The following is a 56,275-nucleotide window of genomic DNA, read 5'->3' as shown; positions in this document are numbered from 1 at the left end:
CGCGGCAGGCGATCCGGCCTACACGCACGCGCTCGCGCTCCTCGTGCAGGAGGAGCAGAAGCACGCGGCGCTCTTCCTCCGCGCGCTCGACCACCTGGACGCGCCCGCGCTCCCCGCGCACTGGACGGACGCGGCCTTCACCCGGCTGCGGCACCTGATCGGGCTGCGGACGGAGATCAGCCTGTTCCTCATCGCCGAGACGGTCGCGACGGGCTACTTCCACGCCCTCGCCGACCACGCCCCGGATCCCGCGCTCCGCGCCCTCGGGCGGCGCATCGCGGACGACGAGCGGGACCACGTCCGCTTCCAGATCGACCGCCTCCGCACCGGCTTCCGCGACGCCCCCGCTCCCCTGCGCGCGCTCATCGGCACCGCGTGGACGGTCGTCGCGGCGGGTGCCGCGGCGGTGATCGTCGTCGACCACCGCTCCGCCCTCCGCGCGTGCGGGGTCGCGCCGCGGGCGTACTGGCGGCAGGCGATGCACGGCTTCGGGGCGGCCGCGCGCTCGGTGCTGGTGGATCCGCGGGCGCCGCTGCTGGGGCCGACGGACGGCGCCCGCGAGTCCGCCCGCGCCTGACGCCGGGCACGCGGGAGGGGCGGGCCGCCGCCTCGGCGCCCCGCCCCTCCTCGTGCTCCACTACCGGCTGTCGTCAGGTGCGCGCCAGCGCATCGACGGGTCGCCCGGCCGTGTTCAGCGGCGCACGGACTTGCGGCCGCCGACCTTCACGTAGATGAAGAGGACGATGATGGCGCCGATGATCGAGCCGATGATGCCGGCGGGCTGGAAGAAGCCCTCCATGGCGTCGTGCTGGAAGATCAGGAAGCCGAGGAATCCGCCGACGAACGAGCCGACGATGCCGAGCACGATGGTCATGAGGATGCCGATGTTCTGGCGTCCGGGCACGACGGCGCGGGCGATGAAGCCCGCGATGAGGCCGACGACGATGAGGCTGATGATGAGTCCGAGCATGGTGATCTCTCTTCTGTGCGAGCACGTCAGGAAGACGCGCGGTGGTGCCCGTTCGGGGCGATGACCTCAACCAACCACCCTCCGGGGTGTGGGAGCACACCCCTGGGGGTGGGATCCTGGATCCATGCCCGCCACACGCACCCGCCCCGTCACGATCGCGCTCGTCGACGACTACGACGTGGTGCTGAAGGGCCTCGCCCACATGTTCGACGACTACCGCGACCGCGTGGTCGTCGCCGAGATCGACGCGAACGCGGCCCTCTCCGACGAGATCGACATCGTGCTCTACGACTCGTTCGCGCAGCCGGAGTCCGACCACCACGAGATCGCGGAGCTGGTGCGGAACCCGCGGGCCCGCCGCGTGGTCGTCTACACCTGGAACTTCCAACCCGAGCTGATCGCCGACGCCCGCCGGCAGGGCGTGCAGGGCTACCTCTCCAAGGCGCTGCCGGCACGCGAGCTCGTGGAGGCGCTCGAGCGGATCCACTCCGGCGAGGAGCTGTTCAACGAGGCGCCGATCCGGGCCGCGAGCGCGCCGTCGCTCGACTGGCCGGGCAAGCGCGAGGGGATCACGGACCGCGAGTCGGAGATCCTCGCGCTCATCACGCAGGGCAAGAGCAACCAGGAGGTCGCGGCGCTCACGTACCTCTCCCCCAACACGGTGAAGAGCTACATCCGCTCGATCTACCGGAAGATCCAGGTGCAGAGCCGCACCCAGGCGGTCATCTGGGGCGTGGGACACGGGTTCAGCCCGGACCACCACCGGATCGACCACTGGCTGGGCGGGCCGTAGGGGCGACGCCAGGCGCCTCTGCGAGCATGAGCCGCATGATCCCCTCCACCTCGTCCCGGTTCCGCAAGTCCGTGCCCAAGGCGGAGGCGGGAGACCGGGTGGCGGTGCTGAGCCCCGCGTTCGCGGCGCCGGGCATGGCGCCCGAGGTGCACGAGCAGGCGATGCGGCGGCTGCAGGAGGCGACCGGGCTGATCCCTGTCGAGTACCCGACCACGCGGCGGCTCGGCGCGAGCGCCGAGGATCGCGCCGCCGACATCACGGCCGCGTTCGCCGACGACTCCATCCGCGCGATCGTCTCGACCATCGGCGGGGACGACCAGGTCACGGTGATCCCGCACGTCGACATCGAGGAGCTGGCCCGGAACCCCAAGCCGTTCCTCGGCTACAGCGACAACACGAACCTGCACAACCTGCTCGCCGGGCTCGGCATCCCCTCCTTCTACGGCGGATCCACGCAGGTGCACCTCGGCGCCGGTCCCGGCATCGACGACGTGCACCTGCGCTCGCTGCGGGCGGCGCTGATCGAGGGCGGGGAGCTCGAGATCACCGAGCCCGGGGAGTCGGAGGACTTCGGGATCGACTGGACGGATCCCCGCGCGCTCACCGAGTCCGGCGAGCGTCACGCGACCGAGCCGTGGAAGTGGGCCGGCCCCGCGAGGACGGTGGAGGGGCCGACGTGGGGCGGCTGCATCGAGGTGATCGACCAGATCGCGATGGCCGACCGCATGCCCGATGTCGCCAAGCTCGAGGGCGGGATCCTGCTGCTCGAGACGAGCGAGGAGGTGCCGTCGGCCGACAGCGTGCGGCGGTGGGTGCGCGGGCTCGGCGAGCGCGGGATCCTCGACGTCGTCGCGGGCGTGCTCGTCGCGCGGCCGGTGAGCGTCGTGATGGGCCAGCCCGTGCCGTCGCCCGAGGAGCGCGCGCGGCTGCGGGCCGAACAGCGCGACACCGTCATCGAGCAGATCGCCCGCTACAACCCGGACGCCGTGGTGTGCGTGGGCGTGCCGTTCGGGCACACGCGGCCGCAGTGGATCCTGCCCCACGGCGGGACGGTGCGGCTCGACGGGGCGGCGAAGACGGTGTTCGCCGACTACTCCTGAGACGCGGCGGCCCGTATCCGCGCGACGGCCCGCATCCGGCCCCTGGATAGGCTTCGCGCGTGACGCTGCAGAACCACCCCGGCGAGGTCGAGTTCCCCGTGCGCGCCCGGCTGCGCCACGCCCGCATGCTCGACGCGCAGCGGCTGCGGCCCGGCGGCGGCAAGGAGAGGCGCGCGCTGCTCGTCACCGCCCTGGCGCTGCCCTTCGGAGCGGCTGGCGCGGCGCTCGGGATCGTGGTGGCGACGTCCGGCGAGCCGGAGGGCGGCCCGGCCATGCCCATCGTGCTGTTCGCGCTCGGGATGGGCGTGGGCCTGCTCGTCGCGGCGGTCGTCTTCCAGCAGATCGACGCGCGGGCGCCGCGACGCGACCAGCTCGCCTACGTGGCCGAGGCGCGGATCCGGCCGCTGCTCCTCGAGGAGCAGCAGCTGCTCGCGCTCGACGCCGTGAGCGACTTCTCGTTCGGCGGCTGGAACTCGTCGCTCGCGTTCCAGCCGACGTGGGCCGAGATGCCCGCGGATCTGCGCGCCCGCCACGCGGACGGAGCCACCGGGTACGAGTGGGCGGGCCTTCCCATGACGACGCTCGCGCAGCACCGCGCCGCCCTCGACACGCAGTTCCGCATCGCGTCGCGCGAGGACATCGAGCTGTTCGTGGCGGATGCGCTGGCGCAGGGCGCGATGTCGGCGCGCTTCGCGGAGGTGGCCGCGTCCGAGGAAGCGGAGCGCATGGTGTCGCGCATGGCGGCGCTCACCGGGCGGAGCGAGTTCGAGATCATCGACCTGACGAGGCCGCACGACGGCCGACCTCCGGTGCTCCTGCTCGCGGGCGACAGCGAGCGCACGATCGGCGCGATCCGCTACGCCTACGTCGCCGGGTACCTGCCCGCGGACGACGCGTGGGCGCTCATCCGGCAGATCGGGGCGCGGGTCCTCGCGACCTACGACGGGTGGGACGCGTACTGGGCGGACGTGTCGCTCGCGCTCGCCTTCCGCACCGACAGCCTCGACGCGGTGCAGTCGCAGCGGCGGGTGCGGGACGCGCTCATGTCGTCCGCGTGGCCGGCGGCGACGGTGCCGTGGCCGGGGGCCGCGACGCCGCGGAGCTGACCCGCCGGATCAGTCGCGCGGCTCGCCCGTGAGGGGGCGGATCACGCGGTGGCCGCCGAGGGAGCGGGCCGCCTCGAGGACGTGCGCCGGGGTGATCGCGAGGAGGGCCGGATCCGGGATCGCGGAGAAGGTGTCGCCGAGGCGCTGGGACGCGTCGGTCAGCACGATGTGCGGGCCGGACGCGGGCGGGCCCCACTCCTCGGGCGGGGCCGGGCCGAAGATCACGACCGAGGGGATGCCGTAGGCGGTCGCGAGGTGGGCGGCGCCGGTGTCGGCGGAGATCACGAGGTCGGCGGCCGCGATGATGCCGGCGAACGCGTCGAGCGCCAGCTCGCCCGCGAGCACGGTCTCCGTGGGCATGCCCGCGATCGCGGCGACCTCGAGGGCGCGCTCGCGCTCCTTGTCGCTGCCGGTGAAGACGACCGTGCGGCCCTCGTCGGCGAGCGCGCGGGCGACCGCGGCGAAGCGGTCGACGGGCCACTGGCGGGATCCGTAGGCGGCGCCCACGTGGATCACGACGGCGTGCTCCGCGACGGGCGGCTCGACGGGCACGAGGATGCCGACGTCCTCGGGATCCGCGGGCATGCCGTGCCAGGACACGAGCCGGGCCCAGCGGTAGCGCTCGAGGACGTGGTCCTCCCAGGCGGGGCCGTCCGCGGCGGGCATCCCGTCGAGCTCGGGGGCGGCGTGGCCGAGGGTGCGGTGCGCGCGCAGCTCGTGCAGGAGCGTGCGGCTCTCGACGCCCGCTCCGTGCAGGTTGATCGCGAGGTCGACCGTGCCGGGCTCGCGCGAGATGGGGTGGTCGAATCCCTGCTGCGGGAGGTGCTCGTCGACCATGCCGAGGAGCCGGACGACCGGCGCGAGCCAGCCGGTGGTGGCGAGCGAGATGCGGGCGTCGGGGTGCGCGCGGCGGATGGCGCGGAGCGCGGGGACGGCCACGAGGATGTCGCCGAGCTTGATGGCGCGGAGGACGAGGATCTCTTCGGGGTGCGGGGCGTCGTCGGTGCCGGTCGCGGGGCGGGCGTCGTCGGGGAGGGCGGCGGGGTCGCCGGGGGTCTGCATGGGTTCCAGCCTGGCAGAGGGGAGGCGCGACGGTCGGGCGGCGATGCGCCCCGGACGGGGCGTCCGGATCGTGGACTCCCGCGGCCTATTTCCCCATATGCTGAGCCCGCAGCGACGCGCGTGGCCTACCCGGGGCCGACCGTCGGACGGCCGACGGAGGCATGCAGGGGCAGACGCGAGGACGCGCGCACGGTCGCCACCGGCCCGACGCCTCCACGCCCCGGCGTCCTCGCTCCTCCGCCCCTGCCCCGCGCGACGGCGACGGGCGCGCGCCCCGATCCCACCGACGGGCGGGCGGCGGGGGTCCTCGGTCGTGGATCCTCGGCACGGCGCTCCGACGCGCGGCGGCGCAATGGCGGCTCGTCGTCGCGGTGGTCGCCGTCGCGACGCTCGCCTGCTCGCTCGTGACAGTGCTCGGCCTCCTCGTGACCACCACCGAGGAGGGCGGCGTGCGGCGCACCCTCGACGCCGTGCCCGCGGAGCGGACGGTCGTGCGGGTCGCGGTCGACTCGCCCACCGGGACCGTGGCGGAGACGCGCGACGCCATCGACCGGGCGCTCCGGGAGCTGCTCGGCGACACGGCGGGGGCGACGCCGACGGGATCCGCGGTGAGCGCGATCGGGGACGTGGGCGGGATCGCGGGCGGGCAGGCCGGGGCCGGTGCCGAAGGGTCCGACCGCGTGCTCGCGTACGCCGGGGAGTACGACGACCGGGACGCGCGCGCCGAGCTGGTCGCGGGGTCGTGGGGTTCCGTGCCGTCGAGCGGCGGGGAGCTGGAGGCGGCCGTGCCGGAGGCGGCGGCGTCCGCGCTCGGGCTGGGCGTCGGATCCACCCTCGAGGTCGAGGCGCGCGGCGACGCCACCGCGACCGTGCGGGTCGTCGGGCTCTACCGGGCGATGGATCCCGGCGGCGCGGCCTGGCTCGACGACCCGCTCCAGGGCCGCGGCGACGACCCCGCGTTCCCCGAGCCGGACGTGTCCTTCGCCGACTACGTGCACGCGGTCGGCCCGCTGATCGTCGCCGACGGCGCGCTCGACGCCGCCGACGTGCGCGTGGAGACCGTCGACCTCGCCCTGCAGCCGACGTTCGACCGCGTGACGGTGGCGGGGCTGGATCCGCTCGTGGCGCGGCTCGGGGACGCGGACGCCGGGATCACGCGGGCCGCGGGCGACGTGGGGCAGTCCGTCGCGTACTCGTCGGGCGTCGCGGAGGCGGTGGCCGGGGCGTCCGCCGCGCTGACCGTGACGCGCGCGACCGTCGCCGTCGCGGGGCTGCTGCTGGCGGTGCTCGCGCTGGCCGCGATCGCGCAGGCCGGGCGGCTCCTCGCCGACGCGCGCGACGCCGAGCGGCGGCTGCTCGCGGCGCGCGGGGCGTCCCGGCGGCAGGTGATCGCGCTGGCGGGGCTCGAGGCCGCGGTGCTCGGGGCGCTCGTGGCGGGGATCAGCCCGCTCGTCGCCGCGCTCGGGTACCGGGGGCTCGCGGCGCTGCCGGCGATGCGCGCGGCGGGGATGCCGACGTCGTCGGGCGTGCCGCTCGGATCCGTGCTGACGGCCGTCGCCGTCGCCGCGCTGCTGGCCGCGGTGCTGCTCGCACCGGCGCTGCGCCGCGTGGACGACGAGGATCCGGCGGCCGGGCGCGCGGGCGTCGCGCGGCTGGCGCGGTCGGGGATCGACCTCGCGCTGCTCGTGCTGGCGGGGCTCGGGATCGCGCAGCTGGTGGCGTACCGGTCGGCGTCCGCCTCCACGGGCGACGCGCCCGCGGGGCTGGATCCGATCCTCGTCGCCGCGCCCGTCGTGGTGCTCGTGGCGGTGGCGGCGCTCGCGGTCCGGCTCGTGCCGCTCGTCGCGCGCGGGCTGGGGGCGCTGGCGGCGCGGTCGCGCGGATCCGTCCTGCCGCTCGCCGCGTGGGAGCTCGCGCGGCGCGGACGGCGGACGACCGCGGCCGTGCTCCTGCTGAGCCTCGCGCTCGCGGTGTGCACGTTCGGCGTGACGTTCCTGCACACGTGGCGGATCTCGCAGGACGACCAGGCGGCGGTGGCCGTCGGGCCGGCGGCGCGGGTGGTCGCGGATCCGGGTGCGGAGGTGGGGCAGTCGGCGCGGCTCGCGGATGCGGCGGAGCGCGCGGGCGGGGCGGCCGCGGTCGGCGGCGTCGAGCCCGTGCTGCGGCGGCCGATGCGGGTCGACGGCGCACCCGCGGGTGACCCGGCCGAAGGCGGCGTGGGGACCAGCGCGCAGGTGCTGGGGCTGTCGGCGGGAGCGCGAAAGATGATCGCGGACGGGCGCGGCGGCGCGGCGGGCGGCACGCGGATCGAGGAGCTGCTGCGGGGATCGGCGCCGACGCGCGAGGACGCGGGCGTCGCGCTGCCGGACGGGACGCGCGGGCTCGCCGCGACCGTGCGAGCGGGCGACGCGGCGGCGCCCCTCGCGGACGTGCGGGTGCGGATCGCGGCGGTGGTCGAGGATCCGCGCGGGCTGCTCGCCGTGGTGGACCTCGGGGACGCGCCCGCGGACGGGTCGACGGTCGAGGTGGCGGGGGCGCTGGACGGCGGCGACGGGACGAACGCGGGTGCAGCGGCGGCAGGCGGGACGGCGTCGGATGCGGCGGCGGCCCGCGTCGACGGCCTCCGGCTGGTCGGCCTCCGCGCCGAGGTGGTCGGCGGCCGCGACGCCGACACGTCGTCCGAGCGCGCCGCCGAGGTGCTCGTGGGCGGGATCGCGGCGCGGACGGGCGGCGGGGCCGACCCCGCGGATCCGCTCGCCGACGCGACCGCCGCTCCCCTCGACGACACCGCCGTGACCGACGCCGTCGCGGGCTGGGGCGGCGTGAGCGTGGATCCGGCCGCGCGCCCGCCCGTGGTCGAGCCGGCGCCCGCGGGCTGGCAGGTGCGCCTGCCCGTGCTCGTGCCGCCGGACGCGTCGACCCGCACGGCCGTGACGCTGCTCGTCGCGTGGGTGCCCGTCGGGCTGGTCGACGCGGTCATCCCGACGGCGCTCGCGGACGGCGTGGGGGTGGATCCGGGCATGGCGCTCGACCTCGGGGTCGGCGGCGTGCGGGTCACGGTGACGGTCGCGGGCGACGCGCCGCTCGTGCCGGGAGCCGCGACCTCCGAGGCGCTCGCGGCGGGCGCCTCGGGGCTCGCCGGCGCGGGCGCGGCGACGACCGTCGTCGTGGACGGGCCCGCGCTCGCGCGCCTGCTGATCCAGCGCGGGGCGACAGGCGCGCTCGTGGACGAGTGGTGGGCGGGCTCGGGCGGGCTCGCGACCACCGGCACCGACCCCGTCGTCACGCGCGCCGGCCTCGCCCGCGACCTCCAGGAGGCGCCGCTGCGGGTCGCGACCCCGACGGCGCTGCTCCTCGCGATCGTGGCGGCGGGGATCCTCGCGGCCGCCGGCTTCGCGCTGCACACCGTCGCCTCGCTGCGGGCCCGGCGGGCGGATCTCGCGCACCTCCGGGCGGTCGGCGTCGCGGCGCTCGGCGTGGTCGGGCTGGTCGCGGTCGAGGCGCTCATCCTCACGGCGCTCGGCGCGCTCGCGGGGATCGCGGCCGGCCTCGCGACCGCGCTCGCGGTGGGGCCGCTCGTCGCGGTCTCGCCGGGCGGCACGGCGCCCGTGCCCGCGGTCGAGGTGCACGTGCCGTGGCTCGCGATCGGGCTGCTGCCCGCGGGGCTCGCGGTCGTGCTGGCGCTGGTGGTGGCCGCTGTCGCGCGGGCGCAGCAGGCCGTGCGTCCCGCCGAGCTGCTGCGCGCGGGAGGCGGGGAGTGAGCGGGCGGCGGGCGGCGGATCCGGGCGGGCGCCGGGCGAGGCCGGGTCGCGTGGGTCGTCCGGGCGCGCCGGGCGCCGGCGCGCGTCTCCGCGTCCTCACCGCGGGAATCCTCCCCCTCGCGCCGCGCCGGCTCCTCCGCGACCGCGGGCTCGCCGCGTGCCTGGCGCTGCTCGTCGCCGTGTCGGCGCTGCTGGCGGCGGGCGCGCCGGCGCTCGTGACGCGGATCCTCGACGCCGACGTCCGCGAGCGCGTCGCCGCCGCCGGATCCACCGCGGACGTCGTGCTCCGCGCCCCGCTCGGCCGGACGCAGGAGGGCGGATCCGTCGAGCCGGAGGACGTCGTCGCCCTCGCCGACGCGCTCCCCGCGCAGCTGCCCCGGGCGCTCGCGCGCGCCGCGGACGGGATCACGAGCGCCGTCCTCACGCCCGGCACCCTCGCGATCGGGCCCCTGACGGTCGGCGCGCAGCCCGACGGATCCGGTGGATCGACCGGCGACGGCGGCGGTGCACCCGCGACGCCCGCGGTGCGCGTCGCGCTGCTGACGCCGTCGCTCGCCGACGGCCTGCGCGTCGTGGACGGAGCGCTGCCCGGCACCGCGAGCGATGCCGACGCCGAGCCCGGCCCGCGCATCGGCACCTCCCCCGACGGCCCCCTCGAGGTCGCCGTCTCGTCCGCCGCGGCGGAGGCGGCCGGCCTCGTCGTGGGATCCGCGCTCACCGTCGCGCAGGGCGGCGCCGACCGGATCGACGGCCGGGCGCCGCTCCTCGGGATCCGCGTGGTCGGCATCGTCGAGGCGGCCCCCGGCACGTCGCTCCCCGACCTCCCGGGCCTCCTCGCGCCCGTGGCCGCGGCCGACCGGGCCCCCGGATCCACCGCCGGCATCACGGTCGTCGCCGCGGCCGACGGCTTCGACCTGGCCCGCACGGCCGACCTCGCGGACGGCGACGGCGTGATCCGCGTCCGCCTCGACCCCGCGGCCTTCACCGACCAGGGCGCGCGGGCGGTCGTGCGCGACGTGCAGCGCCTGGCCGCGGGCACGGCGCCGGTGGGCGTCGACGGCGCGGAGGTCGGCGGATCCGCGGCCCCGCTGCAGGTGACGTCCGGCCTCGACCGCGTGGTCGCCGCCCACGACGACGCCGCGCGCGCGGCCGTCGCGCAGATGTCGGTGCTGCTCGCCGGAGCCCTCGGCGTCGCCGCGGTCGTGCTCGTGCTGCTCGCGCGGCTGCTGGTCGGCCGGCGCCGCGAGGACATCGCACGCGACCGGGCGCGCGGCGCCGGCACGACGGCCGTGGCGCTGACCGCGGGCGTCGAGTCGGCGCTGCTGGCGGTCGTCGGCGGGGCGGCCGGCCTGGGTGCCGCCGTCCTGCTCGGGGTGCCGTGGCCGCTCGCGGATCCCGCGCCCGTGGTGCTGCTGATCGCCGTCGCCGCGCTGGCCGCGCCCGCCGAGGCCGCGTGGATCGCCCGCCGCTCCGGCGACGCCGGCCGCCGCGAGGTCGGCCGGGCCGGACGCGTCGACGCGCGCCGCACCGCGCGGATCCGCCGCCTCGTCGCCGAGGCGCTCGTGGTCGTGCTCGCGATCGCCGCCGTGGTCGCCGCGCGCGGCAGGGGCCTCCTCGACGCGCGCGCCGACGGCGTGGATCCGCTGCTCGCCGCCGCGCCCCTCCTCCTCGCGGCCGCCGCCACCCTCGTCGCCGTCCGCGCGATCCCGCCCGCCCTCGCGGCTCTCGCCGCCCTGGCCCGACGCGGTCGCGGCGCGCTGGGCGCGGTCGCCGGCGCCACCGGATCCCCCGCCTCGCCGCTCCCGCTCGGCGCGCTGACGCTCGCGGTCGCCGTCGCGCTCACGGGCGGGCTCCTCGCCGAGACCGTGGCCACCGGGCGCGTCGCCGCGTCGTGGCAGGCCGTGGGCGCGGATGCGCGCGTCGACGCGGAGGTGCCCGACGCCGACGTCGCGGGGCTCCGCGACGCGCCGGGCGTGACGGCCGCCGGATCCGCCCGCGTCACCGACGACGCGCTCCTCGCCGACGGCCCCGTGCAGGCCTTCGCGACCCTGCTCGCCGTCGACGCCGGCTACGCCGACGCGCTCGCCGCCATCCCCGCCGACGCCGACGCGGTCGACCCCCTGGACGCCGACCGGATCCGCGCCCTCGCCGACGAGCCCGCCCGGGACGACCGCCTCCCCGTCCTCGTCGACCGCGCCCTCGCCGACCGCCTCGTCATCGACGACCCCGTGCTCACCTTCGGCGAGCGCAACGTGCGCGTGCGTGTCGCGGGCGTGATCGCGGACGGCCCGCGCGGCTACCTCGGCGGCCCCTTCGTGATCGTCGACCGGGGCGCGCTCGCGTACTGGGCGGGCGAGCCGATCGTGGCCGACCAGGTGCTCGTGACCGGCCCGGGCGCGGTCGCCGCGGTCGCGGCCCTCGACGTGGATCCCGCCGACGTGCTCACTCGGGACACTTGGCAGGCCGAGCGCTCCACGGGCGCGCTCGCGGGCGGGGTGGACCTCGTGCTCGCGCTCGCGACGGCCGCCGCCGGGATCCTCGCGGCCCTCGCCCTCCTCGCCACCGCGGTCGCCGGCGCCGGCCGCCGCGCCCGCACGCTCGCCCTCCTCCGCACGCTCGGCCTGCCGCGACGCGGCGGGATCCCCCTGGCCGTCGCGGAGCTCGCGCCGTCCGTGCTCGCGGCGCTCGTCGGCGGCGCGGTCGCGGCCGTCGTCACCGTGCTGGCGCTCGGTCCCGCGCTCGGCCTCCGGCTGCTCACGGGCGGCCGCGCGGATCCCCCGCCCTCGATCGCGCCCGCCGTGGTGCTCGCGGTCGCCGGCGCCGCCCTCCTGCTCACGGCCCTCGCGATCCTCGCCGAGGCCGCCGCCCACCGCCACGACCGCCTCGCCGCGGTGCTCCGAGAAGGGGATGCAGCATGACCCGACGAACGACGCGCGAGACCGTCCCGCGCCCCGGCGCCCCCGAGTTCGGCGCCGGCGCGCTCATCGTCTGCGACAGCCTCGTGCGGATCCACCAGGTCGGCGACATCGAGGTGCAGGCGCTGCAGGGCCTCGACCTGCTCGTCGACGCCGGCGAGATGATCGCCGTGGTCGGCGCGTCCGGCGCGGGCAAGTCGACGCTCCTCCAGATCATCTCCGGCCTCGACGTGCCCACGGCCGGCCGCGCGCGCGTCGGCCGCTGGGACCTCCTCCGCATGACGCCCGCCGACCGCGTCGCCTACCGCCGCGAGGTCGTCGGCTTCGTCTGGCAGCGCACGTCCCGGAACCTGCTGCCGTACCTGACGGCCGCCGAGAACGTCGCGCTGCCGATGGCGTTCGCGGGCGTCCGCCGCCGCGACCGGGCGACGCGCGCCGCGGAGCTCCTCGGGATGCTCGGGATCGCCGACAAGGGCGACCGGCGACCGGCGCAGCTGTCCGGCGGCGAGCAGCAGCGCGTCGCCATCGCCGTCGCGCTCGCGAACCACCCGCAGGTGCTGCTCGCGGACGAGCCGACGGGCGAGCTCGACCGGGCGAGCGGATCCGACGTGATGGCCGCGATGCACGCCGCGAACCGCGAGCTCGGCACCACGGTCGTCATCGTCACGCACGACCCGGCCGTCGCCGAGCAGGTGGAGCGCACGGTCGCGATCCGCGACGGCCGCACCGCGAGCGAGGTCGTCCGGCGGCGCGAGGTCGACGCGGCGGGCGAGTCCCGGGTGGTCGCCGAGGAGTACGCGGTGCTGGATCGCGCGGGCCGCCTCCAGCTGCCCGCCTCCTACCGCCGGTCGCTGGACCTCCGCGGCCGCGTCCGCCTAGAGCTCGAGGCCGACCACGTGGGCGTCTGGCCCGACGGCCCGCCGCGGGCCGCGGACGCCGAGCGAGAGGACGGCGCCCGATGACCGACGACACCCCCATGGTCCGCGTCGCGGGCGTCTCGCGCTCGCACGGATCCGGCGCCACCGCCGTGCACGCCCTCCGCGACGTGTCGCTCGAGGTGCCGCGCGGCCGGCTCGTGACGCTCGTGGGCCGCTCCGGATCCGGCAAGACCACGCTGCTCACCTGCATCGGCGGGCTCGACCGGCCGACCGCGGGCCGCATCGAGGTGGACGGCGTCGACGTCACCGCGCTCGACGAGGCCGGGCGGACGGCGCTCCGCCGCGACCGCGTGGCCTTCGTCTTCCAGACCTTCGGCCTGCTGCCCGCGCTCACCGCGGCCGAGAACGTCGGCCTGCCGCTGCGCCTCCGCCGGGCGCCGCACGACGAGCGCGAGGACCGCGTCGCCGAGCTGCTGGACCTCGTGGGCCTCGCCGCGCACGCCGGCCAGCGCCCGTCCGAGATGTCGGGCGGCCAGCAGCAGCGCGTCGCCGTCGCCCGCGCGCTCGCCAACCGGCCGCGCCTGCTCCTCGCCGACGAGCCGACCGGCCAGCTGGATCAGGAGACGGGCGCCTCGATCATGCGGCTCCTCCTCGACGTGGTGCGCGCCGAGGGCACGACCGCGCTCATCTCGACGCACGACGCCACGCTGCAGGGGCTCGCGGACGCGTCGATCCGGCTCACGGACGGGCGGGTGGATCCGGCGGTCGCGTGAGCGCGGGGCAGGGCGACGCGGGGCGGGGCGACGCGGGGCGGGGCGGGGCGACGCGGCCTCAGGCCGTCCGCACCCGCCGGATCAGCCGCGACACCACGAACCAGAGCACGAGCAGCGCGATGACGCCGACGGCCGCGTACGAGATCAGGCCGCTCCACTCCTCCAGCACCGGGCGGATCGCCGGGCCGAACGCGAAGCCGAGGCCCACCCAGATGGCGTTCCAGGCGCCGGATCCGAGGACCGTGTAGAGCGAGAAGCGCCCGATGGGCATGCGCTCGATGCCCGCCGGGATGGAGATGAAGGAGCGCACGAGCGGCACGCACCGGCCGACGAGCACGGCGGTGCCGCCCCACCGCACGAAGAAGGCCTCGGCCTTGTCGAAGTCGGCGTGGTCGAGCAGCGGGATCCGGCCGACGAGGCGGCGGGTGCGATCCCGGCCGAGCGCGGCGCCGATCGCGTACCAGATGAGCGCGCCCACGAGCGCGCCGACGGTGGCCGCGGCCCACGCGCCCCACGCGCTCATCCGGCCCTCGTAGGCGAGGAAGCCGGCGACGGGGAGGATCGCCTCGGAGGGGATCGGCGGCACGAACGTCTCGATGAGGACCGCGAGGCCCACGCCCACCTCCCCCAGCGTCTCGATGAGCGAGAGGACCCAGCCGACGAAGCCGTCGTACCCCTCGCTCGGATGGATCTCGCCGGGGGTGGTCACTGCCTGGATGGCGCTCATGCGGCCTCTCGTGTCGTCGGGGGGTCGGGCGTCGTCATGCGGCGGGCCGTGGATCAGGTCGCCGCCGCGGATCCCCGCGAGCCTAGGGAACGGATTTCCACAACCGCTGAATCGGTGGCGTCACCCCTCGCCCGGCCGCAGCATGCCGGTCTCGTACGCGAGGATCACCAGCTGCGCCCGGTCGTGCGCGCCCACCTTCGCCATCACCCGGTTCACGTGCGTCTTCGCGGTGTGCGGGCTGATGAAGAGGCGCTCGCCGATCTCCTGATTGGCGAGCCCCTGCGCCACGAGCAGCAGCACCTCGCGCTCGCGGTCGGTCAGCTGATCCAGGTCGGCGGCGCGCCGCGAGAGGTCGGGCGACGGCGTGCCGGCGCCGCCCGGCAGCACGTAGCGCGTGATGAGGCCGCGGGTCGCGGCGGGCGAGAGCAGGGCGTCGCCCGCGTGCACGGACACGACCGCGCGCACGATGTCGTCGGGCTCGGCGCCCTTGCCGATGAAGCCGCTCGCGCCCGCGCGGAGGGCGGCCACGAGGTACTCGTCCTCCTCGAACGTCGTGAGGATCAGCACGCGCGTCGCGGCGAGCTCCGGATCCCCGCAGATGCCGCCGGTCGCGCCGATGCCGTCGAGCTCGGGCATGCGGATGTCCATGAGCACGACGTCCGGCCGGAGGTCGCGCGCCGCCTGGATCGCCGCGCGCCCGTCGACGGCGGTGCCGACGACGGTCGTGCGCGGATCCGCCTCGAGGATGTCGGACACCGCCTGGCGGATGAGCGGCTGGTCGTCGACGACGAGCACGGTGATCACGGGGTCTCCTCGCGGGTGAGCGGCAGCCTGGCGGCGAGCCGCCAGCCGCCGGGTGCGGTGCCGGCCTCGATGCGGCCGCGCACCGCGTCCACCCGCTCGCGCAGGCCGAGCAGGCCGTGGCCGTCGGGCCGGGTGGCGGCGTCGGCGGTGCCCGGCCGCACGTCCGGCGCGGGCACGGGGTTCGTCACGACGATGCGCGCCTCGCGGTCGCCCACCTCGACGAGCACGTGCGCGTGCCCCGCGGATCCGTGCTTGTGCGCGTTGGTGAGCGCCTCCTGCACCACGCGGTAGGCGACGAGGTCGGCGGCGCCGGCGATCGCCGCCCGGTCGCCCTCGACGCGCACGGTCACGGCGAGGCCCGCGGTGGCGAACTGCTCCACGAGCGCGTCGAGCCGGTCGAGGCCCGGCTGCGCGGCGGATCCGGCGCCCTCCCCGGCGTCCTCGCCGTGCCGGAGCATCTCCATCAGGTCGCCGATCTCGTGCAGCACCGCGCGCGACGCGCTGCGGATGGTGACGAGCGCCTCCTTCGCCTTCTCCGGCCGGGTGTCGACGGCGGACGACGCGACGCCCGCGTTGAGGCTGATGACCGCGATCTGGTGCGCCACCGCGTCGTGCAGGTCGCGGGCGATGCGGAGCCGCTCCTCGGTGACGCGGCGGCGGGCCTCGGACTCGCGGCTCCGCTCGGCGCGCTCGGCCCGGTCGACCACGGCGGCGATGAACTCGCGCCGGGAGCGGGTGGCGTCGCCCGCGGCCGCCGCGAAGGCCGTGATGACGGCGAACTGGATGATGCGCGGGTCGAACACGGATCCCACCGACGCCAGCAGGCTGAGCCCCAGCACGGCGACGACCGAGACGGCCGCGGCGATCCCGGCCCGCCGCCGGTCGCGCCGGTTCGCGACGCCGAACATCGCGACGGCGACGGACAGCAGGATCCCGGGCCCGAGCAGCCCCGCGAACGCGGCCCCGCCGAACAGGGCGAGGCACGCCGCGAGCGCGGGCACGGGGAACCGGCGGCGGAACGGGAGCACCGCGACGGGCGCGAGCGCCAGGGCCAGCGTGAGCGCGGAGTCGGTGCGGTACTCGCCGCCGGGGAAGCGCGCGAAAGCGGCCACCGCGACGAGGATCCCGGCGACGACGTCGCCGACCCACGCGGGCGGGCGCGGCGCGGCGGCGGGATCGGGCATGCCCTCATGATCCCGGACCCGTACGCCGGGCGCGTCACCCCGCGGGACCCGCGCGGATACCGCGCCCGCGGTACGCGGCCGACGCGGACGGACGACGCGCCCAGCGCCCCCGACGGCGAGGCTCGATGCGGGCCCGGACCACCGGCGCCCGACCACCGAGGAGGACCATGGACACCCCCATCATCCGGGTACGGGACGTGCGCAGGTCGTACGGCCGCGGCCAGAGCCGCTTCGACGCGCTGAAGGGCGTGAGCCTCGACGTCCGGCAGGGCGAGAGCCTCGCGATCGTCGGCAAGAGCGGATCCGGCAAGTCGACCCTGATGCACACGCTCGCGCTCCTGGACGCGCCCACCTCCGGCACCATCGAGCTGGAGGGCGTCGACACGTCCACCCTCCGAGGGAAGCGGCTCGACCGCACGCGCAACCGCACCTTCGGCTTCGTCTTCCAGCAGTTCTTCCTCACCGCGAGCCAGTCGGTGCTCGAGAACGTGATGCTGCCGATGACCATCGCGGGCGTCCCGCGCACGGAGCGCCGGCGCCGCGGCATGGCGGCGCTCGCGCAGCTCGAGCTCGACGCCAAGGCCCGCAACCGGGCGGGCGACCTCTCGGGCGGGCAGAAGCAGCGCACCGTGATCGCGCGCGCGCTCGTCAACGACCCGCGGATCATCTTCGCCGACGAGCCCACCGGCAACCTCGACTCGGCGACGGGCGCCGTGGTGGAGGACATCCTGTTCGCGCTCAACCGCGAGCGCGGGATCACGCTCATCGTCGTCACGCACGACGAGGACCTCGCGGCCCGCTGCGACCGGCGGATCCTCATCCGCGACGGCCTGATCGTGGAGGACTCCGGGGATGACGGCCCGCGTCCGCATGGCGCGCACGCCGCCGTCTCCGCCGGCTCCGCGTCCGGGGCGGTGGCCGCATGAGGCCGCTCGACCTGGTCCGGTCCGCCGTCGCCAACACGTTCCGCTCGAAGACGCGGCTCGTCCTCACGATCCTGTCGATCTTCGTGGGCGCGTTCACGCTGACCCTCACCAACGGGATCGGCACCGGCATCGACCGGTACATCGCCTCCACGGTCGGCGCGGTCGGGTCCTCCGACACCATGACCGTCACGCGCGCGAGCGACGACGCGACCGCGGGCCCCGCGCCCAGCGGCCCGCGCGAGTACGACCCCGACACGGTCGCGAGCGGATCCGCGACCAGCCGCCCCGGCTCGACCGTGGTGGCGCTCACGCCCGACGACATCACGACCCTGAAGGGCGTCGACGGCGTGCGCGCCGTGCAGCCGACCGTGTCGCTCGCCACCGACTGGATCGCCGCGGGCGACGGCACGCGGTACGTGGTCGGCGCGTCCGGCCTCGCCCCCGGCCAGACGCTGACGCTCACCGCGGGCAGCGCGCCCGACGACGCATCGTCCGCGCTGCAGGTGGTGCTGCCGACCTCGTACGTGGGGCCGCTCGGCTTCGCGGACGACGCGTCCGCCGTCGGGCAGACCGTGACGCTCGCCGTGACGGACGCCGCCCGCGCGCCGCACACCGTGGACGCGACCGTGGTCGGCGTCGCGGAGGAGAGCATCGCGGCGGCCGCCGGATCCAGCGTGACCACGAACCAGGCCCTCACGACCGCGCTGTCGACCGCCGCGGACACGGGCCTGCCCGCGGACCAGGCCGACCGGTACGCGCAGGCCACCGTCACGTTCGACGACTCCGCCACCGACGCCGACGTGGACGCGCTGAAGACGCGCCTCGCCGACGCCGGCTACACGGGGACGACCGTCGCGGATCAGCTCGGCACGTTCCAGACCGTGATCGACGGCATCGTGCTCGTGCTCAACGGGTTCGCGATCATCGCGCTCCTGGCGGCGTCGTTCGGCATCGTCAACACCCTGTTCATGTCGGTGCAGGAGCGCACCCGCGAGATCGGGCTGATGAAGGCCATGGGCCAGAGCAGCGGCAAGGTGTTCGCGCTGTTCAGCATCGAGGCCGCGTTCATCGGGTTCCTCGGCAGCGCCGTGGGGGTCGTGATCGCGGTGGCCGCGGGCACGGGGATCAGCGCCGCGCTCTCGAGCACGGTGCTGTCGAACCTGCCCGGGCTGACGCTCATCGCGTTCGACCCGGCATCGATCGCGACCATCGTGCTCGTGGTGATGGCGATCGCGTTCCTCGCCGGGACGCTGCCCGCGGCCCGGGCGGCGCGCGCCGACCCGGTGACCTCGCTGCGGTACGAGTAGTCCGCGAGGAGCACCCGCGTCGACCGCGCGGGGGACGGCGCCGCGGCACGGGCGGGAGAGGGTGGATGCGGGCCGCACGCCGGCCGCGCATCCCCCTCCGCCCGACCGCCGCCCGACGCCACCCGAGGAGCCCCACCGTGATCCATGCCGCCCGCTCCGCACGCCTGGCCCTCGCCGCGGCCCTCGCCACCGCCCTCCTCGCCGGATGCGCGGCCCCCGCCGCCGAGGCCCCGACCGACCCGCCCGCCTCAGCTACGCCCTCCGCGTCCGCCGCCCCGGAGGTCGACCGGGCGGCCGCCGACGCCGCCTTCGCCGCCCTCGAGGAGCGATTCGGCGCGCGCCTCGGCGTGCACGCGGTCGACACCGGCACGGGCGCCGAGGTCTCCTGGCGCGCGGACGAGCGGTTCGCGTACGCCTCCACCATCAAGGCGCCGCTCGCGGCCGCTCTGCTCGACCGCGTCGGCATCGCCGGGATGGATCGCGCGGTGCCGATCGAGGCGGCCGACATCCTCTCCTACGCGCCCGTCACCGAGACGCGCGTCGGCGGCACGATGACCCTCCGCGAGCTGGCCGAGGCCGCCATGACCCGGAGCGACAACACCGCCGCGAACCTCCTGCTCGAGGCGCTCGGCGGCCCGGCCGAGCTGGACGCCGCGCTCACGGCCCTCGGCGACGACACCACGGTCGTCTCCCGCGCCGAGCCCGACCTCAACCAGGCGATCCCGGGCGACGACCGCGACACCACGACCCCGCGCGCCGCCGCCGCGCTGCTCCGCGCCTACGCGCTGGGCGATCCGGACGCGCTCGCGGATCCCCTCGATGCCGACGAGCGCGCCCTCTTCACCGGCTGGCTGAAGGCCACGCAGACGGGCGCGACGCTCGTGCGCGCGGAGCTGCCCGCGGACTGGACGGTCGGCGACAAGTCCGGCCTCGGCGCCTACGCCAGCCGCGGGGACGTCGCGGTGATCTGGCGGCCGGACGCCGCGCCGATCGTGATCGCGATCCACTCCTCGAAGGACCAGCAGGACGCGGACGCCGACGACGCCCTCATCTCGGGCGCCGCGAAGGCCGCCGTGCAGGCGCTCGGCGCGCTCGGCTGACGGGCGCGACGCGACGCGACGGCGGACGCGCCGTATCAGCGCCCGCCGTCCTCCGCGAGCAGCGCGAGCGCCCGGGACAGGTCGGCGACCGCCTGCTCCGCCGCGCGGTCGGCGGCGTCGTCGCGGCGCGCGAGCCAGGCGGCGATGATCCCCTGCATGCCCGCCACCGCGAGCGCCGCGCACCGACCGGCGCGCGCCTCGTCGAGGCCGGCCGCGGCGAACCGGCGGCGGGTCTCCTCCACGTAGCGGCCGTGCTCCCAGGCGGGCAGGTCGGCGAGCGCCGGGAGCCGCTGCACGGTCGCGGCGAGGTCGAGCAGCACCCGCTGGCGGTCGGGCTCGCGGCGCACCCGGTCGAGCTCCGCGCGGAGGGTCGCGGCGACGACCTCGCCGAGCGGCGCGCCCGCGGGATCCTCGGCGGCCTCCAGCTGCGCGACGACCGCATCGACCTCCTGCCGCAGCAGCGCGCCGAGCAGCTCCTCCCGCACGCCGAAGCAGTAGTGGAAGGCGCCGTGCGCGAGGCCGGCCTCCGCGGTGATCGCCCGCGTACTCGCCCCGGCGACGCCCGTGACGGCCATCACGCGCACCGCCGCGTCGAGGAGCTCGGCCCGCCGGGCATCCCGTGATCCGTACGCGCGGGTGCTCTCGGAGGCGGCCTTCATGGGAGAAAGCTACCAAGCGGGGCACATTTGGCCGCGTGGCCGAATCCATCGCCTAGCGTCGGAGCATGCGCACCGACCACCCCACCCCGACCATCCGCACGGCTCGCGCCGCCGACCTCGACGACGTGACCCGCGTGCTCGCGGAGGCCTTCGCGGAGGATCCCGTGCTGGCCGGCTTCGTCCCCGCCGGCCCGCGCCAGCCGGAGCGCCTGGCCCTCCTCTTCGCCGCGCTCCTCCGCAGCGGGCCGCTCCCCGACGGGACGGTCGACGTCGCGGTCGACGCCCGCGGCGGGATCCTCGGCGCGGCCGTCTGGGAGGCGGCCGGCGGCATCCCCGCGCACCGGACCCTCCGCCAGGCGCCGACGTTCCTCCTCGCCCTCGGCGTCGCGGGCGCCCTCCGCGCCGCCACCCGGCTCCGCACCCTGGACCGCGCCCGACCCGGCCTCCCGCACTGGCGGCTCGCCGAGGTCGGCGTGGGCGCGGCGGCGCGGGGCCTCGGCGTCGGATCCGCGCTCCTCGCCCACGGCCTCGCCCGCGTCGACGCCGACGGATCCGCGGCCTACCTCGAGTCGTCGACCGCGCGGAACCGCGCGCTCTACCTGCGGAACGGCTTCGCCGAGCTGGGCGAGCTGACGGGCCTCGCCGGGTCGCGCCCGGTGGCGATGTGGCGGTCGGCGCGCGTGGCGGCGCCGGCGGCCTGACGGCGCGGGATCACCGCACGCGGATCAGACCGGGCAGTGCACCTGCGTGCGCGCGCCGGACCGGTCGATGTCGTGGTCGGGCATCGGCTTGCCGCACATGGGGCAGAGGCGCGACTGCGGCTCGGGCACCGGGTCGTCGGTGTACGGGCCGAGCGGGGGCGCGCCGAGGTACGGGCGGAGCCGCTCGTTGAACCGCTCGACGGCGGCTCCGAAGCCGCGCTCGCGTCGCGGGCCGTCCGCCTGGCCTTTACCTCGTGTCATAGTAGTAAGTGTACGCGGTATTCCGGACGACGGCGAGGGCGGGCATGGCACACGAGGACGCGACGCGCACGGATCCCCTGGCGCTCGAGAGCCAGGTCTGCTTCGCGGCCGTGCTGGCGGCGCGATCCGTCGTCGCGCTGTACCGCCCGATCCTCGAGCCGCTCGGCCTCACGCATCCGCAGTACCTCGTGATGCTCGCGCTCTGGGAGCGCGACGGACGCTCGATCTCCGACCTCGGCGGCGCACTCGCCCTCGAGCCCGCCACCGTGACCCCGCTGCTCAAGCGCCTGCAGTCGGCCGGCCTCCTGGAGCGCGCCCGCAGCGACGAGGACGAGCGCGTCGTGCGCGTCACCCTCACCGACGCGGGCCGGGCGCTCCGCCGTCAGGCCGAGCAGGTGCCGGGGCGGGTGGCCGCGCGGACGGGCATGACCCCGTCGGAGCTCGGCCGGATCCGGGACGACCTGCACGCGTTCCTCGCGCGCATCGACGCCGCCCCGGATCCCGCGGACGCCTAGCCCTGGTACTGGATGGCGCCTTCCCAGCCCTTGAAGGTCGAGCGGCACGGCGACGTGCCGTAGACCTTGGTGCCGGTGTTGGCGAACTCCTTCAGCTTCCAGGACACGGCCGACGCGCACAGCGCCTTGCTCGGCTGCATGGTCACCCACTGCAGCTTGGCCGCCTGGGCCGGTGCCGCACCGAGCACGGTGCCTCCCGCCACCATGGTGGCCGCCAGGATGATGGTCGCGATCCTCGTGCGCATGCTTCTCCCCCAGTAGACGTCCGGTCGTCCGGACGGCGGCAGTCAAGCAGCAGCCCGGCGACGCCCGACACCCCCCGAACGGGCGTGACGGTTCCCCGCCAGCGGCGGTCGCCGCGGCCGCGCGGGGGGACGATGGAGGCATGACCCTCCGCGCCGACGGCACCCTCCAGGACGGACGGGCGCTCGTCGGCCCGGTCGACGCCCCCGAGCTGCACGTGATGACGTACAACATCCGGCGCCTGTTCCGCCGCTACCGGCCGGGCAGCCCCGACCGCTGGGCCGACCGCGAGCCGCTCATCGCGGAGCTCCTCCAGCGGGAGCAGCCGGCGCTCCTCGGCACGCAGGAGGCGATGCCCACGCAGGGCCGCGCGCTGTCGCACGCGCTCGGGCGGCACTACCGGCGGATCGGGCACGGCCGCAACGCCGACGGCCACGGCGAGGGCTGCCCCACCTTCTACGACACGCGCCGCCTCGAGCTCACGAGCTGGCGCCAGGTCGCCCTCTCGGACACGCCCGCGGTCGCCGGATCCCGCAGCTGGGGCAACATGGTGCCGCGGATCGCCGTGGTCGCCGACTTCACCGACCTCGCCACCGGACTGCCGCTGCGCCACGTGAACACGCACTTCGACCACCTCTCGCGGCGGTCGCGCGAGGAGTCGGCGCGGATGATGCTCGAGATCGTCGCCGAGGTGCAGGTGCCCACGATCGTCTCGGGCGACACCAACGCGGGCGTCGACACGGAGCCGCACCGGCTGCTGGTCGAGTCGGGCGCGCTCGTGGACGCCTGGCCGGCCGCGCGCGAGCGCCTCACGCCCGAGTGGGGCACCTGGTCGAACTACAAGGCGCCGAAGCGCACGACCCGCCGCATCGACTGGATGCTCGTGACGCCCGACGTCGAGGTCGAGCGCGTCGGCATCAACACCACGCGCATCGGCGGGCGGGCGCCGAGCGACCACGAGGCGCTGCAGGCGGTGGTGCGGTGCTGACGGATCCGCCGCCCGGCGGGAGCGCCGCCCCGCACGCCCCCGAGGACGTCGCCGCCTTCGCCGCCGACGCCGCGCGCACCTTCCTGCAGCCGCCGCACGGGATCACGGCCGTGCTCGCCGACGCCGTGCGGGTGATCGGGTTCCTCACGTTCCTCTTCTCCGTGTTCGCGTGGACGGGCACGACGTCGGCGATGTTCGCGCTCGCTCTGCTCGGGCTCGTCGCGCCGCGGTTCCTCGGGGCCCGGCCGGGGCTCGACCTCGCCATCGGGATCACGACGCTCGTCTCGGCGGCGAGCAACCGGCTCGACCTCTACGAGACGCTCTCCTGGTGGGACATCCCCGCGCACCTCATCACGACCGCCGCCCTCGCCGCGCTCGTGATCCTGCTGGCCGACCGCGCGGGCGTCGTGGTGGACCGGCGGCCGCTGCCCCTCGGGATCCTCAGCCTCGCGGTGGGCCTCGCGCTCTCGGCGCTGTGGGAGCTCGGCGAGTGGGCGGGGCAGGCGTGGCTGGACCCCGCGATCCTCACGGGCTACGACGACACGATCGGCGACATGGCGGTCGGCGGGCTGGGCGCGCTGCTGATCGCGCCGCTCATGCCGATGCTGCTGGCGCGGTCGCGGTGGATGCCGGAGGAGCCCGGGCGCTGACGGCCCGCGCCGCGGCGTCGCCTCGCGCCCCCGTCTGCGCGCCCCCGCCCGAGGGCGCTGCTCCGGGCCCCCGCGGAGGAGTGTGACGCCCCGGGGAGAAGTGCTCGCGGCGGGGTTTGGCCGGAGGAGCAGTCGGGTACGGGCCGGTCATGCGCTCGCCCGGGAACGACCTCGAGGCCGTCCTGTTCGACCGGGACGGCACGCTCGTCGTCGACGTGCCCTACAACGGCGACCCTGACCTCGTCACGCTGATGCCCGGCGCCCGCGAGGCGATCGACGCCGTGCGCGCCGCGGGCCTGCGCGTCGGCATGGTGACCAACCAGTCCGGCATCGCGCGCGGCCTCATCACGCGCGCGCAGGCCGACGCCGTCAACGCGCGCGTGCAGGAGCTGCTCGGCGCGTTCGACCTCGTGCTGCTGTGCCCGCACGGCTCCGACGACGGCTGCGACTGCCGCAAGCCCCAGCCGGGCATGGTGCTCGAGGCCTGCCGGACGTGGGGCGTGGATCCGTCGCGCGTCGCCGTCGTGGGCGACATCGCCGCCGACATGGGCGCCGCCCGGGCCGCGGGCGCGCGCGGCGTGCTCGTGCCGACGCCCGTCACGCGCGAGGAGGAGGTGGCCGAGGCGGAGCTGGTGGCCCCGACGATCCTCGACGCGGTCCACCTCCTCATCCACGACCCCGCGCCCCGCCGCGTGCTCGTCGTGCGCCTCGACTCCGTGGGCGACGTGCTCATCTCCGGACCCGCGGTGCGCGCGGTCGCCGCCGACCCGCGCGTGGAGGTTCACCTGCTCTGCGGTCCGCGCGGCGCGTCCGCCGGCCGGCTGCTCCCCGGCGTCCACGCGGTGCACGTGTGGGACGCGCCGTGGATCTCCTCCCCCGCGCCCGCCGCCGACGCCGCGTCCGTCGACGCCCTGCACGCGATCCTCGCCGAGGTCGATGCGGACGAGGCCGTCATCCTCACCTCCTTCCACCAGTCGCCGCTCCCGCTCGCACTGCTGCTGCGGCTCGCGGGCGTCGGCCGGATCACGGGCGCCAGCGTCGACTACGCCGGCTCCCTCCTCGACGTGCGCCTCAAGCCCGGCGAGGACCTCGACGAGGACCAGCCCGAGCCCGAGCGCGCCCTCGCGATCGCCGCCGCGGCCGGCCACGCGCTGCCGACCGACGACGACGGGGGCCTCGCCGTCCTGCCGGCCGAGCTGCCGTCCGACGTGGAGGCGCTCCTCCCCGACGGCCCCTTCGCGCTCGTCCACCCGGGCGCCGCGGTCGGCGCGCGCTCCTATCCGGCCGACCAGCACCGCGACGCCGTGGCGCTGCTCGCCGAGCGCGGGATCCCCGTGGTCGTCACCGGCGGCCCCGACGAGCGGGAGCTCACGGCGCACGTCGCCGGATCCACCGGCCTCGACCTCGGCGGCCGCACCGACCTCGCCGGGCTGGGCGCCCTCATGCGCCGCGCGGCCGTGCTCGTGAGCGGCAACACCGGCCCCGCGCACCTCGCCGCCGCGGTGGGACTGCCCGTCGTCAGCCTGTTCTCGCCCGTCGTGCCGCCGATCCGCTGGGCGCCGTACCGCGTGCCCGTGATCCTGCTCGGCGACCAGGACGCGGCCTGCAAGCTGAGCCGCGCGCGCGACTGCCCGGTCCCCGGGCACCCGTGCCTCGCCGGCGTCTCGCCCGCCGAGGTCGCCGACGCGGTCGAGCGGCTCATGGCGACGAGCCGCACGGAGGTGCCCGCATGAGGATCCTGATGTGGCACGTCCACGGCGGCTGGACCGACTCGTTCGTCCTCGGAACCCACGAGATCCTGTTCCCCACCACGCCCGCGCGCGACGCGTGGGGACTCGGCCGCGGCGGCCGCGCGTGGCCCGCGAGCGCGCGCGAGGTGGATCCGTCGTCCCTGCACGACGCCGACGTCGACCTCGTGCTGCTCCAGCGCGTCGCCGAGATCGAGGAGGCGGAGCGCCTGCTGGGCCGCCGCCTCGGATCCGACGTGCCCGCCGTCTTCCTCGAGCACAACACCCCGCGCGGCGCCCCGACCGAGACGGTGCACGCGCTGGCCGGCCGCGACGACATCCCGGTGATCCACGTCACGCGCTTCAACGCGCTCATGTGGGACACCGGCGTCGCGCCCACGACGGTCGTCGAGCACGGCGTGCCCGACCCCGGCGCGCTCTACACGGGCGAGGTCGCGTCGTTCGGCGCGGTGATCAACGAGCCCGTGCGCCGCGGCCGCATCACCGGCACCGACCTCCTTCCCGCCTTCGCGGCGGTCGCGCCCGTCGAGGTGTTCGGCATGGGCACGGATCTCCTCCCGGGCGCCTTCCCCGACCTCGGCGACCGCATCGTGCCGCGCGGCGACCTGCCGACCTCCCGCATGCACCCCGAGCTCGCGCGGCTGCGCGCCTACGTGCACCCGCACCGCTGGACCTCGCTCGGCCTGTCGCTGCTCGAGGCGATGCACATGGCCATGCCCGTGCTCGTGCTCGACGCGACCGAGGCGTCGCGCGCGGTGCCGCCGGATGCGGGCGCGATCTCGTCCGACCCCGCCGACCTGGTGCGCGTCGCCCGCCTGCTGCTCGAGGATCCCGACGAGGCTGCCCGCCGCGGCCGCGTCGCCCGCGAGGCCGCGCTCGCCCGCTACTCGCTCGGCCGCTTCCTGCATGACATGGACGCCGTGCTGCACGACGCCGCGGACGCGACCGGCCGACGGCGCGCGCGTCGCCGGGCCGCGGGATCCACCGCCCCGCCGGACGCCCACCCCGTCGCCGCGCCCGGCCCCACCGACCCGCACCCCCTGCCCCACCCGCTCGACGAGAGGACGACACGATGAGGATCGCGATGATCTCGGAGCACGCCAGCCCGCTGGCGACGCTCGGCGGCGTGGACGCTGGCGGCCAGAACGTGCACGTGGCCGCGCTGTCGGCTGCGCTCGCGCAGGAGGGCCACACCGTCACCGTCTACACGCGCCGCGACGACGCGGCGCTGCCCGCGCGCGTCGCCTTCGCGCCGGGCGTGGAGGTCGTGCACCTCGACGCCGGACCCGCCCGCGCCGTCCCCAAGGACGAGCTGCTGCCGCACATGGGCGAGCTCGCCGACGGCCTCCTCGCCGACTGGCGCACCGCGCGGCCCGACGTGGTGCACAGCCACTTCTGGATGTCCGGGGTCGCCGCGCTCGACGCCGCCGCGCGCCTCGCGTCCTCCCCGGTGGGCGCCGCCGCGGCGCCGCCCGTGCTGCACACCTTCCACGCGCTCGGATCCGTGAAGCGCCGCCACCTCGGCGCCGAGGACACGAGCCCCGCCGCGCGCGCCGAGCTCGAGCCCGGGGTCGGCCGCCGCGCCGACGCGGTCATCGCGACCTGCTCCGACGAGGCCGCGGAGCTCGTGCGCGCAGGGGTCGACGCGGCCCGCATCACCGTGATCCCCTGCGGCGTCGACATCGAGCACTTCACGCCGCGCGCGTACGACGACGACGCCGGCCCGATGCGCGTCATGGTCGTCGGCCGCCTGGTGCCGCGCAAGGGCGTCGACCTCGCGATCGAGGCCGTCGGGATCCTCGCGCGCCGCGGCCACCGGGACGTCGAGCTGGTCATCGTCGGCGGATCCGGCGACGCCGCGGGCGCGGGCGAGGACACCGAGGCCCGCCGCCTGATGGACGCCGCGCGCGCCGCCGGGGTCGCCGACCGCGTGCGCCTGCACGGCCGCGTCTCGCAGGCCGACATGCCCGCCGTGATGCGCACCGCCGACGTCGTGGTGTGCGCGCCCTGGTACGAGCCGTTCGGGATCGTGCCGCTCGAGGCGATGGCCTCGGGCGTGCCCGTCGTCGCCTCCGCCGTGGGCGGCCTCACCGACAGCGTGGTCGACGGCGTGACGGGGATCCTCGTGCCGCCGCGCGACCCCGCCGCCATCGCGGACGCCCTCGAGGGGCTGCTCGCGGATCCCGCCCGCCGTCGCCGCCTCGGCCGCGCCGGCCGCGACCGCATGGAGCACGGCTACGCGTGGTCGACCGTCGCGGCGCGCACCGCGGAGGCGTACCGGGCCGCGATCCAGGCCGCCGCGCCCGACGACCTGCCCGCCGACCCGACCGTGGTCGACGCCCACCTCGACGCGCTCGCCCCCGTGCTCGCCGACCTCCGCACGCACGCGCCGCGCCTCACCGCGTGGGGCCGCGAGATGGCCGACCGCATGAGCCGCGGCGCGCGCCTGCTCGCGGCGGGCAACGGCGGATCCGCGGCCGAGGCCCAGCACCTCACGAGCGAGCTGGTGGGCCGGTTCGACGGCGACCGCCGCCCGTTCTCGGCCATCGCGCTGCACTCGGAGTCGTCCGCGGTCACGGCCATCGGCAACGACTACGGCTTCGACGAGGTCTTCGCCCGGCAGGTGCACGCGCACGCGAGATCCGGCGACATCGTCGTGCTGCTCTCCACGAGCGGCCGCAGCGAGAACCTCCTCCGAGCCGCGGCTGCGGCTCGTGCCGCCGGCGCCACCACCTGGGCGATGACGGGCCCCGGCCCCAATCCGCTCGTGGAGGCGTGCGACGAGCACATCGCGCTCGACGGGCCGTCGGCCAACGTGCAGGAGGCGCAGCTCGTCGCCGTGCACGCCATCTGCCGCTCCTTCGAGAGCCGGCTGCAGGCGAACGACCGGGCCGCGGCGCGCGCGTCCGCGACGACGGCCGCCGCGACCCTGTCCGCGTCGGCCGCCGCGTCCGCGTCCGTCCCCGTGACGGTCGCGCCCGCGTCCACCACGACGGCGCCCGCGGAGGTGCCGGCATGAGGATCGTCGTGGTCGGCGACGTGCTGCTCGACGTCGACATGACCGGCGCCGCGCACCGCCTCAGCCCCGACGCGCCCGTCCCCGTGATCGAGGTGGAGGAGTCGCTGCCCCGCGCGGGCGGCGCAGGCCTCGTCGCCACGATGCTCGCGCGCGACGGCCACGACGTGCGCCTCGTCACCGTGCTCTCCGACGACCGCCACTCCGCGACCCTCCGCGAGTGCCTGCAACGGATCGAGGTGGTCGCCGGCCCGTCCGGCGCGCCCACGCCCGTGAAGACCCGCGTCCGCGCCGACGGCCACGCCATCGCCCGCATCGACGAGGGCTGCGCCCCGCCGCCCACGCCCGCCGCGACCGACGAGATGCTCGACGCGATCGCCACGGCCGACGCCATCGTCGTCGCCGACTACGGCCGCGGCGTCACGCGCGACCTCCGCCTCCGCGCCGCCCTCGACGCGCGCGCCGCCGTGGTGCCGCTCGTGTGGGATCCGCACCCCGCGGGCGAGCCGCCCGTGCCGAACACGGCGCTCGCCACCCCGAACCTCGCCGAGGCGCGCGCGTTCTCCGGGCTGGCCGGGCGCGACGTCGCCGCGGCCGCCGACGCCGCCCGGATCCTGCGCGAGCAGTGGGGCGTGCGCACGGTCGCCGTCACCATGAGCGAGCGCGGCGCCCTGCTCGTGTCGGCGCCCGCGTCGGGCTCGGCCGGCGGATCCATGCCCGTCGTCGTCCCCGCCCCGCTCGTCGCGACCGGCGACCCGTGCGGCGCGGGCGACCGCCTGGCCGCCACGGCCCTCGCGGCGCTGGCCGCGGGATCCCCCGTCGAGGACGCCGTGCGCGACGCCGTCGCCTCCGCGGCCGAGTACGTGGACGCGGGCGGCGTCGCGACCCTCGTCGGCCCGCCCGCCGCGCGCCCCATCGGCGGCCACGCGGCGAGCGCCCTCCAGGTGGTCCGCGCGACCCGCGCCGCGGGCGGCACCGTCGTCGCGACGGGCGGCTGCTTCGACCTCGTGCACGCCGGCCACGCCCGCACGCTCGCCGCGGCGCGCGCGCTCGGCGACTGCCTCGTCGTGCTCCTCAACTCGGATGACTCGGTGCGCCGCCTCAAGGGGCCCGAGCGCCCGATCATGACCGAGGAGGACCGCGTCGACCTCCTCATGTCGCTCGGCGTCGTCGACGCGGTGGTGCTCTTCTCCGAGGACACCCCCGAAGAGGCGCTCCGCTCCATCAAGCCCGACCTCTGGGTCAAGGGCGGCGACTACCGCGCCGAGGACCTCCCCGAGTCAGCGGTCATCGCCGAGTGGGGCGGCCAGGCCGTGACCGTCCCGTACCACCCGGGCCGCTCCACCACGAAGCTCGCCGGCGCCCTCGCGCGCGTCGGCTGAGCCCCCTCACCACCACCGACTCCCCGTACCACCGCTCCACGGAAGGAACACCCATGACCGACTCCCCCCGCCCCAGCACCGGCCGCGTCCTCATCACCGGAGGCGCGTCCGGGCTCGGCGCCGCGGTCGCGCAGGCGGTCCTCGCGGCCGGCGGCGAGCCCATCGTGCTCGACCTCGACACGTCGAGCGTCACCGGCATGGAAGCGCACCGCATCGACGTCTCCGACACCCGCGCCACCGAGGCGCTCGTCACCGAGATCGCCCAGGCGCACGGCGGCCTGGATGCCGTCGTCACCGCCGCGGGCATCGACCGCTGCGGCCGCCTCGTCGACGTCGCCCCCACCGAGTGGGAGAAGGTCATCGGCGTGAACCTGATGGGGACGGTCGCCGTCGTCCGCGCGGCGCTGCCGTTCCTCACCGAGTCGCACGGCCGCGTCGTCACCGTCGCGTCGTCGCTCGCCATCAAGGCCGTCTCGGACGCCACCGCCTACTGCGCCTCCAAGTTCGGCGTGCTCGGCTTCACCCGGGCGCTGGCCGCCGAGACGAAGGGCGAGGTCGGCGTGACCACGCTGATCCCCTCGGGCATGAAGACGCACTTCTTCGACGACCGCGACCCGAAGTACAAGCCCGGCTCCGACGCGAACCTCAACGACCCGGCCGCTGTCGCCGACTCGGTGATGTTCATCCTCGGCCAGCCGCGCGGCTGCGAGATCCGCGAGCTCGTCATCACGCACGAGCTCGAGGACAGCTGGCCGTGATCCGCGGCTGATCCGCGCCGCCCGCGCATGACACGAGCCCGGCCCCGCATCGCGCGGGGCCGGGCTCGTCTCGTCTCCCGCCGGTCGGGTCAGCGCGTCGGCGGGATCCGGCCCGCGCCCGGCCGCGCCGCCGTCGGGCGGAGCCCCGCCGATAGGTTCGACGCATGATCTCCACCCCGCGCCCCGGCCCCCGTCCGACGCTCTCCGACGACGGCCCGCAGCGGCAGCTCACCGACCGCGCGACGCCCGGGCTCTGGGGCCGCCTCGTCGCGCGCGCGTTCGCGCTGCCCGGCGTGCGCGAGGGCCACAGCCAGGTGTCGCCCGCCTCTTCGCGCGGCCTGTTCCTCGAGGACCGCGCCGAGCCCGTCGTCCCGTGGACCTCGCTCGCGCCGGAGGGCCGCCTCGAGCCGGTGCACCTGCACGGCGTGGACGACACGTCCCTGCACCTCTGCCTGCCGGTCGCCCGCGGCGCCGAGCTCACCGCGCTCGGCTGGGCGACGCCGCACCAGTACGAGGACCACGGCACCGAGTTCCTCGTCTACGGTCCGCGCGACGAGGCCGAGCTCGAGGTGGTGGTCGGGATCGTCGAGGAGGCGATCGCCTTCGCCCGCGACCCCGGCGACGAGCGACCGGCGCACGTCCCCGCCCCCGCGGGCTGAGCGGACGGGGCCCGCACCCGACCATGACCTGACCGTCCGGCCGTGAGCGGACATCGGGCGACGGGCCCAGGGAAGCGTCGGATAGCTTCCAGGGAGCGGACATCCGCAGAAAACTGGACACAATGACGCACCACCCCCGCACCATCCGCACCGCGACCACCCTCATCCTGGGTCTCGCCCTCACCGCCGGGATCCTCACCACAGCATCCCCCGCCAGTGCCGCGACCACCGGCCAGGCCCCGACCGCCGCGAGCGCCGCTCCGGCCGTCTCCGACGCCGGGCTCCGGTTCGGCGTCGCCACCCCCGGCGGCCCGACCGACGGCAGCGAGCTCGACCAGGTGGCCACGCAGGTCGGCGAGAGCCCGAGCATCGTGCTCTCCTACGCCGACTTCACGCAGTCGCCGCCCATCGCGGCCCTCGACTCCGTCGCCGCGCGGGGCGCCGAGACCCTCCTCACCTGGGAGCCGTGGGAGGCCGGCGCGGGCGCGGATCAGCCCGCGTACACGAACGCGAGCATCGCCGCGGGCGACCACGACGCGTACATCCGAGAGTGGGGTGCCGCCCTCGCGAAGTGGGGCGGCCCGGTCTACCTCCGCTACGCGCACGAGATGAACGGCGACTGGTACCCGTGGGCCGAGGGCGTCGACGGCAACGGCGCGGGCTCATACGCCGCCGCCTGGCGGCACGTGCACGACGTCGTCGTGGGCGCCGGCGCGACCGAGGTGCGCTGGGTGTGGACGCCGAACGTGCCGTACACCGGATCCACCGCGCTCGCGGGCCTCTACCCGGGCGACGGGTACGTCGACGTCGTCGGGCTCGACGGCTACAACTGGGGCACCAGCATCACCGGCCACTCGTGGGTCCAGCCCGCCGACCTGTTCGGCCCAGGCCTCGAGCGCCTCCGCGGCATCGCGCCGGGGAAGCCCATCGTCGTCGCCGAGACCGCGTCCTCCGAGGTCGGCGGATCCAAGGCCCAGTGGGATCAGGACCTCGTCGCCTACCTGCAGGCCCAGCCCGACGTCCAGGCGTTCGTCTGGTTCGACATGGACAAGGAGGCGGACTGGCGCATCGGCAGCTCCGCGTCGTCCGCCACCGCCCTCCGCGACGCGCTCGCCGCCCGTCGCGTCTGATCCGCCCGCCCCCTCCATCGGATCCCGTCGCTCGGCGGACATCCGATGGACGGCGGGCGCCGAAGAACATACGCTCGCATTGATCCATCGGGGGAAGGACCACACCGCCATGCCCACTCGCCGCCGCCTGAAGTGCGCCGTCGTCACCGCGGTCGCGCCCGCGGTCGTGACGGCCACCGTGCTCGTCGCCCCGGCTCTGGCCTCCCGCGCGTCCGCGGCGCAGGCCGTGCCCGCGACGCCGGCCGCGATCGTCCTCTCCGTCGCCTCCGGCCCGGTCGGCACGGCCGTGACCGTGACCGGCACCGGCTTCCCCGCGAGGAAGGGCGCCGTCGTCGCCGCCGGATCCGCCGCGAAGCGCATCACGACCACCGCGACCGGGCGCTTCACCACCGCGATCACGATCCCCCGCACCTCGCTCTCGACGATCCGCATCACCGCGACCGTCGGCACGCGCTCGGCCGGCGCCGCCTTCTCCGTCACCGCGGCGAAGTCGGCCGGGTCCGCCCGCTCCGCGGCGCCCGCGCCGACCCCGACGCCCGCTCCCCCGACGACGGCCCCCGCGCCGACGACCTCCGCTCCCGCGTCCACCGCCCCCGCCATCAGCTCCGCCCGCCTGCGCCTCGGCCTCTCGACGCCCGGCGGCCCCACGGCGAACGGCGAGCTCGACGCCGCGTCCACGACCCTCGGCGAGAGCCCGTCCATCGTCATGAGCCACGTCGACTTCACGCACCCGGCGCCCATCTCGGGCCTCCGGAGCGTGGCCGCGCGCGGCGCCGACAGCCTCATCACCTGGGAGCCGTGGCAGGGCGGCGCGGGCGTCGACCAGTCCGCCTACTCGAACGCGCGCGTCGTCGCGGGCGACCACGACGCGTACATCCGCTCGTGGGGCGCCGACCTCGCGAAGTACGGGAAGACCGTCTACCTCCGATACGGGCACGAGATGAACGGGAACTGGTACCCGTGGTCCGACGGCGTCAACGGCAACGCGTCCGGGTCCTACGTCGCGGCGTGGAGGCACGTGCACGACCTCGTCATGGCGCAGGGGGCCACGAACGTGAAGTGGGTGTGGAGCCCGAACGTGCCGTACCCGGGATCCACCGACCTCGCGTCCCTCTACCCCGGCGCCGACCAGGTCGACGTCGTCGCCCTCGACGGCTACAACTGGGGCGCCGTCCCCGGCCAGCGCTGGACCGCGCCCGCCGACCTCTTCGGCCCGGGCCTCGCGCAGCTGCGCTCCATCGCCCCCGGAAAGCCCCTCGTCATCGCCGAGGTGGCGTCGAGCGAGACGGGCGGATCCAAGGCCGACTGGGATCGCGACCTCGTCGCCTACCTGCAGGCCCAGCCCGACGTGCTCGGCTTCGTGTGGTTCGACTTCCAGAAGGAGGAGGACTGGCGGATCGACAGCTCGGCCGCCTCCGCCGCCGCGCTCCGCGACGCGCTCGCCCTCCGGCGCGGCTGATCCGCTCCGGGCCGCGGTCGCGCACGCCCAGTCGGCGCCCAGCCGGCGCACGGGCGCCCCGCGGATCCCACGGCCTACGATCTGACCTGCGCCCGGCCGACCCGACGGCGGCGCGTGCGATGAGGAGGCGGTGGTGACCCGAGCCCACCGGCGGCGCGAGACCGCGATCGCCCTCGCCGCCGTGCTCGTCGGCCTCGTGATCCTGCCGGCCCCGCCCGGATCCGGCGTCGAGGGGGGCTTCGCGCAGCTCGACCGCTACGCCGCCCTCACCGCGTCGCAGGCCCAGCGGATGATCCGGGCGCACCCGGCCCTCGAGCTGCAGGTGATGGACGCGTCGCCCGAGCGCGTCGTGTCCTGGTGGGCCGCGAAGGACCGGGAGCACCAGCGGGCGCTCATCCGCAGCTCGCCCGAGCTCGTCGGCAACCTCGACGGCGTCGACTACGCCTCGCGCGACGCGGCCAACCGCCGCCAGCTGCGGACCGAGCTGCGCACGGAGCGGGAGGCGGTCGCCGCCCACCCCGACGACGCCGACGCCCGGAACCGGCTCACGGCCCTCACGGCGATCCGCGACGCGCTGAAGCCGGAGGCCCGGACGGGCGGCGGCACGGAGCCGAGGCGTTGGCTCGTGTCGCTGAGCCACCGGGATCCGCCGCTCGCCGCCATCGCGGTCGGCGACCTCGACACCGCCCGCCAGGTCACCTTCACGCTGCCGGGCATGGGCACCTACACCGACGACATGCAGCTCTGGACGGAGACCGCGCAGAACGTGTTCGACGCGCAGGCGTCGGTCGGCGCCCCGGCCGCGCACGCCGTGGTCGCGTGGATCGGGTACCGCACGCCGCCGCCCGGCGTCGACGCGACGCTGGGCGACTACGCGGAGCGCGGCGCCCCGCTGCTCGCGAGCGAGATCGCGGGGCTGCAGGCGGCGCGCCGCGGCGGCGACCTCACGAGCGTCGACGTGATCGCGCACTCGTACGGATCCACCATGGCCGCCGACGCCCTCGCCGCCCGCGACCTCGGCGTCGACTCCTTCGTGATGCTCGGCTCGGCCGGCGTCGAGGACGGCATCGAGGACGCCCGCCAGCTGCACGCCCGGCACGTCTACGCGGGCGAGGCGGCGGACGACGACGAGGCCGTGTGGGGGCGGCTCTCCCGGCAGGATCCGCGCGCCCCCGGCTTCGGCGCCACCGTGATCTCGGTCGACGGCGATCCCGCGCGCGGCCTCCTGCCCGTCACCACGCACGCGCCGGTCCTGCACTCGCCGTGGAACGACGACCCGGACTCGCGCGCCTGGACGACCATCCGCGACCCGGCCCAGCGCGCCGCCGAGTTCGCCGCCCACGAGGAGACGTACGGCTACCTCGACGCGGGCACGGAGTCGCTGCGGAACGCCGCCATCGCGACCACGCCGCACGCGACCCAGGCGCTCGACCCGACCGAGGGCTGAGCGTCAGACCTGCCACCCCGGCCGGTTCGCGAACACGAAGCGGTGGTAGTCGGCGAGCGCGAGGCCGGCGGCCGCGGCCTCGTCGACCACGACGGTCGCGTCGGGGTGCAGCTGCAGCGCGGATCCCGGGCACATGCTGGTGAGCGGCCCCTCGACCGCCGCCGCCACGGCCGCCGCCTTCGACGCGCCGTGCGCGACGAGGAGCACGCGGCGCGCGTCGAGGATCGTGCCGAGCCCCTGCGTGACGCAGTGCACGGGCACCTCCTCCGGTGACGCGAAGAAGCGCGCGTTGTCGGCCCGCGTCTCGGGCGTGAGCGTCTTGATGCGCGTGCGCGACGCGAACGACGAGGTCGGCTCGTTGAAGCCGATGTGCCCCGTCGCGCCGATGCCGAGGATCTGCAGGTCGATGCCGCCCGCCTCCCGGATGAGCGCCTCGAACCGGTCGCCCGCGTCCCGGATCCCCTCCACCCGGCCGTCGGGCACGTGGACGCGGGCCGGGTCGAGGCCGAGCCGCCGCGTGACCTCGCGGTCGATCACGGCGCGGTAGCCCTCCGGGTGGTCCGCGGGGAGCCCCACGTACTCGTCGAGCGCGAAGGCCGTGAGCCCGTGGAGGGCGTCGCGGTCGGGCCCTGCGGCGAGCGCCTCGTAGACGGGCAGCGGCGAGGATCCCGTCGCCACCCCGAGCACGCGCAGGCTCCCGTCGCGCACGCGCGCGCCGATCACGCCGGCCGCGTACCGGCCCACCTCCTCGGGGCTGTCCCGGATGACCACCTGCATGCGCGTCCCCTCCTGTGGTGTCCGCCGCGTCAGAGCGCGGCGACCTCGATCGTGCGTCCCGTGCGGGCCGACTCCTGCGCCGCGAGCACGATGCGCAGCGTGCGGAGCCCGACCTGCAGGTCCGGCTGGGGCTGCTCCCCGCCGCGCACCCCGGCGAGGAACGCGTCGAGGAGGGCGGCGTCGAAGTCCGGGCCGTACGGCAGCTCGATCGGCCGGCCGGTGGCGGCGTCGAGCCCGCGGACCCGGGGCCCGAAGAAGTCGATCCCGACGCTGCCGGCCGTGCCGGTCGCGGTGACCTTCACGCCACCCCAGGTGGGCGCGGTGTCGGCCTGCGTGAACGAGCAGTCGATCGCGGCGACGAGGCCCGAGTCGTAGGTGATCGTGACGAGCCCGCCGGTCTCGGCCTGCGCGCGGTGGGCGTGCAGGATCCGGTTGCTCACGGCCGTGACGCTGACCGCCTCCGCGCCCGTGAGCGCGTCGAGCAGGTCGGCGACGTGCACCACGTGGTCGACGAGCGCGCCGCCGCCGGACAGCGCCGGATCCCCGAACCACGCCCGCTCCATCGGCAGCTTCCCGTTGTTGGCGCCGCGGAGCGCGACGAGCTGGCCGAGGGCGCCGCGGGCGTGCGCGGCCCGCAGCTCCTGGAACGCGCTGGCGAAGCGCACGGGGAACGCGACCATGAGCCGCACGCCCGCGTCGGCGACGGCCCGCTCCATGGCGAGGCCGTCCTCGAGCGTGGTGGCGAGCGGCTTCTCGCAGAGGATGTCGGCGCCGGCGGATGCGGCGAGCTCCACCAGCTCGCGGTGCCGCACGTTCTCGCTCGCGACGATCACGGCGTCCGGCCGCCAGGCGAGCAGCTCGTCGTGGGTGTCGGCGTACGCGACGCCGAGCGCGTCGGCCATGGCGCGGCCGCGCAGCTCGCCGTCCGGGTGCGGGCCGGGGTCGCTCGCGCGCGCCTCGACGTCGTCCATCCCCGCGAGCAGCGCGAGGTAGGAGCGGGCGTGCGTGTGCGCGAACGACATGACGGCGACGCGCAGCGGGCCCTCGTGGCTCTCCCGCACGGCGGTCACGCCTCCCCGCCGAGAGCGGGCGCGAGGTCCACCGGCTGCCCGGTGTCGAGGCTCTCGAGCGCGGCGGTGGCGATCCGCACGGCCGCGGCACCGTCCGCGGCGCTCACGCGCGGCTCGGGTCCGCCCGCGAACGCGCGCGTGAACTCGCGCAGCTCGACGAAGTACGGGTCCTCGGCGGGATCCGTGTCGGGCACGAGATCCCCGCCCGTCCCGCCCCCGGCGAGGTCGGCCACGTAGCCCCGTTGCACCGCCGAGGAGTGCTCGAGCTGCCCGCCCGTGCCCGTGACCGTGTACTCGGTCGTGAAGCGCAGGTGCGCCGGGCCCCAGACGCCGGCGACGTGGCTGATCGCGCCGGACGCGTGCGTCAGCAGCACGTGCGCCGCCTCGATCGGGTGCTCGGCGTCGCCCGCGCGGGTGGAGACGGCGGAGACCCGCACGACCTCGCCAGCGACCCAGCGCGCGATGTCGAGGTCGTGGATCATCTGGTCCATGATGATGCCGCCCGAGAGCTCCCGGTCGGCGAACCAGGGCGTGCGGGTCGGGTAGGCGCCGGCGCGCGAGAACCGCAGCACCGCGAGGTCGCCGAGGAGGCCCTGGTCGACGGCCTCCTTGAGGCGCACGTACTCGGGGAAGAACCGCACGACGTGCGCGGGGTGCAGCCGGCGTCCGAGCCGGGCGGCGAGCGCGACCAGCTCCTCGGCGTCGGCGTCCGTGCGCGCGAGCGGCTTCTCGCTGATGACGTCCTTGCCCGCCTCGAGCGCCCGGCGCACGATCGGCGCGTGCGTCCAGGTGGGCGTGACCACGTCGACGACGTCGACCAGCTCGAGCAGCTCGTCGAGGGTGTCGACGACCGTGCCGCCGCCGTGCCGGGCGACCGCCTCGGCGGCGCCCTGCTCGGAGTGGACGTAGACCTCGGCGCCGAGCGCGAGCAGGTGCGGCAGGTGCGACGCGCTGATGCCGCCGGCCCCGACGAGGCCGATGCGGAGGGGTGGAGCTGTCATGTGCGGTTCCTCACGTGCGGGCGGATGGGACGGTGGATCCGGGGGCCGGCGGGTCGGCGGCGATCGACGCGGGCGCGCCCACGGCCTCGGCGGTCGACGCCCGCAGGGACGCCTCCGCGCGCACGGCGAAGCCGGGCGACATGGCGGGGCCGCCGGCGAGCAGGGCCGCGCCGATGACGCCCGCGTGCGTGCCGAGCGTCGAGCGGATGATGGGCGGCGCCGACCGCCAGCCGAGCCGGGCGTCGACCGCGGCGCGCAGCGGCACGAGCAGGGCGTCGCCCGCGCCGGAGAGGCCGCCGCCGATCACGACGCGCGCGGGGTCGAGCACCACGGCGAGCGTCGTGATCCCCACGGCGAGCGCGTCGACCGCGTCGGCCCACACGGCGCGCGCGTCGGGATCCGCGTCGAGCCGCGCGACGATCCCGGGCGTCGAGGAGGCGGCCGTGCCGCCGCGCCTGCGGTACCGGGCGAGGACGCTCGTCGCCGACGCGTACGCCTCCAGGCAGCCGTGCTGGCCGCAGCCGCAGAGGTCGCCGCCGCCGACGATGGGCGTGTGCCCGAACTCGCCGGCGCCGCCGGTCGCGCCGCGGACGACGACGCCGGAGGTCACGACCGCGGCGGCCACGCCCGTGCCGATGGGGATGAAGACGAAGTCGCGGAAGGCCGCCTCCTCGTCCGGGTGCGCGGCGCGCTCGGCGACCGCGGCGGCCCGGGCGTCGTGCTCCACGTGCACGGGGAGGCCCAGCTCGTCCTCGAGGATCCGTCGGAGCGGCAGCCCGGACCAGCCGAGGTTCGCGGCGTACCCGATGCTCCCCGTCTCCGCGTCCACGAGGCCGGGCGACGCGAGGCCCACGGCGGCCACGCGCACGCCGTCGCGCGCCGACCGGTCGACGAGGTCGGCGACGAGCTCGCGCAGGGTGGCGAGCGCGTCCATCCGCCCGTCGAACGTCGGGGAGACGCGGCGCGCGACGACGCCGCCGTGGGCGTCGAGCACGGCGCCCTTCAGCGTGGTGCCGCCGACGTCCACCGCGACGACCGCGCACGGCCGCGCCGGCGCCGGATCCGCGTCCCCGCGCGTCACGCGGTCGCGCCCGGCACGTCGGCCTCGGCGAGGGCGCGGACCCGCTGCTCGACGCGGGCGGGCGCGAGCACCTCCTCGAGGATCATGCGGGTGGCGCCGCGGACCACGGCGTTCGCGGGATCCACGGCCGCGCGCACGTCGAGGTCGTGCGCCGCGATGGGCAGGCAGCGGGAGAACAGCTCCGCGCGGATGGCGGCCACGAGCGGCGCGGACGCCGACATGGTGCCGCTCAGCACGACCGCGCGCGGGTTGAGGAAGTTGACGATGGTGGCGAGCGACGCCCCGATCCGGGTGCCGGCCTCGCGCAGCACCGTGACGATCTCGGGATCCGCCGTGCGGCCCAGCTCGATGATGTCCGACGCGCTCTCCACCGGGTGCCCGAGCGCGGTGAGCCGCGCGGCCACGGCGCCGCCGCCCGCGACCGACTCGAGGCAGTTCGGGATCCCGCAGATGCAGGAGATGGCCGCCTCGCCGTCGACCGCGGAGTGGCTGATCTCGCCGGCGGCGCCGCTGGCCCCGCGGTGCAGGCGCCCGCCGGTGAGGATCCCGCTGCCGATGCGCGTGCCGAGCACCACGGCGAGGAGGTGGTCGCCGTCGCTGCGGGCGCCGGGCGCCGACTCGGCGAGCGCCACGAGGTTCGCGTCGTTCTCGACGACCACCGGCACATCGGTGTGCGCGGCGAAGAGCGACGGCAGGCTGACGTTGTGCCACGACGGCATGAAGGACGGCAGCACGACCCGGCCGGACGGGTGCTCGATGGGCGCGGGCAGCCCCACGCCGATGCCGGACAGCAGCGCGGGATCCAGCCCGTGCTCGGCCAGCAGGCCCTGCACCTCGGACCACATGGCGGCGACGACCGCCTCCGGGTCCTGGTCGGGCAGCCCCGTGCGGCGCACGCTGCCGACGACGTCGCCCGCGAGGTCGGCGACGGCCACGGTGAGGTGGCGGGCGCCGAAGTCGACCGCGGCGACGGATCCCGCCTCCCGCACGACGTCGAGCCGCCGGGCGCGACGCCCGCCGCGGGACTCCTCGTCCCCGCCCTCGGCGACGAGGCCGAGGCGCAGCAGCGCGTCCACGCGGATGCCGACGGTGGACGGCGAGAGGCCCGTGCGGCGCGCGATCGCGGAGCGCGAGACGGCGCGCTCCTCCCGGATGAGACGGAGCACGTCGCCCACGGATCCGGGGGCGACCTCCGCGTCCTGGAGGCGCGTGGCGTTCGGGGTCATGCGGTGATCCTATCGACGATCGAACGAAGTCCGGCGAAAAAAGAACTACTTCTTCTTGCAACGGGCCAGTAACATGCGGGAAACACCTGAAGCCTACGGTCGAGAGCCAGGGCTTCCCGGACGAGGTCGTCCTCCCGTGAGGGGCACGCGTCCGGATCCCGAGCCGCCCACCACGAGGAGCCCGCGATGACCGCACGTCCCCCGATCGCCCGCCCGGGCGCCGCGGCCGATGCCCGCCGAGGCCCGAGCCGATCCCGCCGAGGCCCGTCGTGACGACCGCCCTCGCGTCGACCCGCCTGCCGGAGTCGTACCAGCGCCGCACCCTGCACGAGAAGGAGGGCCGCGCCGGCTACGCGCTCGTCGCCCCCACCACGATCCTGCTGTCGGTCTTCTACCTCTACCCGCTGCTCCAGACCGTGGTCTACAGCTTCACCGACTGGAACCCGGGCGCCCCCGGCGCCACGAGCTTCGTCGGCCTCGACAACTTCGCGGGCCTCTTCTCGCCCACGAGCGGGTTCCTCGCGGCGCTCCGCAACACGGCGATCATCGCGATCGTGGTGGTGCCGGGATCCATGGCCGTCGGCCTGCTCTTCGCCGCCATGCTCGACGGCCCGTTCCGCGGCCGCTCGTTCTACCGGACCATGATCTTCGCGCCGCACATCGCCCCCACCGTCGGCAGCGCGCTCATCTTCAGCTACCTGCTCACGCCGCTCGGCGGCCTGGTGAACACGGCGCTGAAGCCCTTCGGCGTCAACTCGATCTCGTTCCTCACGACCGAGCCGTGGGCCATCGTCGCGGTCATCGTCTTCATCGTGTGGCAGCAGACGGGCTACACGATGATCATCTTCTCGGCCGCGCTCTCCACCATCCCGCCGAGCTACCACGAGGCCGCGAAGCTCGACGGCGCGGGCGTCGTCCGCCGCTTCTTCTCCATCTCGCTGCCGCTGGTCGCGCCCACGAGCGGGTTCCTCGTCATCACCGGCCTCATCAGCACGCTGCAGGTGTTCACGCAGGTCTACGTCCTCACGGGCGGCGGCCCGCTCGGATCCACCAAGACCGCCATCTACTGGATCTACGAGCAGGGCTTCCAGTTCTTCAACGGCGGCGCGGCCACGGCCGCCTCGGTCGTCCTCCTGCTGATCGGCATCACCGTGACCGCGATCCAGCTCAAGTTCCTGTCGCGCCGCGACACCGTCGAGATGCTGTGAAGGGCCCGTCATGACCATCTCCCTCGAGCACGAGACCGCCGCCGCCCCGGTGCCGCCCGCCGGCGGATCCGGCCACGCCCGCCCCGCGCGCCGCCGCCGGCCGCTGCGCCGGTACCTCCCGTCGACGCTCCGCCACGTGATCCTCATCGTCGCCAGCGTCATCTTCTTCGGGCCGTTCATCTGGATGGTGCTCGTGAGCTTCAAGTCGGCGCAGGAGGCGCTCTCCGTCCCGCCGACCTTCCTGCCCACGGAATGGCACCCGGAGAACTACACGCGCCTGTTCGAGATCGCGCCGTTCGGCCGCTTCTACGTGAACACGATCGTGGTCGCGGTGCTCTCCACGGCCGGGCAGGTGATCACGAGCCTCATGGCCGGGTACGCGTTCGCGCGCCTCCGGTTCCGCGGCCGGAACCTGCTGTTCCTGGTGCTGCTCGCGGCGCTCATGGTGCCGTTCGAGATCGTGTTCACGCCGCTCATCACGCTGCTCTCGTCGCTCGGCTGGCTGAACAGCTACCAGGGGCTCATCGTGCCGAACATCCCGTCGATCCTCGGGGTGTTCCTCTTCCGGCAGTTCTTCTCGAACTTCCCGTCGGAGATCGAGGACGCGGCGCGCATGGACGGCACGGGCGTCTGGCAGCGGTTCCGGCTGATCATGGCGCCCATGGCGACGCCGATGATCGGCTCGTTCGCGATCCTCTCCTTCGTCTACAACTGGAACAACTTCTTCTTCCAGTTCATCGCCGTGAATCGCACCGAGCTCTTCACCGTGCAGATCGGCCTCACGCTCCTCCAATCGCAGGAGGGCGCCTCGAACTTCAACCTGCTGATGGCGGGATCCACGCTCGCGGTGATCCCCGTCCTCGTCGTCTTCCTGCTCTTCCAGGGCCAGATCGTCAAGGCCATCTCCGGCGGCCTCCGCTAGGCCGCCTCCCCGCGTCACCCGCATCACCCGCATCCCCGCACGAACCGCACGGCACCCACCGCACCATCCCGCACCAGGAGGAATCCATGAAGCTCCGCCGCCCCTCGACGCGCTCCCCGCGCGCCTCCGCCCTCCGGCGGACCCTCGTCGCCGGAACGGCGATCGCGACCGCCGTCGCCCTCTCCGCGTGCAGCGGCGGATCCGTCACGGGCAACGTCGACGACGCCACGGGCCGCACGACCATCACCATGTGGAACCAGGCCACGGGCGACGCGGCCACCAAGCTCACCGAGCTCGTCCAGCGCTTCAACGACGCGCAGGACCAGTACACGGTGCAGTCGCAGTTCATCGCCTCGGAGGGCTTCACGGCCCGCATGGTGCAGGCGCTCTCGAGCGACCAGGCGCCGAACCTCGTGATCAGCGACTCGGAGCCGTCGTCGCTCGGCGAGTCCATCGCGACCGGCAAGATCGTGCCGCTCGACGACAAGCTCGGCACGGGCGACTACGCGCTCAGCGCCGACGACATCCCCGAGGGGATGCTCGCCTCCGGGCAGTTCGACGGCACCACGTACGCGCTGCCGACCGACGGCGGCGACTACGCGATCATCTACAACAAGAAGATGTTCGCCGACGCCGGCATCACCGACACCCCCACCACCTGGGACGAGCTCGCGGCCGACGCGAAGACCCTCACCAAGGACGGCCAGTACGGCGTGTACCTGCCCATCGGCAGCAACGAGTGGCCCGTCTTCACCTTCCAGTCGATGCTGTGGAGCGCCGGCGGCGAGTTCCTGAACGAGGACGACTCGGAGGTCGCGTTCGACTCCCCGGAGGGCGTGAAGGCGCTCACCACCTGGACCGACATGGTGAAGGACGGCGTCGCGTATCCCTCGAGCGCCGCGGACAGCAACCAGAACCAGGGCGCGCCGTTCTTCAACGCGGGCCAGTTCGCGATGTTCATCGGCGGCGCGTACAACCTCAGCACGGTGCAGGAGGGCATCGGCGCCGAGAACGTCGGCGTCTTCACGTTCCCGCAGATCGACCAGCCGGCGATGAACACGGGCACCAACGTCTCGTACATCACGAAGGGCACGCCCGAGCAGGAGGCGGGCTCCTACGCGTTCCTCTCCTGGTTCATGCAGCCCGACCAGCAGGCCGAGTGGGACATCGCGAGCGGCTACCTGCCGACGAACACGAAGACCGAGGCGTCGGACACCTACAGCGCGTACTTGAAGGAGAACCCGCTGATCCAGGTGTTCGTCGACCAGCTCGACTACGCGCGCTCCCGCCCGTCGGTCTCCAACTACGCCGAGGTGAGCGCGGCGCTGGGCGCCGAGCTCGAGAAGGCGATGCTGCTCAAGACCTCTCCCGAGGACGCCCTGAAGGCCGCGGCCGCCGCGGGCCAGGCGGCGCTCGACGCGGGGTGATCCGCGCCCGCTGATCCGCCGACGGCGCGGTCCCTCACGCGAGGGGCCGCGCCGTCGTCGCGCGCCTAGGCCGTGACGCGCTCCGCGAGCGACGCCCGCCGCAGCTGCTCCACGTCCGCGTGCACGTCGTCGACGCGCACCTCCGCGACGTGCGACGGGTCGTGCGCGCAGCGCTCGGCGGTCCAGCCGACCTGGGTCACGTCGACGCCGCAGACGGGGCAGCGCGTGGTCCAGCCGATGTGGATCCGGTGCCGCGTGCGCCCGAACGCGGCCGCGTTCACGACGTTGCCGAACCAGAACACCCCGACCGTGCGCGCGCCGACGGCCTGCGCGAGGTGACGCGGGCCGCTGTCGTTGCCGAGCACGACGTCGGCGTGCGTGAAGAGGCCGGCGAGCTCGCCGAGGTCGAGGGAGTCGGCGAGCGAGGTGATCCGCTCGGCCTGCTCCGCGGGCAGGCCCTCCCGGCCGAGCGCGACGATGCGGTCGGCGTCGGCGGCGTCCGTCGCGTCGCCCACGACGACCACCTGCGCGTCGTCGGCGGCGGCGCGGCGCGCGACCTCCGCGAACGACTCGACGGGCCAGCGGCGGCGCGGGTCGGTGGCGCCCGGGTGGATCACGAGGAGCCCGCCGGGCGCGCCCGTCACGCGCTCCGCCGCCGCGGACCGCTCGGCGTCGGTCACCTCGACGACCGGCTCCAGGTCGGCCGCGGGCGCGCCCGCGAGCCCCGCGACCTCGAGCCCGCGCAGCACCTCGTGCTGGTAGTAGACGTACGGCATCACGCGCTCGAGCGGCTCGGCGTCGTCGGTCGCGGTGCCCACGGTGTGCCGGGCGCCGAGCCGCAGGAGGAACGGGTTGGAGTTGCGGCCGCCGCCGTGCACCTGCACGGCGAGGTCGAAGCGGCGCTCGCGCATGCGGGCGGCGAACGCCTCGATCTCCTCCGGGTCGGGATCCGTGCCCGGCACGTCCCGCACGCCGTGCGCCACCGGCAGCACCTCGATGTCGTCGGGCCCGCCGGGCCGGCCGCCGAGGAGCGCGCGGTGCAGCGGCGTGCCGAGCAGCGTGATCCTGGCGCCCGGGTACGCGGCCCGCAGCGCCGCCATCGCGGGCAGCGCGAAGATCAGGTCGCCGAGCCCGCCGCCGCGCAGCACGGCGATGGAGCGGACGTCGGGGAAGGTCTCGTGGAGCGGGGCGACGACGGGCACGGGGCGGCCTCCAGTTCGAGCGGGTGGGTCCCTCACCCCGTTCCCCACCGCGGCCTCATCGAAACGGCCGTGGCGACCGCATCGAGACGGCCGCGGACGGATCGCGGATCAGCGCGCGTCGGCCCGCGGCGCCCCCGCGCTCTCGCGCACCACGAGCCGCGTCGGCACGATGCGGTCGCCCGAGGGCTCGCGGCCGTCGAGCATCTCGAGCAGCACCTGCATGGAGCGGCGGCCGATCTCGGTGAAGTCCTGGTGCACGGTCGTGAGCGGCGGCCAGAACGAGCTCGACTCCTCGGTGTCGTCGAAGCCGACCACGCTGACGTCGCCGGGCACGTCGCGGCCGAGCTCGTGCAGCGCGTGCATGATCCCCAGGGCCATCTGGTCGTTCGCGGCGACGATGCCCGTGATGTCGGCCCGCCGGCCGAGCTCCTTGCCGATGCGGTAGCCGGACGCCGTCGTCCAGTCGCCCTGCGCGGGATCCTCCGGGGCGAGCCCCGCGTCGATCATGGTCGCGCGCCACTCGGCCGCGCGGCGGGCCGCCGAGTAGGAGGTGGAGGGACCCGCGACGTGCACGATCGCGGTGTGCCCGAGGTCCAGCAGGTGCTGCGTGACGAGCCGCGTGCCCTGCTCCTGGTCGGTGTCCACGACCACGAAGGGGTCGCCCGCGTCGGAGTCGATGATCACGACGGGCAGCCCCACGGGGATGATCACGTCGGCCCGGTCGAGCATGTGCGCCTCGATGATGATGACGACGCCGTCGACCGCCTCCTCCTGCAGCCGGCTGAACGCCCCGGCCACCTCGCCCTCGGTGGGATGCGGCACCGGCATGAGCGTGATCGTGTACCCGGCGCCGGACGCGGCCGTGACGATCGCGTCGAGCGTGCGCATGTTCCCGAGGGTGGAGAGCGTGAACATGATGATGCCGATGCTGCGGAAGCGCCCGGTCTTCAGGGCCCGGGCGGCGCTGTTCGGCCGGTAGCCCAGCTCGGCCATCGCGTCCATCACCCGCTGCCGGGTCGAGGCCTCCACGTTCTGCGCCCCGTTCGACACCCGCGACACCGTCTGCGCGGACACCCCGGCGTGCGCGGCGACGTCCGCCATCGACACGGTGCGGCCGCCGGGCGTGCGCCGGCCACCCGACTTGACGGCCGACGGTGGAGATGTCATGGTTGCGAGCATCACAGATGTTTGCGCAAACACCCAATCCTCCCGAATGGGGTGACGGCCCGCTCCCGGGCTGACTGCGCCGCGATCCCCCGACGAAGTGGAAGCACATGACGACGATGTCGACCTCGGCCGCCCGGCCGAAGGCTCCCGACGCGGCCCGCCCCAGCGGTCCCCCGATGCGACGCGACAAGCGACGCTGGACCGGACTGGGCTTCGTCGCCCCGTTCCTCGTGGTCTTCCTCGTCGTCCTCATCGCGCCCGTCGGCTACTCGATCTACCTCAGCCTGTTCCAGGAGCGGATGATCGGCGGCAACTCGTTCGTCGGCATCGCCAACTACACGCAGGCGCTCAACGACCCGAAGTTCTGGGACGCGCTCGGCCGCGTCGCCCTGTTCCTCGTCGTGCAGGTGCCGATCATGCTGCTCATCGCGCTGTTCGCGGCGCTCGCGCTCGACTCGGCCCGCCTGCACTTCACCGCGTTCTTCCGCATCTCGATCTTCCTGCCCTACGCCGTGCCCGCCGTCGTCGCGGCCCTCATGTGGGGCTTCATCTACGGCAACCGCTTCGGCCTCGTCGGCAACATCGAGCAGGCGACCGGGTGGGACCTGCCCGACCTGCTCTCGCAGAGCTGGATCCTCGCGTCGATCGGCAACATCGTCACGTGGGAGTTCGTCGGCTACAACATGCTGCTGTTCTACGCGGCCCTCCGCGTCATCTCGCCCGACCTCTACGAGGCGGCCGAGCTCGACGGCGCGGGCCCGTTCCGCATCGTCACCGGCATCAAGCTCCCCGCCATCCGCGGCGCGCTCGTCATCGGCGTGATCTTCTCCATCATCGGCAGCTTCCAGCTCTTCAACGAGCCGAACATCCTGCAGACGCTGGCGCCGAACGGCATCAGCTCGTTCTTCACGCCGAACATGTACGCCTACAACCTGTCCTTCGCGGGACAGCAGTTCAACTACTCCGCCGCCATCGCGATCATCATGGGCGTCCTGACGATGGTGGTCGCCTACGTGGTGCAGCTCGTCGGCACCCGGAAGGACAGCTGACCGTGTCGACCCTCACCGGAACCCCCCTCGCCGCGCCCGACGCCGGCACGCCCGTCCTCGACGCCCCGGCGGACAAGACGCCCAAGCGCCGCAAGAGCGCCGGCGCCCCGCGCGAGCGCCGCAGCATCGTGCTCACCATCGTGATGTCGCTGCTGCTCATCTACTCCGTGCTCCCCCTCTTCTGGCTGCTGGTCAACTCGACCAAGACGCAGGACGCGCTGTTCAGCTCGTTCGGCCTCTGGTTCTCGGGCGACTTCGCGCTGTGGGACAACATCCAGGGCGTGCTGACCTACGGCAACGGCGAGTTCGTCCGCTGGCTCGGCAACACGCTGATCTACGTGGTCGTCGGCGCGGGCGGCGCGACGCTGCTCGCCACGCTCGCGGGCTACGGCCTGGCGAAGTTCGACTTCCCCGGCAAGAAGATCGTGTTCGCGGTGGTGCTCGGCGCCGTCGCGATCCCCGGCACGGCCCTCGCGGTGCCGACCTTCCTGCTGTTCAGCCAGATGGGCCTCACGAACACCCCGTGGGCGATCATCCTGCCGTCGCTCATCAGCCCCTTCGGGCTGTACCTCATCTGGACCTACGCGGTCGACTCGGTGCCCACCGAGATCCTCGAGGCGGCGCGGATGGACGGCTCGAGCGAGATCCGCACCTTCTTCACGATCAGCCTGCGGCTCCTGTCGCCCGGCCTCATCACGGTGCTGCTGTTCTCGATCGTCGCGACCTGGAACAACTACTTCCTGCCCCTGATCATGCTGAGCGACTCCCGCTGGTACCCCCTCACGGTGGGCCTCAACCAGTGGAACGCGCAGTCCACCACCGTGGGCGGCCAGCCGATCTACAACCTCGTCATCACGGGCTCGTTCCTCGCGATCATCCCGATCGTGATCGCGTTCCTCTTCCTCCAGCGCTACTGGCAGTCCGGCCTCTCGGCCGGCGGCGTCAAGGCGTAGGACCTCCCGACCCACCTCCGCACCACCCACACCACCACGAAGAAGTGAAAGGCACCACCATGTCCATCTCGTTCCCCCGCAGGGCGAAGCGCGCGATCGCGCTCGGCCTCGGCATCGTCCTCGCGGGCTCCCTCGCGGCGTGCTCGTCCGGATCGGGCGGCGCCAGCGCCGACACCGCCTCCGCCGACGACCTCGCGAAGGCCCTCGACACGCAGTCCTCCATCACCGTCTGGGGCTGGGCCCCCGCGATCAAGCCGATCGCCGAGGCGTTCGAGAAGGAGCACCCGAAGATCACGGTCGACGTGCAGAACGTCGGCACCGGCGCCGACCAGTACACGAAGCTCCAGAACGCCATCAAGGCGGGCAAGGGCGCTCCCGACGTAGCGCAGATCGAGTACTTCGCGATCCCGCAGTTCGCGCTCGGCAAGTCCCTCGCCGACCTCTCGGGCTACGGCTACACGGACCTCGAGGACCAGTTCACGGCGTCCACCTGGAACGCGGTCACCGAGGGCGACGCCCTCTACGCGCTGCCGCAGGACTCGGGCCCCATGGCGATGTTCTACCGCCAGGACGTCTTCGACAAGTACGGCATCGCCGTCCCCACCACGTGGGACGAGTACGTGGCCGCCGCGGAGAAGATGCACTCCGCCGACCCGAACCAGTACATCACCAGCGACTCCGGCGACGCCGGCTTCACCACGAGCATGATCTGGCAGGCCGGCGGCCACCCCTACAAGGTCGACGGCGACAACGTCACCATCGACATGCAGGACGCGGGCGCCAAGAAGTACACGGCCATGTGGAACCAGCTCGTCGAGAACGGCTCGCTGGCCCAGACCCCCGGCTGGACCGACGAGTGGTTCCGCGGCCTCGGCGACGGATCCATCGCCACGCTGATCACCGGCGCCTGGATGCCCGGCAACCTCGAGGCGCAGGCCACCGAGGGCTCCGGCCAGTGGCGCGTCGCCCCCATGCCGCAGTACACCGCGGGTGACACCGCGACCGCCGAGAGCGGCGGATCCTCCATCGCCGTCATGCAGCAGTCCGAGAACAAGCTCGTCGCGGCGGAGTTCGCGAAGTTCACCACGGCCGACGAGCAGGGTCGCCAGATCTCGTTCGACGCCGGCGGATTCCCGTCCACCACGGCGGACCTGAACAGCGACGAGTTCCTCAACGAGACGCCGGAGTACTTCGGCGGCCAGAAGATCAACGAGGTGCTCAGCGAGGCCTCGAAGAACGTGGTCCCGGACTGGCAGTACCTGCCCTTCCAGGTCTACACGAACAGCGTCTTCAGCGACTCGGCCTCGTCCGCGTACTCCAACGGCACGTCGCTCGACCCCGTCCTCGAGGCGTGGGGCAAGGCGGCCGCCGAGTACGGCCAGCAGCAGGGCTTCACCGTCGACGTGAAGTAGCAGCACCCGTTCTCGAGAGGGGAGGTGCGACGCGAGTCGCGCCTCCCCTCTCCCATGCCACGCCCGCACCCCGCACCCCGCACTCCTGAGGACACGACCATGCCCGGCCTCCCCGCCACCAGCACCCGCTTCCGCATCGGCGCCGACGACTTCGAGCTCGACGGCCGACCGCACCGCGTCATCGCGGGCGCCCTCCACTACTTCCGCGTGCACCCCGACCAGTGGGCCGACCGGATCCGCAAGGCCCGCCTCATGGGGCTCGACACCATCGAGACGTACGTCGCCTGGAACGCCCACTCGCCCGAGCGCGGCACCTTCGACACGAGCGCCGGCCTCGACCTCGGCCGCTTCCTCGACCTCGTCCACGCGGAGGGCATGCACGCGATCGTGCGCCCGGGCCCCTACATCTGCGCCGAGTGGGACGGCGGCGGGCTGCCCGGCTGGCTGTTCGAGGATCCCGCCGTCGGGGTCCGCCGCAGCGAGCCGCTGTACCTCGCCGCGGTCGATGAGTTCCTCCGCCGCGTCTACGAGATCGTCGCGCCGCGGCAGATCGACCACGGCGGGCCCGTGATCCTCGTGCAGATCGAGAACGAGTACGGCGCGTACGGCGACGACGCCGAGTACCTCCGCCACCTCGTCGACCTCACGCGGGAGTCCGGCATCATCGTGCCGCTGACGACCGTCGACCAGCCGACCGACGAGATGCTCTCCCGCGGCAGCCTCGACGAGCTGCACCGCACGGGATCCTTCGGCTCGCGCGCCACCGAGCGCCTCGAGACCCTGCGCCGCCACCAGCCGACCGGCCCGCTCATGTGCAGCGAGTTCTGGGACGGCTGGTTCGACCACTGGGGCGAGCACCACCACACGACCTCCGCGGCCGACGCCGCCGCCGAGCTGGACGCGCTGCTCGCCGCGGGCGCCTCCGTGAACATCTACATGTTCCACGGCGGCACCAACTTCGGCTTCACGAACGGCGCCAACCACAAGGGCACCTACCAGTCGCACGTCACCTCGTACGACTACGACGCCCCGCTCGACGAGACCGGATCCCCGACGGAGAAGTTCTTCGCGTTCCGCGACGTGATCGCCCGGTACCGGTCGGTGCCCGACGAGGTGCCCGCGGGACGCGGGGACGCGCCCGCGTTCGAGGTCGCCTTCGACGCCGTCGCACCGCTCGCGGACCTCGTGACGGACCCCGCCGGGTGGCGCGCGACGTCCGCCGTGCCGTCGATGGACGAGCTCGGCGTGTTCCGCGGGTTCGCGCTGCACCGGGTGGAGCTGCCCGCGTCCGACCGCACGCGCGTGCTCGCGTTCGGCGAGGTGCGCGACCGGGCCGTCGTCTCGGTGGACGGCGTGCGGATCGGCGTGATCCAGCGCGACCAGCACGAGACCGCGATCGCCGTGCCACCCGGCCGGATCCTCGAGATGCTCGTGGAGGACCAGGGGCGCGTCAACTACGGCGTGCGGATCGGGGAGGCGAAGGGGCTCATCGGCCCGGCGACGCTCGACGGCGCCGAGCTCACCGGGTGGGAGAGCCTGCCGCTCGACCTCGGCGCGATGGCGGCGTCGGTTTCCTCGGCGGCGGCCTTCGCCGCGTCCTCCGCCGCGGAGCCGGTCCGCTTCCTCGACGGGCCGGTGCTGGCGCACGCGTCCTTCGAGTTGGACGCGCCCGCCGACCTCTTCCTCGACACGCGCTCCTGGGGCAAGGGCGTCGCGTTCGTCAACGGCTTCGCGCTCGGCCGCTACTGGACCCGCGGGCCGCAGCACACGCTCTACGTGCCGGGCGCGCAGCTCCGCGCGGGCCGGAACGACCTCGTCGTGTTCGAGACGGGCGCGGCGGCGGATCCGGTCGTGGCGTTCCTGGCGCAGCCGGAGCTGGGGCACCTCGAGTCGTAGGGCCCGCCCCGTGTGAGAGCCACGGGAAGTGGGTACGGGCCGGGTGGCGCGCGAGCGCCCCCGCCCGCGCATCCCCGCGGGCCGCCGACCCCGCGAGGAGACCCGTGACCACAGACACCGCACTCGACATCGACGGCCTGATCGAGACCGAGGTCACCGAGGCCGGACCCGGGACGCTGCGGATCACGGATCCGCGCGACGGGTCGCTCGTGGGCGACATCGACGCGTCGACGCCCGACGAGGTCCACGCCGCCGTGCGCCGGTCGGTGGACGCCTCCGCCGCGTGGGCCGCGATGCCGCCCGCCCAGCGCGGCCAGGCCGTGCGCCGCGCCGCGCACGCCCTCGCCGAGCGCGCGGAGGAGCTGGCCGAGCTCAACGAGCGCGAGACCGGCAAGCCGCGCGGCGACGCGCTCGGCGGCGTCGGCGCGGGCGTCGACACGCTGCTGCAGTACTCCGAGCTCGGGCCGGTCCACCGCGGCCGGTCGCTGCTCGGGACGCTGCCGAACGTGGACTTCTCGGTGCCGCGTCCGCGCGGCGTCACGGTCGCGCTCACGCCGTGGAACGACCCGGTGGCGGTGGCCGCGGGGATCATCGGCGCGGCGCTCGTGATGGGCAACACCGTGATCCACAAGCCGAGCGAGCGCTGCCCGCACACCGGCGAGCTGCTCGGCCGGATCCTCGCCGAGGCCCTGCCCGACGGCGTGCTCGTCTCCGTGGTCGGCGGCGGCGACGTCGGCGACCAGCTCGTCGCGCACGACGACACGCGCGTGGTCGCGCACGTCGGATCCACCGCCGCCGGCGAGGCCATCGCCCGCCGCGCCGCCGGCACGCCCACGCACGTGATCCGCGAGAACGGCGGCAACGACCCGCTCCTCGTCGACGCGGGCGTGGATCCCGCGTGGGCCGCCGCGCAGGCCGCCCTCGGATCCTTCGCCAACGCCGGCCAGATCTGCACCTCGGTCGAGCGGATCTACGTGCACCGCGACATCGCCGACCGCTTCACCGCCGCGCTGGTCGCGGAGGCCGAGCGCTGGAACTCCTCCGGCGAACTCGGCCCGCTGGTCGACGAGCGCATGCGCGATGCCGTGCACGAGCAGGTGTCCGAGGCGCTCACGGAGGGCGCCCGCGCGCTCGTCGGCGGGCACGTGCCCGACGGCCCCGGATCCCGCTACCCCGCCACCGTCCTCGTCGACTGCACCGCCGACATGACCGTGATGACGGCCGAGACGTTCGGCCCGGTCGCGGCCGTGCAGGTCGTCGCGGACTTCGACGAGGCGCTCGCCCGGGCGTCCGACGACCGCTACGGCCTCGCGGCGAGCGTGCTCACGGGGTCGATGGAGCACGCCCAGCGCGCCGCCGCCGAGCTGCCCGTCGGCACGATCAAGGTCAACGGCGTCTTCGGCGGCGCGCCCGGCGGCGCGGCGCAGCCCCGCGGTCGCAGCGGATCCGGCTTCGGCTACGGCCCCGAGCTCCTCGACGAGATGAGCACCACGACCGTCGTGCACCTCGGGCTACCCGTGCTCGACGCGGGCGATGCCCCCGCCGCGACCACGCCGGCGGAGGCCGCATCCGGCTCCGCGCGGGCGGGCGCGGGCGACACGCCGCTGGTCGACGCGCCGGTCGAGCCCGCCTCCGCCGCGGACGACGCGCGATGACCAGCGAGCTGCGCGGGATCATCGGCCTCCTCGCCGAGCGCCGCCCGACTGTCACGGTCATCGGCGACGTCATCCTCGACGAGTGGTGGCGCGGCCACAGCGACCGCATGACCCGCGAGGCGCCGGCGCCCGTCGTGGACGTGACCGAGCGGATCCAGTCGCTCGGCGGCGCCGCGAACACGGCCGTGAACCTCGCGAGCCTCGGCGGCACCGTGCGCATGGTCGGCCTCGTCGGTCAGGACGCCGCGGGCGACCGCGTGCGCGACCTGCTCGCCGCGGCCGGCGTCGACGTGTCCGGCCTCGTGCACTCGCCGCGCCTGCGGACCACCACCAAGACGCGCATCGTGGGCGACGACCAGGTGATCGTGCGGGTCGACGACGTGCACCGCGGATCCATCCACCGGGACGACGCGCGCGCCCTCGCCCGCGCCGCCCTCGAGGCGACCGCGGGCGTCGACGCCGAGATCGTCTCCGACTACGGCACCGGCACGCTGCACGGCGTGGTGCTCGAGTCGCTCGCCGCGCGCACGAGCCGCCCCGGCCTCACGGTCGTGGACGCGCACGATCCCGCGCTCTGGGCCCCGCTCCGCCCCGACCTCATCACGCCGAACGCGGGCGAGGCCGGGCGCCTCGTCGACCGGCCGTTCGCGCGCGACGAGGATCGGGCCGCCGTGGTCGCCTCGCTCGGCGACCGGATCCTGGCCGCATCCGGATCCGCGACCGCCGTCGTGACCCTCGACCGCGACGGCACCGTCGTGCTCGGCGCGGGCGAGCCGTACCGCACGCGCGCGCACCCGGTGCCCGAGAAGCAGGCGTCCGGCGCCGGCGACACCTTCGTCGCCGCGCTCACGCTCGCGCGCGCCGTGGGCCTCCCGCTCGCGGTGAGCGCCGACTTCGCGCAGGCCGCGGCCGACGTGGTCGTGCGCCTCCCCGGCACCTCGGTGTGCTCCGCCGCGACCCTCGCCGACCACCTCGGCGAGACGCGCTCGCGCACGGTCTCGCAGGCCGAGCTCGTGGCCCTCGTCGCGGGCGAGCGCGCCGCCGGCCGCCGGATCGTCTTCACGAACGGCTGCTTCGACGTGCTGCACCGGGGCCACACCACCTACCTGCGCCAGGCCAAGCGGCTCGGCGACGTGCTCGTGGTGGCGCTCAACAGCGACGACTCGGTGCGGCGGCTGAAGGGATCCGACCGGCCGGTGAACACGGCCGAGGACCGCGCGGGCGTGCTCGCCGAGCTGTCGTGCGTCGACGTGATCACCGTGTTCGACACCGACACCCCCATCCCGCTGCTCGAGGCGGTGCAGCCCGACGTCTACGCGAAGGGCGGCGACTACACGCCCGAGATGCTCGACGAGACCGACGTGGTGCGCGCGTACGGCGGCGAGGTGTCGATCCTCGGCTACGTGCCATCGCAGTCGACGAGCTCGATGGTGGACCGGATCCGCGCCTCGGCACCCGACCCCGGCTTCACCCGGCCCGCGGGGACGGCCACGTCGGCGCCCACGCAGCCGGCGGCGCCCGCGGATCCTGACGGCTCCCCGTAGATCGCGATCCTCCCCCTGCCCACTGCTCGCCCGCGGGAGTCGACTCGACGGGAGGGCGACGCCGCCCGAACCCCGACGAGAGGACACCCCATGGCCATCAACCCCATCGAGCTCCAGAAGCACCTCAGCGGCCTCGACTACCCGGCATCCAAGGACGCGATCGTGAAGAAGGCGGAGGAGTCGGGCGCCGACTCCGACACCCTCGACGCGCTCAAGGGCATCGCCGACAAGGAGTACGACGCACCGACCGCGATCAACGCGGCGGTCTCCGACGCGAGCTGATCCCGCTCACCGCGTGACGCGCACGGCCCCGGTCCTCCTCGTGAGGACCGGGGCCGTGTCCGTCCCCCGCGCGCTCAGGCGATGAGCACGCGCTCCCGCGGCAGCTCGGCCGCGACGGCCGCGAGCGCGTCGTCGAGGCTGCCGAACCAGTCGCACAGCCCCGGCACCGGCCGCATGCGCATGAGCTCGACCCGGCCGCCGCGCCGCTGCGCGTAGGCGATGATCCGGGTGGCGTCGGAGGCGGCGATGCGCGCGTCGCACACCCGCCACTCGGTGGCGCTGAGCGCCACCACCTCGAGCCGCGCGTCGATGCCTGCCATGGATCCCCCGTCCTCGCGGGGAGACCTCCCCGCCTGCACGAAGCTACGGCCGACCCCCGACGCCGACCCCGGCTCGGGAGAGGGCCGTGCGGAATCCGACGCACGCGCACCTCGGGAGGAGGAGCGCGGTCCGCCGGATCAGGGCCGGTACTGCTGCGGCTTGTCGAACCCCATCGGATCGCCGTTCGACGGATTCTGCCCGCTGCTGCCGATGCGGACCTTCCCGAGCACGTAGAGGATCCGCATCAGGACGCGGCCGAGGAAGCGGAGGACGGGCATGCCCCGACCGTAGCGGCGTCGATCGGCCGGGCGGAAGGCGCCGGGCAGGATGGGGGCATGGACCACATCGACCCGCGCCGCCTCGCGGGCGTGCTCGCCGACGCCGAGCTGCGGGCCGCGTACGCCCGCGTCGTGCTCGGATCCGGCCTCGACGACGCCCTCGCGCACCTCTCCCCCGCCCGCCGGTCGAAGGCGCGCGCCTCGCTCGTCGGCTCGGGCCTCGTCGCGGTGGACGCCGACGGCACCGCATCCGCGACCGACGCCGTCTTCCGCGCGATCCTCGCCCAGCAGCCCGCGACCCCGCCCGCCCAGGGCGTCGAGCGCTTCCTCCGCGACGGCCGCATCGAGCAGTGGCCGGCGAGCCCCGCCGACCTCGACGCCCTGCTGCGGCACGTCGTCGCGCAGGTGCTGGACGCGCACGAGGTCCTCGACGAGAAGGCCCTCACGGCGCGCCTCCTCCGCATCGCCGACGACCACGCGCTGCTCCGCCGCCACCTCGTCGACGCGGGACTCGTGCTCCGGACGCGCTCGGGATCCGAGTACGCGCGGGCCGGCGGGACGGACGCGACGCCTGGCCCTCAGGCGCCGCCCGCGTAGCGCACGCACACCGCCGACACGTCGTCGCCGAGCACGCCGCGGGCGGCAGCGGACGCGGCCGCGTCGGCGATGCGGCCGACCGTCTCCGCGGCGTCCGCGGCCGTGCGCACCAGCTCCACGAGCGGGGCGACCGAGTCGAGGGATCCGTCGAAGAGGTCGAGCGCGCCGTCGGTGAAGGAGAGGAG

Annotated in this window: 53 protein-coding genes and 1 pseudogene (2 of these 54 cut by a window edge); 36 read left to right on the top strand and 18 right to left on the bottom strand. The window is 75.3% G+C overall.

Annotated elements, in window-relative coordinates; genetic code table 11:
* Positions 1-577, top strand: partial view of a ferritin-like domain-containing protein gene (locus FGI33_RS14805; RefSeq protein WP_237582084.1) — the 3' portion only. 257 nt of this gene lie to the left of the window's left edge; only the last 577 of its 834 coding nucleotides appear in the window; the start codon falls outside the window, past its left edge; the stop codon is at positions 575-577.
* Between the two features lie 114 nt (positions 578-691).
* On the opposite strand, the gene FGI33_RS14800 is transcribed toward FGI33_RS14805, so the two are convergent.
* Entirely contained in the window at positions 692-970 is a 279-nt protein-coding gene (locus FGI33_RS14800) for a GlsB/YeaQ/YmgE family stress response membrane protein (RefSeq protein ID WP_119401737.1), read from the bottom strand.
* 124 nt (positions 971-1,094) lie between these two features.
* Between FGI33_RS14800 and FGI33_RS14795 the strand changes: the two genes are divergently transcribed.
* The 3 genes from FGI33_RS14795 to FGI33_RS14785 are packed head-to-tail and all read left to right on the top strand — an operon-like array spanning position 1,095 to position 3,969.
* Positions 1,095-1,763, top strand: coding sequence for a response regulator transcription factor (locus FGI33_RS14795; protein ID WP_119401738.1), 669 nt, complete (start codon positions 1,095-1,097; stop codon positions 1,761-1,763).
* A gap of 35 nt (positions 1,764-1,798) precedes the next feature.
* Complete coding sequence (locus FGI33_RS14790) at positions 1,799-2,863, top strand: S66 family peptidase (RefSeq protein WP_119434940.1); 1,065 nt, start codon at positions 1,799-1,801, stop codon at positions 2,861-2,863.
* A 59-nt stretch (positions 2,864-2,922) separates the two neighbouring features.
* A complete protein-coding gene (locus FGI33_RS14785) occupies positions 2,923-3,969 on the top strand; it encodes a DUF1266 domain-containing protein (protein ID WP_119434941.1) in 1,047 nt (348 codons plus the stop codon).
* A gap of 9 nt (positions 3,970-3,978) precedes the next feature.
* Here the strand turns inward: FGI33_RS14785 and FGI33_RS14780 are convergent, their stop codons facing one another.
* Positions 3,979-5,031 carry a glycosyltransferase family 9 protein gene (locus FGI33_RS14780; protein WP_119434942.1) on the bottom strand — a complete coding sequence of 351 codons (1,053 nt, stop codon included), beginning with the start codon at positions 5,029-5,031 and terminating at the stop codon, positions 3,979-3,981.
* Between the two features lie 371 nt (positions 5,032-5,402).
* On the opposite strand from FGI33_RS14780, the gene FGI33_RS14775 reads away from it, so the two are divergent.
* From FGI33_RS14775 to FGI33_RS14760, 4 genes are read left to right on the top strand one after another with little or no spacing between them, the layout of a single operon-like run.
* Entirely contained in the window at positions 5,403-8,792 is a 3,390-nt protein-coding gene (locus FGI33_RS14775) for an FtsX-like permease family protein (RefSeq protein WP_237582083.1), read from the top strand.
* Between the two features lie 50 nt (positions 8,793-8,842).
* Complete coding sequence (locus FGI33_RS14770) at positions 8,843-11,710, top strand: hypothetical protein (RefSeq protein WP_237582082.1); 2,868 nt, start codon at positions 8,843-8,845, stop codon at positions 11,708-11,710.
* On the top strand, positions 11,707-12,669 hold the full coding sequence (locus tag FGI33_RS14765; protein WP_119435630.1) for an ABC transporter ATP-binding protein: 963 nt from the start codon (positions 11,707-11,709) through the stop codon (positions 12,667-12,669). Before FGI33_RS14770 ends, FGI33_RS14765 begins: the two co-directional genes overlap by 4 nt.
* Positions 12,666-13,358 (top strand): ABC transporter ATP-binding protein, encoded by a 693-nt coding sequence (locus tag FGI33_RS14760; protein ID WP_237582081.1) that lies wholly within the window; start codon positions 12,666-12,668, stop codon positions 13,356-13,358. The genes FGI33_RS14765 and FGI33_RS14760 overlap by 4 nt, the downstream gene beginning before the upstream one ends.
* 58 nt (positions 13,359-13,416) lie before the next feature.
* Here FGI33_RS14760 and FGI33_RS14755 read toward each other — a convergent pair whose 3' ends face one another.
* The 3 genes from FGI33_RS14755 to FGI33_RS14745 form a co-directional block, all read right to left on the bottom strand.
* On the bottom strand, positions 13,417-14,085 hold the full coding sequence (locus FGI33_RS14755) for a DedA family protein (RefSeq protein WP_119403226.1): 669 nt from the start codon (positions 14,083-14,085) through the stop codon (positions 13,417-13,419).
* Between the two features lie 120 nt (positions 14,086-14,205).
* Positions 14,206-14,889: a response regulator transcription factor gene (locus FGI33_RS14750; protein ID WP_119434762.1), complete on the bottom strand. Its 684-nt coding sequence runs from the start codon at positions 14,887-14,889 to the stop codon at positions 14,206-14,208.
* Positions 14,886-16,073: a sensor histidine kinase gene (locus FGI33_RS14745; RefSeq protein ID WP_119434761.1), complete on the bottom strand. Its 1,188-nt coding sequence runs from the start codon at positions 16,071-16,073 to the stop codon at positions 14,886-14,888. The genes FGI33_RS14750 and FGI33_RS14745 overlap by 4 nt, the downstream gene beginning before the upstream one ends.
* Before the next feature lie 167 nt (positions 16,074-16,240).
* Here FGI33_RS14745 and FGI33_RS14740 point away from each other — a divergent pair, with 167 nt between their 5' ends.
* From FGI33_RS14740 to bla, 3 genes are all read left to right on the top strand, one after another.
* A complete protein-coding gene (locus FGI33_RS14740) occupies positions 16,241-16,999 on the top strand; it encodes an ABC transporter ATP-binding protein (protein ID WP_119434760.1) in 759 nt (252 codons plus the stop codon).
* Complete coding sequence (locus FGI33_RS14735; protein ID WP_119434759.1) at positions 16,996-18,306, top strand: ABC transporter permease; 1,311 nt, start codon at positions 16,996-16,998, stop codon at positions 18,304-18,306. Before FGI33_RS14740 ends, FGI33_RS14735 begins: the two co-directional genes overlap by 4 nt.
* A 137-nt stretch (positions 18,307-18,443) precedes the next feature.
* Positions 18,444-19,406 carry a class A beta-lactamase gene (gene bla / locus FGI33_RS14730; protein ID WP_237582080.1) on the top strand — a complete coding sequence of 321 codons (963 nt, stop codon included), beginning with the start codon at positions 18,444-18,446 and terminating at the stop codon, positions 19,404-19,406.
* Positions 19,407-19,441: 35 nt separating this feature from the next.
* On the opposite strand, the gene FGI33_RS14725 is transcribed toward bla, so the two are convergent.
* Entirely contained in the window at positions 19,442-20,065 is a 624-nt protein-coding gene (locus tag FGI33_RS14725) for a TetR/AcrR family transcriptional regulator (protein WP_237582079.1), read from the bottom strand.
* A 65-nt stretch (positions 20,066-20,130) separates the two neighbouring features.
* Here FGI33_RS14725 and FGI33_RS14720 point away from each other — a divergent pair, with 65 nt between their 5' ends.
* A complete protein-coding gene (locus FGI33_RS14720; protein WP_237582078.1) occupies positions 20,131-20,766 on the top strand; it encodes a GNAT family N-acetyltransferase in 636 nt (211 codons plus the stop codon).
* A gap of 24 nt (positions 20,767-20,790) precedes the next feature.
* Here FGI33_RS14720 and FGI33_RS14715 read toward each other — a convergent pair whose 3' ends face one another.
* Positions 20,791-21,027, bottom strand: a complete 237-nt coding sequence (locus FGI33_RS14715; RefSeq protein WP_119402953.1) for a hypothetical protein — start codon at positions 21,025-21,027, stop codon at positions 20,791-20,793.
* 44 nt (positions 21,028-21,071) lie between these two features.
* Between FGI33_RS14715 and FGI33_RS14710 the strand changes: the two genes are divergently transcribed.
* Positions 21,072-21,542, top strand: a complete 471-nt coding sequence (locus FGI33_RS14710; protein WP_119435527.1) for a MarR family winged helix-turn-helix transcriptional regulator — start codon at positions 21,072-21,074, stop codon at positions 21,540-21,542.
* Here the strand turns inward: FGI33_RS14710 and FGI33_RS14705 are convergent.
* Positions 21,539-21,787 carry a hypothetical protein gene (locus FGI33_RS14705; RefSeq protein WP_119435528.1) on the bottom strand — a complete coding sequence of 83 codons (249 nt, stop codon included), beginning with the start codon at positions 21,785-21,787 and terminating at the stop codon, positions 21,539-21,541. The two genes, FGI33_RS14710 and FGI33_RS14705, sit on opposite strands and share 4 nt — an antisense overlap.
* 140 nt (positions 21,788-21,927) lie before the next feature.
* Between FGI33_RS14705 and FGI33_RS14700 the strand changes: the two genes are divergently transcribed.
* The 12 genes and pseudogenes from FGI33_RS14700 to FGI33_RS14645 all read left to right on the top strand — a co-directional run bounded on the left by FGI33_RS14700 (position 21,928) and on the right by FGI33_RS14645 (position 35,022).
* Positions 21,928-22,773: an endonuclease/exonuclease/phosphatase family protein gene (locus tag FGI33_RS14700; protein WP_119456742.1), complete on the top strand. Its 846-nt coding sequence runs from the start codon at positions 21,928-21,930 to the stop codon at positions 22,771-22,773.
* Entirely contained in the window at positions 22,767-23,423 is a 657-nt protein-coding gene (locus tag FGI33_RS14695; RefSeq protein WP_119435772.1) for a DUF2238 domain-containing protein, read from the top strand. The genes FGI33_RS14700 and FGI33_RS14695 overlap by 7 nt, the downstream gene beginning before the upstream one ends.
* Before the next feature lie 149 nt (positions 23,424-23,572).
* Positions 23,573-24,013, top strand: a pseudogene (locus FGI33_RS14690) (D-glycero-alpha-D-manno-heptose-1,7-bisphosphate 7-phosphatase); the annotation flags it as partial.
* A 78-nt stretch (positions 24,014-24,091) separates the two neighbouring features.
* On the top strand, positions 24,092-25,156 hold the full coding sequence (locus tag FGI33_RS14685) for a glycosyltransferase family 9 protein (RefSeq protein ID WP_237582479.1): 1,065 nt from the start codon (positions 24,092-24,094) through the stop codon (positions 25,154-25,156).
* Positions 25,153-26,247, top strand: a complete 1,095-nt coding sequence (locus FGI33_RS14680) for a glycosyltransferase (RefSeq protein WP_237582077.1) — start codon at positions 25,153-25,155, stop codon at positions 26,245-26,247. Before FGI33_RS14685 ends, FGI33_RS14680 begins: the two co-directional genes overlap by 4 nt.
* A complete protein-coding gene (locus FGI33_RS14675; protein ID WP_237582076.1) occupies positions 26,244-28,190 on the top strand; it encodes a glycosyltransferase in 1,947 nt (648 codons plus the stop codon). Before FGI33_RS14680 ends, FGI33_RS14675 begins: the two co-directional genes overlap by 4 nt.
* On the top strand, positions 28,187-29,569 hold the full coding sequence (locus tag FGI33_RS14670; protein WP_237582075.1) for a PfkB family carbohydrate kinase: 1,383 nt from the start codon (positions 28,187-28,189) through the stop codon (positions 29,567-29,569). Before FGI33_RS14675 ends, FGI33_RS14670 begins: the two co-directional genes overlap by 4 nt.
* A gap of 53 nt (positions 29,570-29,622) precedes the next feature.
* Positions 29,623-30,327, top strand: a complete 705-nt coding sequence (locus FGI33_RS14665; protein ID WP_043584090.1) for an SDR family oxidoreductase — start codon at positions 29,623-29,625, stop codon at positions 30,325-30,327.
* 164 nt (positions 30,328-30,491) lie between these two features.
* Entirely contained in the window at positions 30,492-30,986 is a 495-nt protein-coding gene (locus FGI33_RS14660) for a luciferase domain-containing protein (RefSeq protein WP_220453085.1), read from the top strand.
* A 122-nt stretch (positions 30,987-31,108) separates the two neighbouring features.
* Positions 31,109-32,116 carry a glycoside hydrolase family 26 protein gene (locus FGI33_RS14655; protein ID WP_119435258.1) on the top strand — a complete coding sequence of 336 codons (1,008 nt, stop codon included), beginning with the start codon at positions 31,109-31,111 and terminating at the stop codon, positions 32,114-32,116.
* 109 nt (positions 32,117-32,225) lie between these two features.
* Positions 32,226-33,575 (top strand): glycoside hydrolase family 26 protein, encoded by a 1,350-nt coding sequence (locus FGI33_RS14650; protein WP_237582074.1) that lies wholly within the window; start codon positions 32,226-32,228, stop codon positions 33,573-33,575.
* A 133-nt stretch (positions 33,576-33,708) separates the two neighbouring features.
* On the top strand, positions 33,709-35,022 hold the full coding sequence (locus FGI33_RS14645; protein ID WP_119435007.1) for an alpha/beta hydrolase: 1,314 nt from the start codon (positions 33,709-33,711) through the stop codon (positions 35,020-35,022).
* Positions 35,023-35,025: 3 nt separating this feature from the next.
* Here FGI33_RS14645 and FGI33_RS14640 read toward each other — a convergent pair whose 3' ends face one another.
* The 5 genes from FGI33_RS14640 to FGI33_RS14620 are packed head-to-tail and all read right to left on the bottom strand — an operon-like array spanning position 35,026 to position 40,177.
* Complete coding sequence (locus tag FGI33_RS14640) at positions 35,026-35,799, bottom strand: glucosamine-6-phosphate deaminase (RefSeq protein ID WP_119435006.1); 774 nt, start codon at positions 35,797-35,799, stop codon at positions 35,026-35,028.
* Positions 35,800-35,828: 29 nt separating this feature from the next.
* Positions 35,829-36,869, bottom strand: coding sequence for a Gfo/Idh/MocA family protein (locus FGI33_RS14635; RefSeq protein WP_237582073.1), 1,041 nt, complete (start codon positions 36,867-36,869; stop codon positions 35,829-35,831).
* Positions 36,866-37,870 carry a Gfo/Idh/MocA family protein gene (locus FGI33_RS14630; protein ID WP_119435005.1) on the bottom strand — a complete coding sequence of 335 codons (1,005 nt, stop codon included), beginning with the start codon at positions 37,868-37,870 and terminating at the stop codon, positions 36,866-36,868. Before FGI33_RS14630 ends, FGI33_RS14635 begins: the two co-directional genes overlap by 4 nt.
* Before the next feature lie 10 nt (positions 37,871-37,880).
* Positions 37,881-38,951 (bottom strand): ROK family protein, encoded by a 1,071-nt coding sequence (locus FGI33_RS14625; RefSeq protein ID WP_237582072.1) that lies wholly within the window; start codon positions 38,949-38,951, stop codon positions 37,881-37,883.
* Positions 38,948-40,177: an ROK family transcriptional regulator gene (locus FGI33_RS14620; protein ID WP_147359409.1), complete on the bottom strand. Its 1,230-nt coding sequence runs from the start codon at positions 40,175-40,177 to the stop codon at positions 38,948-38,950. Before FGI33_RS14620 ends, FGI33_RS14625 begins: the two co-directional genes overlap by 4 nt.
* Before the next feature lie 269 nt (positions 40,178-40,446).
* Between FGI33_RS14620 and FGI33_RS14615 the strand changes: the two genes are divergently transcribed.
* From FGI33_RS14615 to FGI33_RS14605, 3 genes are all read left to right on the top strand, one after another.
* Positions 40,447-41,385: a carbohydrate ABC transporter permease gene (locus tag FGI33_RS14615; protein ID WP_119434921.1), complete on the top strand. Its 939-nt coding sequence runs from the start codon at positions 40,447-40,449 to the stop codon at positions 41,383-41,385.
* 10 nt (positions 41,386-41,395) lie between these two features.
* Positions 41,396-42,307 (top strand): carbohydrate ABC transporter permease, encoded by a 912-nt coding sequence (locus FGI33_RS14610; protein WP_119456776.1) that lies wholly within the window; start codon positions 41,396-41,398, stop codon positions 42,305-42,307.
* A gap of 86 nt (positions 42,308-42,393) precedes the next feature.
* Positions 42,394-43,734 (top strand): ABC transporter substrate-binding protein, encoded by a 1,341-nt coding sequence (locus FGI33_RS14605; RefSeq protein ID WP_119434923.1) that lies wholly within the window; start codon positions 42,394-42,396, stop codon positions 43,732-43,734.
* A gap of 65 nt (positions 43,735-43,799) precedes the next feature.
* Here the strand turns inward: FGI33_RS14605 and FGI33_RS14600 are convergent, their stop codons facing one another.
* Together FGI33_RS14600 and FGI33_RS14595 are read right to left on the bottom strand one after the other, a co-directional pair.
* The gene (locus FGI33_RS14600) at positions 43,800-44,936 is read right to left on the bottom strand and encodes a glycosyltransferase family 9 protein (RefSeq protein ID WP_237582071.1); all 1,137 of its coding nucleotides are present in this window, start codon (positions 44,934-44,936) and stop codon (positions 43,800-43,802) included.
* 108 nt (positions 44,937-45,044) lie between these two features.
* Positions 45,045-46,103: a LacI family DNA-binding transcriptional regulator gene (locus FGI33_RS14595; RefSeq protein WP_237582070.1), complete on the bottom strand. Its 1,059-nt coding sequence runs from the start codon at positions 46,101-46,103 to the stop codon at positions 45,045-45,047.
* Positions 46,104-46,210: 107 nt separating this feature from the next.
* Between FGI33_RS14595 and FGI33_RS14590 the strand changes: the two genes are divergently transcribed.
* The 7 genes from FGI33_RS14590 (at position 46,211) to FGI33_RS14560 (ending at position 54,894) form a co-directional block, all read left to right on the top strand.
* Positions 46,211-47,152 carry a carbohydrate ABC transporter permease gene (locus FGI33_RS14590; protein ID WP_119434516.1) on the top strand — a complete coding sequence of 314 codons (942 nt, stop codon included), beginning with the start codon at positions 46,211-46,213 and terminating at the stop codon, positions 47,150-47,152.
* Between the two features lie 2 nt (positions 47,153-47,154).
* Positions 47,155-48,105, top strand: a complete 951-nt coding sequence (locus FGI33_RS14585; protein ID WP_119434517.1) for a carbohydrate ABC transporter permease — start codon at positions 47,155-47,157, stop codon at positions 48,103-48,105.
* Between the two features lie 59 nt (positions 48,106-48,164).
* On the top strand, positions 48,165-49,517 hold the full coding sequence (locus FGI33_RS14580; protein WP_119433918.1) for an ABC transporter substrate-binding protein: 1,353 nt from the start codon (positions 48,165-48,167) through the stop codon (positions 49,515-49,517).
* Between the two features lie 99 nt (positions 49,518-49,616).
* Positions 49,617-51,413 carry a glycoside hydrolase family 35 protein gene (locus tag FGI33_RS14575; protein ID WP_119434518.1) on the top strand — a complete coding sequence of 599 codons (1,797 nt, stop codon included), beginning with the start codon at positions 49,617-49,619 and terminating at the stop codon, positions 51,411-51,413.
* A gap of 104 nt (positions 51,414-51,517) precedes the next feature.
* Positions 51,518-53,068, top strand: coding sequence for an aldehyde dehydrogenase family protein (locus FGI33_RS14570; protein WP_237582069.1), 1,551 nt, complete (start codon positions 51,518-51,520; stop codon positions 53,066-53,068).
* Positions 53,065-54,612, top strand: coding sequence for a D-glycero-beta-D-manno-heptose 1-phosphate adenylyltransferase (gene rfaE2, locus FGI33_RS14565; RefSeq protein ID WP_237582068.1), 1,548 nt, complete (start codon positions 53,065-53,067; stop codon positions 54,610-54,612). Before FGI33_RS14570 ends, rfaE2 begins: the two co-directional genes overlap by 4 nt.
* Positions 54,613-54,702: 90 nt before the next feature.
* Positions 54,703-54,894, top strand: a complete 192-nt coding sequence (locus FGI33_RS14560; RefSeq protein ID WP_119435336.1) for a DUF2795 domain-containing protein — start codon at positions 54,703-54,705, stop codon at positions 54,892-54,894.
* A gap of 74 nt (positions 54,895-54,968) precedes the next feature.
* Here the strand turns inward: FGI33_RS14560 and FGI33_RS14555 are convergent, their stop codons facing one another.
* Together FGI33_RS14555 and FGI33_RS14550 are read right to left on the bottom strand one after the other, a co-directional pair.
* Positions 54,969-55,214: a hypothetical protein gene (locus FGI33_RS14555; RefSeq protein ID WP_119403058.1), complete on the bottom strand. Its 246-nt coding sequence runs from the start codon at positions 55,212-55,214 to the stop codon at positions 54,969-54,971.
* 138 nt (positions 55,215-55,352) lie between these two features.
* Positions 55,353-55,493: a hypothetical protein gene (locus FGI33_RS14550; protein ID WP_182623350.1), complete on the bottom strand. Its 141-nt coding sequence runs from the start codon at positions 55,491-55,493 to the stop codon at positions 55,353-55,355.
* Positions 55,494-55,550: 57 nt separating this feature from the next.
* Here FGI33_RS14550 and FGI33_RS14545 point away from each other — a divergent pair, with 57 nt between their 5' ends.
* Positions 55,551-56,090: a DUF2087 domain-containing protein gene (locus tag FGI33_RS14545; RefSeq protein WP_119435335.1), complete on the top strand. Its 540-nt coding sequence runs from the start codon at positions 55,551-55,553 to the stop codon at positions 56,088-56,090.
* On the opposite strand, the gene FGI33_RS14540 is transcribed toward FGI33_RS14545, so the two are convergent.
* On the bottom strand, positions 56,072-56,275 hold the 3' end of the coding sequence (locus tag FGI33_RS14540) for a PP2C family protein-serine/threonine phosphatase (RefSeq protein WP_237582067.1). The gene runs 1,050 nt beyond the window's last position; only the last 204 of its 1,254 coding nucleotides appear in the window; its start codon lies off the right edge, out of view; the stop codon is at positions 56,072-56,074. The two genes, FGI33_RS14545 and FGI33_RS14540, sit on opposite strands and share 19 nt — an antisense overlap.

The sequence above is a fragment of the Clavibacter phaseoli genome, assembly GCF_021922925.1.
GTDB lineage: Bacteria > Actinomycetota > Actinomycetes > Actinomycetales > Microbacteriaceae > Clavibacter > Clavibacter phaseoli.
This window is presented reverse-complemented; position numbering and strand designations above follow the sequence as displayed.

Bases quoted from the DNA above. Each gene is read 5' to 3' on its own strand.
- FGI33_RS14595 (WP_237582070.1), bottom strand. From the start codon at position 46,103: ATGACATCTCCACCGTCGGCCGTCAAGTCGGGTGGCCGGCGCACGCCC.
- FGI33_RS14720 (WP_237582078.1), top strand. From the start codon at position 20,131: ATGCGCACCGACCACCCCACCCCGACCATCCGCACGGCTCGCGCCGCC.
- FGI33_RS14580 (WP_119433918.1), top strand. From the start codon at position 48,165: ATGTCCATCTCGTTCCCCCGCAGGGCGAAGCGCGCGATCGCGCTCGGC.
- FGI33_RS14705 (WP_119435528.1), bottom strand. From the start codon at position 21,787: ATGCGCACGAGGATCGCGACCATCATCCTGGCGGCCACCATGGTGGCG.
- FGI33_RS14555 (WP_119403058.1), bottom strand. From the start codon at position 55,214: ATGGCAGGCATCGACGCGCGGCTCGAGGTGGTGGCGCTCAGCGCCACC.
- FGI33_RS14605 (WP_119434923.1), top strand. From the start codon at position 42,394: ATGAAGCTCCGCCGCCCCTCGACGCGCTCCCCGCGCGCCTCCGCCCTC.
- FGI33_RS14680 (WP_237582077.1), top strand. From the start codon at position 25,153: ATGAGGATCCTGATGTGGCACGTCCACGGCGGCTGGACCGACTCGTTC.
- FGI33_RS14575 (WP_119434518.1), top strand. From the start codon at position 49,617: ATGCCCGGCCTCCCCGCCACCAGCACCCGCTTCCGCATCGGCGCCGAC.
- FGI33_RS14660 (WP_220453085.1), top strand. From the start codon at position 30,492: ATGATCTCCACCCCGCGCCCCGGCCCCCGTCCGACGCTCTCCGACGAC.
- FGI33_RS14790 (WP_119434940.1), top strand. From the start codon at position 1,799: ATGATCCCCTCCACCTCGTCCCGGTTCCGCAAGTCCGTGCCCAAGGCG.
- FGI33_RS14630 (WP_119435005.1), bottom strand. From the start codon at position 37,870: ATGACAGCTCCACCCCTCCGCATCGGCCTCGTCGGGGCCGGCGGCATC.
- FGI33_RS14590 (WP_119434516.1), top strand. From the start codon at position 46,211: ATGACGACGATGTCGACCTCGGCCGCCCGGCCGAAGGCTCCCGACGCG.
- FGI33_RS14715 (WP_119402953.1), bottom strand. From the start codon at position 21,027: ATGACACGAGGTAAAGGCCAGGCGGACGGCCCGCGACGCGAGCGCGGC.
- FGI33_RS14745 (WP_119434761.1), bottom strand. From the start codon at position 16,073: ATGCCCGATCCCGCCGCCGCGCCGCGCCCGCCCGCGTGGGTCGGCGAC.
- FGI33_RS14800 (WP_119401737.1), bottom strand. From the start codon at position 970: ATGCTCGGACTCATCATCAGCCTCATCGTCGTCGGCCTCATCGCGGGC.
- FGI33_RS14700 (WP_119456742.1), top strand. From the start codon at position 21,928: ATGACCCTCCGCGCCGACGGCACCCTCCAGGACGGACGGGCGCTCGTC.
- FGI33_RS14545 (WP_119435335.1), top strand. From the start codon at position 55,551: ATGGACCACATCGACCCGCGCCGCCTCGCGGGCGTGCTCGCCGACGCC.
- FGI33_RS14710 (WP_119435527.1), top strand. From the start codon at position 21,072: ATGGCACACGAGGACGCGACGCGCACGGATCCCCTGGCGCTCGAGAGC.
- FGI33_RS14755 (WP_119403226.1), bottom strand. From the start codon at position 14,085: ATGAGCGCCATCCAGGCAGTGACCACCCCCGGCGAGATCCATCCGAGC.
- FGI33_RS14765 (WP_119435630.1), top strand. From the start codon at position 11,707: ATGACCCGACGAACGACGCGCGAGACCGTCCCGCGCCCCGGCGCCCCC.
- FGI33_RS14670 (WP_237582075.1), top strand. From the start codon at position 28,187: ATGAGGATCGTCGTGGTCGGCGACGTGCTGCTCGACGTCGACATGACC.
- FGI33_RS14650 (WP_237582074.1), top strand. From the start codon at position 32,226: ATGCCCACTCGCCGCCGCCTGAAGTGCGCCGTCGTCACCGCGGTCGCG.
- FGI33_RS14560 (WP_119435336.1), top strand. From the start codon at position 54,703: ATGGCCATCAACCCCATCGAGCTCCAGAAGCACCTCAGCGGCCTCGAC.
- rfaE2 (WP_237582068.1), top strand. From the start codon at position 53,065: ATGACCAGCGAGCTGCGCGGGATCATCGGCCTCCTCGCCGAGCGCCGC.
- FGI33_RS14740 (WP_119434760.1), top strand. From the start codon at position 16,241: ATGGACACCCCCATCATCCGGGTACGGGACGTGCGCAGGTCGTACGGC.
- FGI33_RS14675 (WP_237582076.1), top strand. From the start codon at position 26,244: ATGAGGATCGCGATGATCTCGGAGCACGCCAGCCCGCTGGCGACGCTC.
- FGI33_RS14725 (WP_237582079.1), bottom strand. From the start codon at position 20,065: ATGAAGGCCGCCTCCGAGAGCACCCGCGCGTACGGATCACGGGATGCC.
- FGI33_RS14550 (WP_182623350.1), bottom strand. From the start codon at position 55,493: ATGCCCGTCCTCCGCTTCCTCGGCCGCGTCCTGATGCGGATCCTCTAC.
- FGI33_RS14655 (WP_119435258.1), top strand. From the start codon at position 31,109: ATGACGCACCACCCCCGCACCATCCGCACCGCGACCACCCTCATCCTG.
- FGI33_RS14760 (WP_237582081.1), top strand. From the start codon at position 12,666: ATGACCGACGACACCCCCATGGTCCGCGTCGCGGGCGTCTCGCGCTCG.
- FGI33_RS14780 (WP_119434942.1), bottom strand. From the start codon at position 5,031: ATGCAGACCCCCGGCGACCCCGCCGCCCTCCCCGACGACGCCCGCCCC.
- FGI33_RS14665 (WP_043584090.1), top strand. From the start codon at position 29,623: ATGACCGACTCCCCCCGCCCCAGCACCGGCCGCGTCCTCATCACCGGA.
- FGI33_RS14795 (WP_119401738.1), top strand. From the start codon at position 1,095: ATGCCCGCCACACGCACCCGCCCCGTCACGATCGCGCTCGTCGACGAC.
- FGI33_RS14610 (WP_119456776.1), top strand. From the start codon at position 41,396: ATGACCATCTCCCTCGAGCACGAGACCGCCGCCGCCCCGGTGCCGCCC.
- FGI33_RS14640 (WP_119435006.1), bottom strand. From the start codon at position 35,799: ATGCAGGTGGTCATCCGGGACAGCCCCGAGGAGGTGGGCCGGTACGCG.
- FGI33_RS14620 (WP_147359409.1), bottom strand. From the start codon at position 40,177: ATGACCCCGAACGCCACGCGCCTCCAGGACGCGGAGGTCGCCCCCGGA.
- FGI33_RS14735 (WP_119434759.1), top strand. From the start codon at position 16,996: ATGAGGCCGCTCGACCTGGTCCGGTCCGCCGTCGCCAACACGTTCCGC.